The 55670-nt window shown below is 70.6% G+C and carries 58 protein-coding genes (2 of these 58 cut by a window edge); 35 read left to right on the top strand and 23 right to left on the bottom strand.

The genetic code is table 11. From position 1 onward, the window contains the following. The 3 genes in view from FBY40_RS06125 to FBY40_RS06135 are tightly spaced (at most 7 nt apart) and all read left to right on the top strand, a layout consistent with a single transcriptional unit that may run on beyond the window. Positions 1 to 64, top strand: partial view of a 3-oxoacyl-ACP synthase III gene (locus FBY40_RS06125; protein ID WP_235014622.1) — the final stretch only. 959 nt of this gene lie to the left of the window's left edge; the window shows 64 of its 1023 coding nt (coding positions 960–1023); the start codon falls outside the window, past its left edge; its stop codon occupies positions 62 to 64. A 7-nt stretch (positions 65 to 71) separates the two neighbouring features. Further along, complete coding sequence (locus tag FBY40_RS06130) at positions 72 to 2699, top strand: alpha/beta fold hydrolase (RefSeq protein ID WP_141937231.1); 2628 nt, start codon at positions 72 to 74, stop codon at positions 2697 to 2699. Then, a complete protein-coding gene (locus FBY40_RS06135) occupies positions 2696 to 3748 on the top strand; it encodes an NAD-dependent epimerase/dehydratase family protein (RefSeq protein ID WP_141937233.1) in 1053 nt (350 codons plus the stop codon). Before FBY40_RS06130 ends, FBY40_RS06135 begins: the two co-directional genes overlap by 4 nt. Before the next feature lie 164 nt (positions 3749 to 3912). Here FBY40_RS06135 and FBY40_RS06140 read toward each other — a convergent pair whose 3' ends face one another. From FBY40_RS06140 to FBY40_RS06190, 11 genes are read right to left on the bottom strand one after another with little or no spacing between them, the layout of a single operon-like run. Beyond that, positions 3913 to 4614, bottom strand: coding sequence for a GAF and ANTAR domain-containing protein (locus tag FBY40_RS06140; protein ID WP_200829934.1), 702 nt, complete (start codon positions 4612 to 4614; stop codon positions 3913 to 3915). Positions 4615 to 4637: 23 nt separating this feature from the next. Next, positions 4638 to 5342, bottom strand: a complete 705-nt coding sequence (locus tag FBY40_RS06145) for a GAF and ANTAR domain-containing protein (RefSeq protein WP_141937237.1) — start codon at positions 5340 to 5342, stop codon at positions 4638 to 4640. Between the two features lie 47 nt (positions 5343 to 5389). Further along, positions 5390 to 6583: a glycosyltransferase gene (locus FBY40_RS06150; RefSeq protein ID WP_141937239.1), complete on the bottom strand. Its 1194-nt coding sequence runs from the start codon at positions 6581 to 6583 to the stop codon at positions 5390 to 5392. Between the two features lie 42 nt (positions 6584 to 6625). Then, positions 6626 to 7729 (bottom strand): glycosyltransferase family 4 protein, encoded by a 1104-nt coding sequence (locus FBY40_RS06155; RefSeq protein WP_141937241.1) that lies wholly within the window; start codon positions 7727 to 7729, stop codon positions 6626 to 6628. Next, on the bottom strand, positions 7726 to 9303 hold the full coding sequence (locus tag FBY40_RS06160; protein WP_141937243.1) for an ABC transporter permease: 1578 nt from the start codon (positions 9301 to 9303) through the stop codon (positions 7726 to 7728). Before FBY40_RS06160 ends, FBY40_RS06155 begins: the two co-directional genes overlap by 4 nt. After that, the gene (locus tag FBY40_RS06165) at positions 9300 to 10040 is read right to left on the bottom strand and encodes an ABC transporter ATP-binding protein (RefSeq protein ID WP_141937244.1); all 741 of its coding nucleotides are present in this window, start codon (positions 10038 to 10040) and stop codon (positions 9300 to 9302) included. Before FBY40_RS06165 ends, FBY40_RS06160 begins: the two co-directional genes overlap by 4 nt. Continuing rightward, positions 10030 to 11052, bottom strand: a complete 1023-nt coding sequence (locus FBY40_RS06170; RefSeq protein ID WP_141937246.1) for an ABC transporter substrate-binding protein — start codon at positions 11050 to 11052, stop codon at positions 10030 to 10032. Before FBY40_RS06170 ends, FBY40_RS06165 begins: the two co-directional genes overlap by 11 nt. Continuing rightward, positions 11049 to 12743, bottom strand: coding sequence for a lysylphosphatidylglycerol synthase domain-containing protein (locus FBY40_RS06175; RefSeq protein ID WP_160141363.1), 1695 nt, complete (start codon positions 12741 to 12743; stop codon positions 11049 to 11051). The genes FBY40_RS06170 and FBY40_RS06175 overlap by 4 nt, the downstream gene beginning before the upstream one ends. A 46-nt stretch (positions 12744 to 12789) precedes the next feature. Continuing rightward, positions 12790 to 13653, bottom strand: a complete 864-nt coding sequence (locus tag FBY40_RS06180) for an LLM class flavin-dependent oxidoreductase (protein WP_141937248.1) — start codon at positions 13651 to 13653, stop codon at positions 12790 to 12792. Positions 13654 to 13677: 24 nt separating this feature from the next. Continuing rightward, the gene (locus tag FBY40_RS06185) at positions 13678 to 14754 is read right to left on the bottom strand and encodes a glycerate kinase (protein ID WP_141937250.1); all 1077 of its coding nucleotides are present in this window, start codon (positions 14752 to 14754) and stop codon (positions 13678 to 13680) included. Next, positions 14751 to 15893, bottom strand: a complete 1143-nt coding sequence (locus FBY40_RS06190) for an ROK family transcriptional regulator (protein ID WP_141937252.1) — start codon at positions 15891 to 15893, stop codon at positions 14751 to 14753. Before FBY40_RS06190 ends, FBY40_RS06185 begins: the two co-directional genes overlap by 4 nt. Positions 15894 to 16024: 131 nt before the next feature. Between FBY40_RS06190 and FBY40_RS06195 the strand changes: the two genes are divergently transcribed. The 15 genes from FBY40_RS06195 (at position 16025) to FBY40_RS06265 (ending at position 30084) form a co-directional block, all read left to right on the top strand. Next, complete coding sequence (locus FBY40_RS06195; RefSeq protein ID WP_200829935.1) at positions 16025 to 17422, top strand: ABC transporter substrate-binding protein; 1398 nt, start codon at positions 16025 to 16027, stop codon at positions 17420 to 17422. Beyond that, positions 17419 to 18432 (top strand): carbohydrate ABC transporter permease, encoded by a 1014-nt coding sequence (locus tag FBY40_RS06200; protein WP_235014625.1) that lies wholly within the window; start codon positions 17419 to 17421, stop codon positions 18430 to 18432. Before FBY40_RS06195 ends, FBY40_RS06200 begins: the two co-directional genes overlap by 4 nt. Further along, entirely contained in the window at positions 18429 to 19304 is an 876-nt protein-coding gene (locus tag FBY40_RS06205; protein WP_141937256.1) for a carbohydrate ABC transporter permease, read from the top strand. Before FBY40_RS06200 ends, FBY40_RS06205 begins: the two co-directional genes overlap by 4 nt. Then, the gene (locus tag FBY40_RS06210; protein WP_235014627.1) at positions 19301 to 20365 is read left to right on the top strand and encodes a zinc-dependent alcohol dehydrogenase; all 1065 of its coding nucleotides are present in this window, start codon (positions 19301 to 19303) and stop codon (positions 20363 to 20365) included. Before FBY40_RS06205 ends, FBY40_RS06210 begins: the two co-directional genes overlap by 4 nt. Then, positions 20362 to 21474, top strand: a complete 1113-nt coding sequence (locus FBY40_RS06215; RefSeq protein ID WP_141937260.1) for a Gfo/Idh/MocA family protein — start codon at positions 20362 to 20364, stop codon at positions 21472 to 21474. Before FBY40_RS06210 ends, FBY40_RS06215 begins: the two co-directional genes overlap by 4 nt. After that, positions 21471 to 22769 carry a glycoside hydrolase family 36 protein gene (locus FBY40_RS06220; RefSeq protein WP_141937262.1) on the top strand — a complete coding sequence of 433 codons (1299 nt, stop codon included), beginning with the start codon at positions 21471 to 21473 and terminating at the stop codon, positions 22767 to 22769. Before FBY40_RS06215 ends, FBY40_RS06220 begins: the two co-directional genes overlap by 4 nt. Further along, positions 22766 to 24460 carry an alpha-amylase family glycosyl hydrolase gene (locus FBY40_RS06225; protein WP_141937264.1) on the top strand — a complete coding sequence of 565 codons (1695 nt, stop codon included), beginning with the start codon at positions 22766 to 22768 and terminating at the stop codon, positions 24458 to 24460. The genes FBY40_RS06220 and FBY40_RS06225 overlap by 4 nt, the downstream gene beginning before the upstream one ends. Before the next feature lie 53 nt (positions 24461 to 24513). After that, positions 24514 to 25314, top strand: a complete 801-nt coding sequence (locus tag FBY40_RS06230) for an HAD-IIB family hydrolase (protein WP_141937266.1) — start codon at positions 24514 to 24516, stop codon at positions 25312 to 25314. A gap of 71 nt (positions 25315 to 25385) precedes the next feature. After that, the gene (locus FBY40_RS06235; protein ID WP_141937268.1) at positions 25386 to 25892 is read left to right on the top strand and encodes a hypothetical protein; all 507 of its coding nucleotides are present in this window, start codon (positions 25386 to 25388) and stop codon (positions 25890 to 25892) included. Continuing rightward, entirely contained in the window at positions 25892 to 27142 is a 1251-nt protein-coding gene (locus tag FBY40_RS06240) for a type III PLP-dependent enzyme (protein ID WP_141937270.1), read from the top strand. The genes FBY40_RS06235 and FBY40_RS06240 overlap by 1 nt, the downstream gene beginning before the upstream one ends. Positions 27143 to 27151: 9 nt before the next feature. Beyond that, the gene (locus FBY40_RS17440; protein ID WP_200829936.1) at positions 27152 to 27313 is read left to right on the top strand and encodes a hypothetical protein; all 162 of its coding nucleotides are present in this window, start codon (positions 27152 to 27154) and stop codon (positions 27311 to 27313) included. A 141-nt stretch (positions 27314 to 27454) separates the two neighbouring features. Then, on the top strand, positions 27455 to 28396 hold the full coding sequence (locus FBY40_RS17445) for a putative glycolipid-binding domain-containing protein (protein WP_200829937.1): 942 nt from the start codon (positions 27455 to 27457) through the stop codon (positions 28394 to 28396). A gap of 128 nt (positions 28397 to 28524) precedes the next feature. Further along, positions 28525 to 28893 (top strand): hypothetical protein, encoded by a 369-nt coding sequence (locus FBY40_RS06255; RefSeq protein WP_141937272.1) that lies wholly within the window; start codon positions 28525 to 28527, stop codon positions 28891 to 28893. A 23-nt stretch (positions 28894 to 28916) separates the two neighbouring features. After that, entirely contained in the window at positions 28917 to 29426 is a 510-nt protein-coding gene (locus tag FBY40_RS06260) for a hypothetical protein (protein ID WP_141937274.1), read from the top strand. A gap of 13 nt (positions 29427 to 29439) precedes the next feature. Then, positions 29440 to 30084, top strand: coding sequence for a GNAT family N-acetyltransferase (locus FBY40_RS06265; protein ID WP_141937276.1), 645 nt, complete (start codon positions 29440 to 29442; stop codon positions 30082 to 30084). Here the strand turns inward: FBY40_RS06265 and FBY40_RS06270 are convergent. After that, positions 30030 to 31313, bottom strand: a complete 1284-nt coding sequence (locus FBY40_RS06270; protein ID WP_141937279.1) for a CoA transferase — start codon at positions 31311 to 31313, stop codon at positions 30030 to 30032. The genes FBY40_RS06265 and FBY40_RS06270 overlap by 55 nt on opposite strands. 105 nt (positions 31314 to 31418) lie before the next feature. On the opposite strand from FBY40_RS06270, the gene FBY40_RS06275 reads away from it, so the two are divergent. Both FBY40_RS06275 and FBY40_RS06280 read left to right on the top strand, forming a co-directional pair. Then, complete coding sequence (locus FBY40_RS06275; protein ID WP_141937281.1) at positions 31419 to 31733, top strand: ArsR/SmtB family transcription factor; 315 nt, start codon at positions 31419 to 31421, stop codon at positions 31731 to 31733. Further along, the gene (locus tag FBY40_RS06280; protein ID WP_160141364.1) at positions 31726 to 32190 is read left to right on the top strand and encodes an SRPBCC family protein; all 465 of its coding nucleotides are present in this window, start codon (positions 31726 to 31728) and stop codon (positions 32188 to 32190) included. The genes FBY40_RS06275 and FBY40_RS06280 overlap by 8 nt, the downstream gene beginning before the upstream one ends. Positions 32191 to 32203: 13 nt before the next feature. Here the strand turns inward: FBY40_RS06280 and FBY40_RS06285 are convergent, their stop codons facing one another. From FBY40_RS06285 to FBY40_RS06300, 4 genes are all read right to left on the bottom strand, one after another. Continuing rightward, positions 32204 to 32908 (bottom strand): hypothetical protein, encoded by a 705-nt coding sequence (locus FBY40_RS06285; protein WP_141937285.1) that lies wholly within the window; start codon positions 32906 to 32908, stop codon positions 32204 to 32206. Positions 32909 to 33019: 111 nt separating this feature from the next. Then, positions 33020 to 33679, bottom strand: coding sequence for a response regulator transcription factor (locus FBY40_RS06290; protein ID WP_141937286.1), 660 nt, complete (start codon positions 33677 to 33679; stop codon positions 33020 to 33022). Continuing rightward, positions 33669 to 35564: a sensor histidine kinase gene (locus tag FBY40_RS06295; protein WP_141937288.1), complete on the bottom strand. Its 1896-nt coding sequence runs from the start codon at positions 35562 to 35564 to the stop codon at positions 33669 to 33671. The genes FBY40_RS06290 and FBY40_RS06295 overlap by 11 nt, the downstream gene beginning before the upstream one ends. Before the next feature lie 14 nt (positions 35565 to 35578). Beyond that, positions 35579 to 35911: a hypothetical protein gene (locus tag FBY40_RS06300; protein WP_160141365.1), complete on the bottom strand. Its 333-nt coding sequence runs from the start codon at positions 35909 to 35911 to the stop codon at positions 35579 to 35581. Positions 35912 to 35961: 50 nt separating this feature from the next. Between FBY40_RS06300 and FBY40_RS06305 the strand changes: the two genes are divergently transcribed. From FBY40_RS06305 to FBY40_RS06330, 6 genes are all read left to right on the top strand, one after another. Then, a complete protein-coding gene (locus FBY40_RS06305) occupies positions 35962 to 36780 on the top strand; it encodes an alpha/beta fold hydrolase (RefSeq protein ID WP_141937292.1) in 819 nt (272 codons plus the stop codon). Continuing rightward, a complete protein-coding gene (locus FBY40_RS06310) occupies positions 36780 to 37295 on the top strand; it encodes a hypothetical protein (protein WP_141937294.1) in 516 nt (171 codons plus the stop codon). The genes FBY40_RS06305 and FBY40_RS06310 overlap by 1 nt, the downstream gene beginning before the upstream one ends. Before the next feature lie 81 nt (positions 37296 to 37376). Beyond that, the gene (locus FBY40_RS06315) at positions 37377 to 38408 is read left to right on the top strand and encodes an acyl-CoA dehydrogenase (RefSeq protein WP_235014629.1); all 1032 of its coding nucleotides are present in this window, start codon (positions 37377 to 37379) and stop codon (positions 38406 to 38408) included. After that, entirely contained in the window at positions 38405 to 39787 is a 1383-nt protein-coding gene (locus FBY40_RS06320; RefSeq protein ID WP_235014631.1) for a bifunctional PIG-L family deacetylase/class I SAM-dependent methyltransferase, read from the top strand. The genes FBY40_RS06315 and FBY40_RS06320 overlap by 4 nt, the downstream gene beginning before the upstream one ends. Continuing rightward, entirely contained in the window at positions 39784 to 40473 is a 690-nt protein-coding gene (locus FBY40_RS06325; RefSeq protein WP_141937298.1) for a glycosyltransferase, read from the top strand. Before FBY40_RS06320 ends, FBY40_RS06325 begins: the two co-directional genes overlap by 4 nt. Before the next feature lie 30 nt (positions 40474 to 40503). Continuing rightward, entirely contained in the window at positions 40504 to 41385 is an 882-nt protein-coding gene (locus FBY40_RS06330) for an LLM class flavin-dependent oxidoreductase (protein ID WP_141937300.1), read from the top strand. A 2-nt stretch (positions 41386 to 41387) separates the two neighbouring features. Here FBY40_RS06330 and FBY40_RS06335 read toward each other — a convergent pair whose 3' ends face one another. Beyond that, positions 41388 to 42260 (bottom strand): CHAD domain-containing protein, encoded by an 873-nt coding sequence (locus tag FBY40_RS06335; RefSeq protein ID WP_160141366.1) that lies wholly within the window; start codon positions 42258 to 42260, stop codon positions 41388 to 41390. 65 nt (positions 42261 to 42325) lie between these two features. Between FBY40_RS06335 and FBY40_RS06340 the strand changes: the two genes are divergently transcribed. Then, complete coding sequence (locus FBY40_RS06340) at positions 42326 to 42949, top strand: hypothetical protein (RefSeq protein ID WP_141937304.1); 624 nt, start codon at positions 42326 to 42328, stop codon at positions 42947 to 42949. Here FBY40_RS06340 and FBY40_RS06345 read toward each other — a convergent pair. After that, entirely contained in the window at positions 42946 to 44109 is a 1164-nt protein-coding gene (locus tag FBY40_RS06345) for a GTPase family protein (protein WP_141937305.1), read from the bottom strand. The two genes, FBY40_RS06340 and FBY40_RS06345, sit on opposite strands and share 4 nt — an antisense overlap. Before the next feature lie 27 nt (positions 44110 to 44136). After that, the gene (locus tag FBY40_RS06350) at positions 44137 to 44661 is read right to left on the bottom strand and encodes an AAA family ATPase (RefSeq protein WP_141937307.1); all 525 of its coding nucleotides are present in this window, start codon (positions 44659 to 44661) and stop codon (positions 44137 to 44139) included. A gap of 38 nt (positions 44662 to 44699) precedes the next feature. Between FBY40_RS06350 and FBY40_RS06355 the strand changes: the two genes are divergently transcribed. Beyond that, positions 44700 to 45080: a VOC family protein gene (locus FBY40_RS06355; RefSeq protein WP_141937310.1), complete on the top strand. Its 381-nt coding sequence runs from the start codon at positions 44700 to 44702 to the stop codon at positions 45078 to 45080. Here FBY40_RS06355 and FBY40_RS06360 read toward each other — a convergent pair. After that, positions 45050 to 46045 carry a helix-turn-helix transcriptional regulator gene (locus tag FBY40_RS06360; RefSeq protein ID WP_141937312.1) on the bottom strand — a complete coding sequence of 332 codons (996 nt, stop codon included), beginning with the start codon at positions 46043 to 46045 and terminating at the stop codon, positions 45050 to 45052. The genes FBY40_RS06355 and FBY40_RS06360 overlap by 31 nt on opposite strands. 101 nt (positions 46046 to 46146) lie before the next feature. On the opposite strand from FBY40_RS06360, the gene FBY40_RS06365 reads away from it, so the two are divergent. Beyond that, positions 46147 to 46602 carry a VOC family protein gene (locus tag FBY40_RS06365; protein WP_141937314.1) on the top strand — a complete coding sequence of 152 codons (456 nt, stop codon included), beginning with the start codon at positions 46147 to 46149 and terminating at the stop codon, positions 46600 to 46602. A 72-nt stretch (positions 46603 to 46674) separates the two neighbouring features. Here FBY40_RS06365 and FBY40_RS06370 read toward each other — a convergent pair whose 3' ends face one another. After that, positions 46675 to 48045 (bottom strand): HNH endonuclease signature motif containing protein, encoded by a 1371-nt coding sequence (locus FBY40_RS06370; RefSeq protein ID WP_141937316.1) that lies wholly within the window; start codon positions 48043 to 48045, stop codon positions 46675 to 46677. Positions 48046 to 48183: 138 nt separating this feature from the next. Between FBY40_RS06370 and FBY40_RS06375 the strand changes: the two genes are divergently transcribed. Further along, positions 48184 to 49254, top strand: coding sequence for a spore photoproduct lyase family protein (locus FBY40_RS06375; protein ID WP_141937318.1), 1071 nt, complete (start codon positions 48184 to 48186; stop codon positions 49252 to 49254). A gap of 5 nt (positions 49255 to 49259) precedes the next feature. Here the strand turns inward: FBY40_RS06375 and FBY40_RS06380 are convergent, their stop codons facing one another. Both FBY40_RS06380 and FBY40_RS06385 read right to left on the bottom strand, forming a co-directional pair. After that, positions 49260 to 49457, bottom strand: a complete 198-nt coding sequence (locus FBY40_RS06380) for a DUF6186 family protein (protein ID WP_141937320.1) — start codon at positions 49455 to 49457, stop codon at positions 49260 to 49262. Beyond that, positions 49457 to 50065, bottom strand: coding sequence for a hypothetical protein (locus tag FBY40_RS06385; protein WP_141937328.1), 609 nt, complete (start codon positions 50063 to 50065; stop codon positions 49457 to 49459). The genes FBY40_RS06380 and FBY40_RS06385 overlap by 1 nt, the downstream gene beginning before the upstream one ends. A 173-nt stretch (positions 50066 to 50238) precedes the next feature. On the opposite strand from FBY40_RS06385, the gene FBY40_RS06390 reads away from it, so the two are divergent. The 5 genes from FBY40_RS06390 to FBY40_RS06410 form a co-directional block, all read left to right on the top strand. Beyond that, on the top strand, positions 50239 to 51090 hold the full coding sequence (locus FBY40_RS06390; protein ID WP_141940053.1) for an ABC transporter ATP-binding protein: 852 nt from the start codon (positions 50239 to 50241) through the stop codon (positions 51088 to 51090). A gap of 78 nt (positions 51091 to 51168) precedes the next feature. Further along, on the top strand, positions 51169 to 52206 hold the full coding sequence (locus tag FBY40_RS06395) for an iron-siderophore ABC transporter substrate-binding protein (RefSeq protein WP_141937330.1): 1038 nt from the start codon (positions 51169 to 51171) through the stop codon (positions 52204 to 52206). Beyond that, positions 52203 to 54218, top strand: a complete 2016-nt coding sequence (locus FBY40_RS06400) for an iron ABC transporter permease (protein ID WP_141937332.1) — start codon at positions 52203 to 52205, stop codon at positions 54216 to 54218. The genes FBY40_RS06395 and FBY40_RS06400 overlap by 4 nt, the downstream gene beginning before the upstream one ends. Positions 54219 to 54263: 45 nt before the next feature. Further along, positions 54264 to 55235, top strand: coding sequence for a LysR family transcriptional regulator (locus tag FBY40_RS06405; RefSeq protein ID WP_141937334.1), 972 nt, complete (start codon positions 54264 to 54266; stop codon positions 55233 to 55235). An 86-nt stretch (positions 55236 to 55321) separates the two neighbouring features. Continuing rightward, positions 55322 to 55670, top strand: the start of a protein-coding gene (locus FBY40_RS06410; protein ID WP_200829938.1) for an ABC transporter ATP-binding protein. The gene runs 422 nt beyond the window's last position; 349 of the gene's 771 nt are visible here — the first part of the coding sequence; the start codon lies at positions 55322 to 55324; its stop codon lies beyond the right edge, outside the window.

Raw genomic sequence — 55670 nt, forward strand, 5'->3', positions numbered from 1 at the left:
CCGGGTGCTGCTCATGGGCGTCGGCTCGGGGCTGAACACCGCGATGATGGAACTGGCCTGGTGACGGACCGGTGACCTCGCCGGCCGCGCTGCCCCCCGAAGGCCTCCCCGGACTCGACCCCCGGTTCTCACGCCTCATCGCCGTTCCCGGCCGAGGGGTGGACGAGGGGATGACGCGCACCTGGCACGTCCTCGACACCGGCCCCGAATTCGATACGCTCGGCGTGACACCGCGAGGGACAATCCTCGCCGTGCACGGCAACCCGACGTGGTCGTACCTCTGGCGAAGCCTCGTCGCCCGCTCGTTCGCCGCCGCGGAGGCGGGCGAGCCCGCGTGGCGGGTGATCGCCGTCGACCAGCTCGACATGGGCTTCTCCGAGCGCACCGACGTGCCGCGTCCGCTCGCGCAGCGCGTGCGCGATCTCACAGCCCTCACCGACACCCTCGAGCTCACCGGCCCGGTCGTCACCCTCGGGCACGACTGGGGCGGGGTCGTCTCGCTCGGGTGGGCGATCGACCACCCGGAGCTGCTTGCCGGGGTCTCGCTCCTCAACACCGCCGTGGACCACCCCGAGGGGGTGCCGATTCCCGCGCCGCTGCGCCTCGCGGGAGCGCGAGGCATGCTCGCCGCGTCGACGGTGCAGACGACGGCGTTCCTCGACACCACCCTCGCCCTGGCCTCGCCCGCGTTGACTCCCGAGGTGAAGGCGGCGTTCCGTGTGCCGTACGGCAGCGCCGAGCGTCGACGCGCGATCGGCGGTTTCGTCGCCGACATCCCCGTCGACGCCCGCCATGAGAGCTTCGCCGAGCTGCAGCGGATCGCCGACGGCGTCAGCCGCCTGACGGTGCCCGCCCTGATGCTCTGGGGCCCCCGCGATCCGATCTTCAGCGACCGGTACCTCGACGACCTCGTCGAGCGGATGCCGCAGGCCCACGTCCACCGCTTCGAAGGCGCCGGGCACCTGATCGCCGAGGATCGCGACTACGCCACCGCGGTGCTCTCCTGGCTCGCCGAGCCCCATCGGTCGACCGACGCGACCGCCGAACCGCCGGCCGCCGCCTGGACCCCGCTCTGGGAGCGCCTCGACGCGCGCCGCGCCGACGGCGCGACAGCCGTCATCGAGATGGGTGCGACCGGCGCCACCCGCCGGGTGAGTTGGCGGGTGCTGGATGACCGCGTCCGCACCATCGCTGCGGGACTCGCCGCCCTCGGCGTGCGCCGGGGCGACCGCGTCTCCCTCCTCGTGCCCCCCGGCCCCACTCTGACGGCGATCATCTACGCCTGCCTCCGCATCGGCGCTGTCGTCGTCGTCGCCGACGCGGGGCTGGGGCTCAAGGGCCTCACCCGCGCGGTGCGCGGCGCCTGGCCCGACGTCGTCATCGGCGAAGTGCCGGGCCTCACCGCCGCCCGGGTGCTCGGCTGGCCCGGCATCCGCATCTCGGTGCCGACCCTGCCGCCTGTGACCGCCCGCGCCCTCGGCATCCGGCACAGCCTCGCCGACGTCACGCGCATCGGAGCCGCCGCCGACCTCCCGCCGACCCCCGGCCCCGACGATCCCGCCGCGATCCTCTTCACCTCCGGCTCGACCGGTCCCGCGAAGGGCGTCGCCTACACCCATCGGCAGCTCTCGGCTCTGCGTGACGTGCTGTCGGCGCATTTCGATGTGAGGCCCGACACCGGTCTCGTCACCGGCTTCGCGCCCTTCGCCCTCCTCGGCCCTGCTCTCGGCACGCTCTCGGTGACGCCCGAGATGGACGTCTCGGCGCCGCGCACCCTCACCGCGACCGCGGTCGCGGCGGCTGTCCGCGCATCGCAGGCGCGCATCGTGTTCCTCTCACCCGCGGCGATCCTCAATGTCGTGGCCACCGCCGACGCCCTCACCTCCGAAGACCGCACCGCCCTCGCCGGCGTCGAGACGTTCCTCTCCACGGGCGCGCCGATCGGCGAGGGTCTCCTCACCGCCGCCGCGCGCGTCATGCCCAACGCGACCGCGCACACCCCCTACGGCATGACCGAGTGCCTGCTCGTCACCGACATCACCCTCGACGGCATCCGTGCGGCGACCCAGGCCCCCGATGCCGGGGTCTGCGTCGGAACCCCGATCGGTGCGAACCGCGTCCGCATCAGCGCCCTCGACACAGACGGCCGCGCCACCGGAAGCCCGACCGAGACCGCCGGCGTGCTCGGCGAGATCCTCGTCTCGGCCCCGCACCTGAAGGACCACTACGACCGCCTCTGGCTCACCGACCGCGAGGCTGCCCGCGCGACGCCCGACGACGGCGCCCGCTGGCACCGCACCGGCGACGTCGGACACCTCGACGCCGACGGCCGCCTGTGGGTCGAGGGGCGCGTGCCGCACGTGCTCGTCACCGCCGACGGCCCGCTCGCCCCGGTCGGACCCGAGCAGCAGGTCGAGCGGGTCGACGGCGTCCGCCGTGCCGCGGTGGTCGGGGTCGGTCCGCGCGGGCTCCGACAGGCCGTCGCGGTGGTCGAAACGACACCTGCCGCGAAACGCCCCGGCCTCGCCGCCCCCGAGCTCGCCGCTCGCATCCGGGTCGCGACGGGCACGCCGCTCGTCGCGGTGCTCGCCGTGCCGGCGCTTCCCACCGACATCCGGCACAACTCCAAGATTGATCGCACCCGCCTGTCGCTCTGGGCCGAGCGCGTGCTCTCCGGCGAGAGGCCGACGGCGCCGTGAGGGTTCTCGTCACCGGTGCGTCCGGGTTCCTCGGCGGCGCTGTCGCGGCCGACCTCGTCGGCGCGGGTCACGAGGTGCGCACCCTTCAGCGCCGCCCCTCCGGTGTCGCGGGAGCCGACGACATCTTGGGCTCGGTGACGGACCCGGATGCCGCGGCGCACGCGCTCGACGGCGTGGAGGGCGTCATCCACCTCGCCGCGAAGGTGTCGCTCGCGGGTGACCCGCGGGACTTCGAGGCGGTGAATGTCGGCGGCACCCGCACGATCCTGGATGCCGCCGAGCGCGCCGGGGTCTCGCGATTCGTCTTCATCTCTTCGCCGTCGGTCGCCCACGCCGGAACGGCGCTCGCCGGGGTCGGGGCAGAGCCCGCCTCACCCGAGCATGCGCGCGGCGACTACGCCCGCACCAAGGCCAAGGCCGAGCTGCTCGCCCTCTCGCGCGACAGCGCGGAAATGGCCGTCGTGGCGATCCGCCCGCACCTGGTGTGGGGGCCGGGCGACCCGCAGCTCGTGGAGCGCATCGTCGCGCGGGCGCGCGCCGGCCGGCTGCCGCTGCTGAACGGCGGCACCGCCCTCATCGACTCCACCTACATCGACAACGCCGCGACGGGTATCACCGCAGCGCTCGCCCGGGACGACGACGCGCACGGACGGGCGTTCGTGCTGACCAACGGCGAGCCGCGTGCGGTGGGGGAGCTCCTCGCCGGCATCTGCCTGGCCGCCGGAGTCAGGCCGCCTCGGTGGAGCGTGCCCGCGGGTCTCGCCCGCGCGGCCGGTTCGGTCGTCGAACGGATCTGGGCGGTGCGTCCCGGTGAGGATGAGCCCCCGATGACCCGGTTCCTCGCCGAGCAGCTTTCGACGGCGCACTGGTTCGATCAGCGCGGAACGCGTGAGGCTCTGGGGTGGGCGCCGGCGGTGTCGATCGATGAGGGGCTCGCGCGCTTGGCGGCCCATGAACGTGCAAACGCCGCCGGCCGCTCCTCGCCGAGCGACCGACGGCGTCGCCGTGGGAACGGTGGGCCGCCCCAGGCGGCGCTCCCACGGGTCTGAACACCACCCCCCAGGGGGTGCTCAGGTATGGTGCGCGCGGGAGAGCGGCGGTGTGTCCAGCCTCATCCCGTTACCCCCGGTCGCAGTGTCTGAGCAGAATGCCGGGGTCCAGGGCAACGTGATCAGCGTATCGCGCTGCGGCCTCCGCGGCTAGAGGCCCCCGATCACCGCGACGGGCTGTCGATCCGAAGCTCGCGGCGCACAAGCCGAGCTGCGACGTCGCTCAGCGGGAGGCCGTGGTTGCGGGCGTACGTCCGGATGAGGTGGAAGGCGTCGTCGATCGGCACTCCGCTGGTGAAGGACACGACCCCTTTGGCCTGCTCGATGATCACGCGACTGCTCAGCGCGGTCTGCAACTGCTGACTGAGGACTTCACTGCGTCGCGCGGTGCGTTCGTGGAGGATGCCGATGGTGGCCACGTCGGCGAAGGCCTGCGCCGCTGTCATGTCGTACGCCGACGGCGGACCGGGAACTGCGCTCAGGAGGTTCAGCGTGCCGATCGTCGTTTCGCGCAGACGCATGGGCACCGATTCGATGGCGACGAAACCCTGGTCGAGGGCGCTCTTCTGAAATGCACGCCACGCGGAGGGGACGTCGTGGATGTCGGGAACCGAAATCGCCGTTCCGGCGCGGAAGCACTCGATGCAGGGGCCTGCCTGGGCCGCGAGCTGGATGGCTTCGACCAGCTTGCTCGCCTCGCTCGTCGAGGCCACGAGCTCGAGGTCGCCGCCTTCGTTCGCGAGAAGGATGCCGGCGGCGGTGACGTGCAGAACATCCCGGCAGGAATCCACGAGCGTCTGCAGCAGGTCGACGACGTCGTAGTCGTCGACGAGCGTGTCGGCCAGTGTCGCGAAAGTCTCCAGCATGAGGGTTTCTCTGGTCTTCGCCGTCACCGTCGTGCCTCGATTCTGCCGCCCTCGCGGACGAAACGCAGCCGCCCCTGGATGATGTCGCGAGAGACCTCCATCGTGGTCGCCCCCGCGGCGAATGCGTGGCCGCCGATGATCAGCGCCGCATCCTCGGCGTCGATGTCCAATTGGGCCAGGACGACGCCGGTCGCCTGATGAACGACGCGACGGGAATAGGGGCTGTCGACATCAGCGTCGGCATCGAGCGACGAAATGGCCTGGCTGAGCACGTGGCGTCCGATGACCCCCGCCATCGCCGACGCCTGTTCGTACTGACGATCATCGAGCCGCATCGGATCTCGGGAGTAGAGGTCGACCGCGCCCAGTCGCATCCCACCGACGTGCAACGGGAATGCGAAGATCGACGCCACCTCCTGACCGTGGACGGCCGCGCCGAAGGCCGGCCACCGAAGAGCGCCTCGGCCCTGGAGGTCGACTTCGGCGACCGGCGCAGCGGTGCGCGCCGCGTCCCAGCAGGGTCCCTCGCCGACATCGAACTGGATCTCGTCGAGTCGCGCCGCCATGGTGTCCGTGGCCGACACCGTCTCGGTGCCGAGCACCTCGCCGAGGGTCGACACGGCGGCTCCCGAGACCGGCAGTACCTCGAGGAAGCAGCTGCTGTAGCGCTCGGTGACACCCCGGGAGCGTTTCAGCTCTCCCAGCGTGCCCGCGAATGCGCTGTCCATGGTTCGGGCCATGCTACTCCCCGGTGCCTTTCGAGACGACGGCCCCGTCACGCCGCCAGCGGCACCCGCACCGCGAGGGCCTCGATCGCGAGGCGGTACTCCTCGATCATCCGCTCGCGCGACAGGCGCGGTCGCGCGGCGATCGCCAGGCGCCGGAAGGCCGGGCGCGCGGCGAGCACCTGATCCCAGGCCCCGGCGATTCCGACCGGGTCGTGCGCCGTCACGACCCCGAACCCTTCGACGACGCGGGCGGCGTCGCCGACCGCGGTCGTGACGGGGGTGGCACCCGACGCGGCGCCCTCGATGAGGCACAGCGGCGACGCCTCGCCGAACGCGCTCGTGAGCGCGACGATGTCGGCGATGCGGTGGAGGGCCGGCATGTCGTCGCGGATCCCGAGCACATGAACCCGAGCGGATGCCGCAACACCGGCCTCTGCGAACGCGGCGCGCAGCGCGGGGTTCGCCGCCGACATCCCGGCCCCGCACATCAGATAGTGCGTGCCGGGCCGACGCCGGGAGTGCGCGGCGACCGCGCGCAGGAACAGGCCGGGGTTCTTCATCGCGTCGAAGCGCGCAGCGAAGAGCACCACGGGCGCGTCGGCGGGGATCCCCAGCGACCTCCGTATCGCCGCGCGCTCGCGCGCCGTCCCGGGCCCGAACCGCTCCGTGTCGATGCCGTTCGCCACCACCTGTGACGCAACGCCTTCCCCGACGACCTCGCGGTAGGCATCGCGTGTCGACTCGGCGCAGGAGATCGCGGTCGACACGAGTCCCGTGCGTGCCGCCTCGCCGAGCCAGTCGCGCGCGGCTCCCGCGTGCGCCGGGTCGGAGCGATGGAGGCAGACGGCGACCGGTACGTCGGGCATCATCCCGCGCTCGCGCAGCGCGAGCAGAAGCCCCAGCGGCTGTTCCTTGAGCGACACCACGATGTCGGCCCGGGCGATCATCGCCGCCGCGCGGCGGAGGTGCCGCGGGCCGAAGGTCTCGGGAGCGAGCGGCGCGTCGCCGGCGGTGCGGCCGAGGCTTCGCACCTCCACGCCCGCCTCGACGAGGCGACGGCAGCGCGGGTCATCCCACATCACCTGCACGGTCGACTCGCGCCGCGCACGCGCCGCGACCGAGAGCACGCGATGGCTCTGCCCTCCGGCGTGAAGCCCTGCGACGACGTCGGTATGGAGCACCCGCGCGCCTCCGGCGAAGAACCCTTCGTACAACGACAGAACCCGGAGGGGTGCGGTCATGGCGGCGCCTCTCATCGATCCGAGCCGTCAGACAACGGTTGGTCAATGCTGGGGTTTCGGGACCTCGAAGTCGATGAACGCAGAACGTGGGGTGGGTGAACGACCGGTGACGGCTTCCAGCACCCGCTGCGCGACACGGGCGGTGTCGAGCCACGACGGCAGGGCCGCGCCCGCGGCACGCGCCGCGCGCGTCATCCGCTCCCGGCGTTCGTGATCGGTCAGCAGATCGCGAAGCGCCGCGGCGAACGCGGCGGGGTCGCCGGGCGGCACCAGCACACCCGCCTCGCGGGGGACCGTCTCGGGCACGGCCCCGGTGTCGCACGACACGATCGGCAGTCCCCACGCGAGGGCCTCGTCGAAGACCAGGCCGTACCCCTCGTACCGTGTCGCGAGGGCGAAGACCGAGGCCTGCGCCCACAGCCCGTCGAGCTCGTCGTCCCCGATCCCGCCGGCGAGTCGCACGCGGCCGGCGAGCCCGAGGTCGTCGCGCAGCCGCGGCAGAGAGGCGGAGAACCCCTGATCCCACGGCGTCCCGACGATCTCGGCGTGCCAGTCGAGGTCGGTGATGCGCGCGAGCGCGCGCATCAGCAGGTCGTGGCCCTTCCGCGGATGCTGGATCCCCACCGACAGGATCAGCGGCGGCGCGCTCTGCCGGCTGACCCCCCGCGCGGGATCGGTCCCCGGCCGGGCGACCGTGATCGACGCCGGGTCGGCGCCGTACTCGGCGACGAGGATGCGGGCGGTGTGGGGGCTCGGCACGAGCACCGCGGCCGCGAGCTGCAGGTTGTCGCGCTCGGTGGTGAAGAGGTATTCGCGCCGCTCGGGCGACAGGCCCTCCTCGTGGGCGAGCGGGTGGTGGACCACTCCGACGATCGGCGCGCGCAGGCGCGCGAGGGCCGCGGTCGGCATCGCGCCGAACACGAAGCCGTCGAGGATGAGCGGATGCGACGGGTCGAGCTCTTGCAGGGCCGCCAGTGTGGCATCCACCTCCTCTTCCGAAGGGTCGGGGAAGGAGTCGCCGAGCGGCACGTACGTCGTGTCGACGCCGACCTCGCGCAGCCCTTCGAGCAGGCGCTTCTCGTAGAGATACCCGCCGGTGACGGTGTCGAGGTCGCCGGGGATGGCGAAGGCCGCGTGCCCGGTCATGCCTGCTGCTCCGGGGCGTACACGCGCAGCACCCGCGATTCGACCACACCGACGAGGGCGTACCCGAGCGCGGAGAGCGCGGTGACGGCGACGACCGCGACGGACAGCAGATCGTAGCCCGACTGCGAGGCGGCGAGCGCCATCGCGGCGCCGACGCCCGTGCCGATCGCGAGCCACTCGACGACGGTGACGGCGAGCACCGCGGCGGGCACGCTCATGCGGGCGGCGGCGAAGAAGGCGGGGAGCATGGCGGGGATCCGCACCCGCACGAGCTGCACCCGCGCGGGCGCGCCGTAGCTGCGCAGCACGTCGAGCGCCTGGCCGGGCGCCTGGCGGAGGCCCTCGAGGCACGCGACGAGGGTGGGGAAGAACACCATGAGCGCCACGAGCGAGATCGCGCCGAGGGGACCGCGACCCAGCAACAGGATGACGAGGGGGGCCGTGGTGACGATGGGGACGGCGCGCAGCGCGATGGCGATCGGCATCGACACGGTCGCCGCCCGCGGAGCGAGCGTCAGGGCGATGGCCCCGAGGGCCCCGACCGCGAGTCCCGCGAGGTACCCGGCGATCGCGAGCACGGCGGTTTCGCCGAGGGCGGCGAAGAGAACGCCGCGTACCTCCCCGCCGTCATCGACCCCCGCGAAGACCCGGATGACATCGACCGGCGTCCGGGCGAAGAACGGACTGATTCCGGTGACGAGGATCCCGCCCCACCAGAGGGCGACGAGGACGACGACAAACGCCACGGTCGTGATCGCGGCGCTGCGCACCCGTTCCCTCCGCGGCAGTCGCGGCCTGACGGGCGCGAGGATGAGCGGCGGCCGCTCGGAGACCAATCGCCTGCCGATCGCGCCGATCACGACGTACGCCACCACCGAGACGACGGTTGCGACGGTGGCCAGCGCCCAGGTGAGTTGGATGTCGAGGTCGCGCGACGCGCGGATCGTCAGCACCCCGAGCCCGCTCTGCGCGCCGGTGAACTCGCCCACCATCGCGCCGAGGAACGCGGCCGGGGCGGCGATCTGCAACCCCGCGATGAGGTACGGAAGACTCGCGCGCGCCCGGACGCACACCAGGGCCGCTCCCGCGCCCCGCCCGTAGGACCGGACGAGGTCGAACCAGGTCGCGGGCGCCGCACGCAGACCCACGAGGAGCGGGATCATCGTGGTGTAGTACACCGCGAGGGCCGCGAGGACGACCTGCGGGCCGTCGCCCGGGCCCAGGATGACGCGGAGCACCGGGCCGGTCGCGACGAGCGGCAGGCAGAACACTACCAGGGCGACGGCGGTGACCACCCGCTCCGTCGCGGGGAGCAGCACGGCCAGGGCGGCCAGGGCGATGGCGGCGAGATTTCCGAGGACGAACCCGGCGAGGGCGGCCTGCCCGGTGACGAGGAGCGCTCGCCACAGCAGCCCCGCCTGGGTGCCGAGGGCGACAGCGATCTCGCTCGGCGCCGCGAGGACGAAGGTCGAGGTGAGCAGGCGTGCGGCGACCTCCCACACGACGAGCAGCAGAACGACGGCGAGGGCCGTGTCGACCCAGACCCTGCGGCCCGTCGAAGATCGGACGGTCATGCCGCCCGCGACCGCGAGAGCGCCTCGGTCACCGCGGCGACCACCCGCTCGAACGCCGCGGGGTCGCCGCGCGGGACGGCGATGTCGTCCACCACCCGTGCCGGGCGGGGGCTCAGTACGACGATGCGGTCGGCGATGCGTGCGGCCTCCGAGATGGAGTGGGTGACCAGCAGCGTGGTGGTGCCTCTCTCGCGCCAGAGCGGCGGCAGCTCGGCGATGAGGTCCTGCCGGGTGAGTTCGTCCACCGCGCCGAAGGGTTCGTCCAGGAGCAGGAGGCGGGGCTCGGTGATGAGAGCGCGCGCGATCGCGGCGCGCTGTCGCATCCCGCCCGACAGGGCGGCGGGCCGAGCGTCGCCGAAGCCGTCGAGGCCCACGCGCGCGATCATGCGGTCGATCGCTGCCGCGTCGACGTCACGGTGGGTGAGGGTGAGCGCGAGAGCGGCGTTCTGGCGAACGCTCCGCCAGGGGAGGAGCGAGGGGTCCTGGAACGCGACGGCGAGCTCGCCGCGCTCGGCGACGGCATGGGGGGAGTCGCCGTCGATCGTGATCGATCCGGAGGTGGGGTCTTCGAGTCCGGCGATCATGCGCAGGAGCGTCGACTTGCCGCATCCCGACGGCCCTACCAGGGCGGTCGTCGAACCGCCGGCGAACTCCAGATCGAGGGAGGCGACCGCCTCGAGCCCGTCGGGGTAGACCTTGCCTGCCCCATCGACGAGGACCCGGGGCTCAGCTGCCATGGACTTCTTCCAGCACCGACCGATCCCAGAGGTCGGCGGGGACGTCCTGCCCCAGGAGGGCGAGCGTCTCGCGGTTCTGCGCCACGGAATCGTCGGTCCACCATCCGAACCCGTTCTCGTCGGTGACCTCCGAGAACATCAGCGGCACCTGCCGCTCGGCCTGCAGCTCCTGCGTCTCGAGGTCGAGGCCCGCGTCGGGGAACATCTCCAGCGTGAGGGCGGCGGCGGCATTCGTGTCGGCGCGATACTCGTCCCATCCGCGCACCTCGCCGCGCATGAGCGCGACGAGGTCGGCCCGCCGGTTGGCGAGGCTCTCCTCGGTGGCGATGTAGGTCTGCGAGTGGAGGGCGTAGCCGTAGTCGGCCATCAGCATCGTGACGCTCTCGACCCCCTGCACGGTCATCGCCACCGGCAGGTCGGTCTCCCAGCAGAGCAGGCAGTCCACTTCGTCGGCGAGGAGGGGTTGGGCCGAGTACTGCGTGGGCACGACCTCGATGCCGTCGACATCGACGTCGTTCAAGGTGCACAGGGTCTCGAGCACGGGGGTGTTGGCCAGGGCCATGCCGATGCGCTTGCCGACGAGGTCGGCGGGTTCGTTCACGGGATTCCCGGGCAGGGAGGCGATGACGAACGGGTTCTTCTGCATCGCGACGCCGATGATCTTGAACGGCGCCCCCTCGGCGACGGCGGCGGCGGTGTAGTCGGCGGCCGAGATGCCGATGAGCGCCGACCCCGACACGACCGGGGGCTCGACGGGGGCGTTGGGGCCCCCCTGCAGCAGGGTGACGTCGAGACCCTGGTACCAGCCGCGGTCCTGCGCGATATAGCTGCCCCCGAACTGCACCGAATGCAGCCACGACAGCTGGAGGGATGCCGCGCGCGCGGCGTCTCCGCTGCCGAACAGTCCTCCGGGGCGCGTGCTCAGGCCGATGCCGGCCGCCGCGATGCCGGCGACACCGACGATGCCGGCGCCGAGCAGGGTGCGACGGGTGAGGGTCTTGCGGTCTGTCATGTGGTGGTCTCCAGGGTGCGACGGCGGGTCCAGACGAGGGCGAGGCCGGGGAGCGAGGCGACGAGGGCCATCAACCCGAAGGCGGCGCTGGTGGCGAAGGCTTGGGCGGTGGTGAGGCCGGCGATCGGCAGCAGCGCGACCGCGGCGCCCTCGCGCACGCCCCAGCCGCCGACGGAGATCGGCAGCACCATTGCGAAAAGCACGAGCGGGATCACCGCGAAGACCGCTCCGAGGGGAAGCGGGGCACCGACGGCGGCGGCGCAGCACGCGAACGCCGCGAGGATGCACACCGTCGCGCCGGTGCTGAGGAGCACCTGAGCGGGGAGCACGCCCGGAGCGGCCAGGCTCCGGCGGGTCCCCTCCACGAGGCGGTCGAGCCGCCCGCCGGGGGCGGGCGGGGCGAACCGCAGGCACAGGACGAGGACGAGCCCGGCGACCGTGAGGGCGAGGAGCGCCGTCGAGATGCCGGTGGCGAGCACCGGGGGCCACGTGATGCCGCCGGCGGCGAAGAGGGTGATGAGGAAGCCGGCGGCGAAGACCGCGAGGAGAGCGACCTGGCCGACGCCCCGCTCGACGACCACGGCCCCCACCGATCGACCGAGCGTGGCCTGGTGGCGGGTGCGGGCGGCGCGGGCGGCGTCTCCGACCACTCCACCGGGCAGGGTGGTGTTGACCAGCTGGGCGAGGAAGTACTCGCGGATCGCGTGCCCACCCGAGAGGTCGATGCCGAGCGGTGCGGCGGTCACCCGCCACCGGAGCGCGGAGAGCACGGTGTGGGTGGCGAGGAGGACGCAGGCGGCGAGCAGCCACCAGGGGTTCGCGCTGAACAGGATGTCGAGCACGTCGACCCCGCCGGCGACCTGCCACACGACCGCGAGGATCAGGGCGGTGATGAGAGCCTGCCCGAGGCGGATGAGTGCCGGCCGGCCCGAGTCATCCGCATTCCGGCGCAGCTCCAGGATGTCGACGCCGAACGACCAGGTCAAGAGTCCCGCGGTGACGATCACGATGGCGATCGCGACCGGAGCCGACAGGAACGGGAACTGCAGCGCGATGAGGGCGATGAGCTGGAGGACGCAGATGACCTTGCGGCTGTACCGGGGACGGATGGGGCCGTTCAGCCACGGATAGGCGAGGGCGGCCGCGCCGAAGAGATAGCGGGGCAGGCCGAGAAGGATCGCGAGGGGCCCGGCGGGCCCGAGTCCGGCGAGCAGGGCGAGGACCAGGGCGAAGGCCGAGTCGACCTCCATGTCGAAGCTCGCCCCGAACCGCGACGACAATCCCTGCCGGCGCGCGAGATATCCGTCGACGCCGTCGAGGCTGAGCGCGACGATGCTGACGGCGATGACGGCGACGGGGTGCCCGCCGCCGGCGAAGAGGACGGCGAGGAGGAAGGCCACGACGGTGAGTCGGATGAGGGTGACCACGTTCGCGCCGCCGAGGCGCGCGAACGGGTGATGACGGGCGAGGGCGACGGCCGCGCCGACGAGCGCGAGGATCAGGGCGGAGGCGGCGGCGAGGGTGGCGGCGATCGGAAGGCCGAGGGCCAGCCCGCCGGCCATCGCAACGCCGACGCAGATGAAGGTGAGGGGAGTGAACCGAGTGACAGCGGGCCGGTTTTCGGCCGTGTCTGGCTGCCCGGCCGTGGTGTGCGGTGCTCCCGTGGCCGCGCTCTCCCGGGCGACGGTCATGAGTGGGACGCTATCAGCGGCGCGAGGGTGCAGGGCCCGATTGGCGTCAGGTTCCGCGGGATTCGCGGACGATCTCGCGGACGGCCGGTGCGATCTCCCGTCCGAAAAGTGCGAGGAGGTTCGGGTCGTCCGTCGCGAGAATGAAGGTCGACACGCCGTCGTCGAGCGCCAGGGAGCTCAGGCGCTCGGCCCATTCGCGCTCGTCGGCGGCCAGGCGCCCGACGTTCAGCAGACGACGGATGTCGGTCGGGGAACGCCCGACAGCCGCGGCGGCCTCGTCGATGGCCGCGTTGCCACGGGCGAGATCGCCCGGTTGCAGGTGCCCGAGCGAGGGGAGCCAGCCGTCGCCCTTCCGCCCGGTGAGAGACAGCATGCGCGGCCTGTAGGCGCCGAGGATGATCGGGATGTCGTGTGTCGGCCGCGGTCCGCGCTTGGCCCCGCGCACCCGGTAGTACGCACCGTCGGTGAAGATCCCACCCTTCTCGTCGGTGTTCCAGAGTCCTCGGATGACGTCGATCGCCTCTTCGAGTGCGGTGACGGACTGGCCGGGGGTGAGGCGCCGGCCCCCCATCGCATCGATCGCGTCCCAGAATCCGCCGGCGCCGAGGCCGAGGTCGAGGCGACCGCCCGAGAGTCGATCCAGGCTCGCCGCCGCGCGCGCCACGACGGCCGGCGGGCGGAGCGGCACGTTGAGTACGTTCGGCGCGATGCGGACCCTGTCGGTGTGGGCGGCGACCCACGTCATCAAGGTCCAGGTGTCGAGAAAGGCGGGCTGATACGGATGATCCTGAAACGTGACGAGGTCGAGACCGGCCGCTTCCGCCTCACGGGCGAGCGCGACGACGGTGGCGGGTTCGGCGGCGGTGGGGGTCAGGAAGGCGCCGAATTCGATCGCGTGTCCGTAGTCCATCGACCTGTCCTTTCGCCGCCGGTGTCATCCCCCGGCGAGGGTCGCGCCGGCCTGCTGAAGACAACGTCGGGGGTCGCCGAGCGCTTCCCTCGTCGAACCGGCGAGTTTCGTCAGCGACAGGTGGCGCACGAACGAATCTGTCGAGGCGCCGTCGGCGATGCGCCCGGCGACGAGTGCGACCGGGATGCCCCGCGCGGCCGCGAGATCATGCACGTGGGCGACGGTCTTCCCTGCTGCGGATGACCGGTCGAAGGAGCCCTCGCCCGTGATGACAAGGGATGCCGCGGCGAGTCGGGCCGGTAGGTCGATGAGTTGCGCCACCGCCTCCGCACCCGGCACGAGGCGTGCGCCCCACGCGAGCACGCCGAAGCCGGTGCCGCCCGCGGCTCCCGCGCCCGGGGTCTCGGGGTCGGCATCGAGCAGGTCCGCGAAGCGCGCGAGGGCGGCGTCGAGGAGCGGGATGTCGGTCATCCCCGCGCCCTTCTGCGGCCCGAAGACCGCCGCGGCCCCGCGCTCGCCGAGGAGGGGGCTGGTCACATCGGTGAGGACCGTCACGCCGCCCGGCGGCAGGGGAGCGAGGTGGCGCAGGTCGGCGTCGGCGACGCTCGAGAGCCCGCGTGCCCCCGGGGCGATCGGCCTGCCCGCGGCATCGGTGAATCGCGCCCCGAGGGCGGTGAGCATCCCAGCGCCGCCGTCCGTGGATGCGCTGCTGCCGATGCCCAGGATCAGCCGTGACACCCCGTGCGCGAGCGCGGCGGCGATCGCCTCGCCGAAGCCGCGGGTGTCGGCGTCCCACGGTCTCAGCTGCGGCGGCGAGCCGAGGAGTTCGATCCCCGAGGTGGACGCGAGCTCGACCACGCCCGTTCCGTTCGGGGCGTCGTCGGTTGCGGGGAGCAGCAGCCAGGAGGACATCCGTCGCGCCCCGGGGACCGCAGCGGCGAATGCGTCGAGGGTTCCCTCTCCGCCGTCGGCCATCGGGCAGAGAACGACGTCGCGCTCGGGTTCGACGCTCCACCATCCTTCGGCGATCGCCTGGGCCGCGTCGGCCGCCCGGATCGACCCTTTGAAGGAGTCGATCGCGATGACGATCGGACCGCTCATCGGGCGAGAGCGGCGTTGACGGCCGCCGCCGAGAACTCCCGGTCGACGACGAGCGCGGCCAGGCCCACGGTCGCCGCCTGCCGTCCGAGCGTGGACAGGCTCACGGTGAGGTGCCGCGTCGCCCTGGGGAGCGAGAGCGGGTACAGCGTCTCGCGTACCCCGCTCAGAAGCGGTGGCGAGGCGAGCATTCCGCCGAGCACGACCTCTCCCGGGTTCAGCAGGGTCACGACCGTCGCGACGACCGTGCCGATGACCCGCCCTGCCTCCTGGGTGAGACGCGCGGCATCCGTATCGCCGGCTGCGAGGTACGCGCCGACGTCGGAACCCGATGCGGCGGGCTTGCCGAGATCGCTCAGCGCGCGGGCGACGGCCCTCCCCGACGCGACTGCCGCGAGGCATCCGCGCGCGCCGCATTGGCACACCATGTCGTCGTGCCCGGCGATCTTCACATGACCGATGTCGCCCGCACCGCCGTCGGTGCCGCGGTAGACCTGGCCGCCGATGACGATACCCGTGCCGATACCCGAAGAGACCTTGACGAAGCAGAGGGAGCGGGATGCCGGGTGCGCGCGTCGTTGCTCGCCGAGAGCGGCGGCATCGGCATCGTTCGCGACGAGCACGGGGAGGCCGAGGGCATCACCCAGGTGCTCCGGGACAGGGTACGCGTCCCACCCCGGCATGATCGGGGGCTGGCTGGGACGACCGGTGTCGGGATCGACGGGACCGGGAACGCTGATGCCGATCGCGGCCACGCGGTCGACCGCCCCGCCCGCGATCAGCGCTCGAGCACGTCCGGTGATCACATTGAGCGTGTGATCGGGGCCGTCGGCGACGGCGACGTCGATCTCCTGCTGGTCGAGAACCGTGCCGCCGAGATCGGTGAGGGAGACCGTGGTATGCGTCGTGTCCACCGTTGCGGTGACGATACCGGCGTGGGACGTGTTGAACTCCAGTCGCCGCGAGGGGCGGCCGCCGGTCACGCGCTCTGTGCCCCGTTCGACGATGAGGCCGTGGTGGAGCAGAGCGTCCACCCGCGTCGCGACGGTCATACGCGAGAGCCCGGTCAGCTCCAGGACATCGCCGCGCGTGAGCGCGCCATGCTCGCGGATCAGCTCCAGCACGTCTCCGGGTCCGGACATGGGTCCTCCTCTCCGCTCACTCTACTTATGCTTGACAGCTAGACAAAACAAATCTAACGTCTAGTCATATCTGGGCCCCACCCGTTTGGGCGCAGTCCCTGCATCTGATGTCAAGCGCGAGGAGGCGCACGGTGAAGATCCGTACCGCAGCGGTGACCCTGACCATGATCGGCGCAACGGCTCTCGTCCTGTCGAGTTGTTCTGCCGGCGGAAGTGACAGCGATGGAGGTGACAGCGGGGACGGCATCACTTTCTGGGTTCAGGAAGATCTTCCCGATCGCGTCGCGGCGACCGAAGAGATCGTCGCGGCCTTCACCGAGGAGTCCGGCATCCCCGTCGAGGTCGTCTCGGTGGCCGAAGACCAGTTCGCCCAGCTCATCACGTCCTCCGCGGCAGCGGGCGATCTCCCCGACGTCATCGGCGGCATCTCGCTGCCCCAGGTGCGGACGCTCTCGGCCAACGAGCTCGTCGACGCCGACGCCGTCGGCGCGGTGATCGACAGCCTCGACGCATCGACGTTCTCCGACAAGGCGCTCGAGCTGACGGCGGACGGCGACGCGCAGCTGGCGGTGCCGAGCGAGTCGTGGCTGCAGATGCTGTTCTACCGCACCGACCTCTTCGAAGCCGCCGGGCTCGACGCACCGGACACGTATGAGAAGGTGCTCGAGGCGGCCGAGGCCCTCAACTCGCCCGAACTCGCCGGTTTCGTGGGGGCGACCGCTCCCGGCGACGCGTTCACCGAGCAGACCTTCGAGCAGGTGGCCCTGGGCAACGACTGCCAGCTGGTGAATGCGGACGGCGAGATCGAGCTCGACTCGGCGGCGTGCGTGGAGGCGTTCGGCTTCTACGGCGACCTGATCTCGAACTACTCCGTGCCCGGCGCGCAGGACGTCGACACCACGCGAGCCACTTACTTCGCTGGTGAGGCGGCCATGTTCATCTGGTCCAGCTTCGTCCTCGATGAGATGGCGGGATTGCGCGAAGACGCCAAGCCGAACTGCCCGGAGTGCGCAGACAACCCCGCGTTCCTCGCCGAGAACACCGGCGTCGTGACCTCGATCGCCGGGCCCGATGGCACCGAGCCCGCGCAGTTCGGTGAGATCACCTCGTGGACGATCACCGAAGGGGCGAACGTCGAAGACTCGCAAGCATTTGTCGAATACATGATGAGCACCGGCTACGAGGACTGGATCGCCATCGCTCCCGAGGGGAAGGTGCCCGTGCGCTTCGGGACGGCGGATGAGCCGGCGCTCTACTCCGATGCGTGGGCGACGTTCCCCGCCGGCGTCGACACGAAGGCACCGCTGTCGGACTTCTACGCGCCCGAGGTGCTCGAACAGGTGGCCGCCGGGCCCGAGAACATCGCCCGCTGGGCGATCCCGCAGGGGCAGGGCGACCTCCTCGGGGCCCTGCAGGGTGAGCAGCCCGTAGCGACCGCGGTGAGCGAGGTCACGCAGGGCACCGACGCCGAGCAGGCCGCCGCAATCGCCGCGGAGGCGGCGCGCTCCGTGCAGGAGTCGCTCCAGTGACGCAGCTGGCCGGGGGGACGGGCGTAGCGAGCCCGCCCCCCGCGCCGCCTGCTCCAGGACGCAAAGAGCGGATCGGGCGTTCGCGCAAGGCCCGGGAGGAGAACCGGGCCGGGCTCCTCCTCATCAGCCCGACCCTCGTCATCATCGCGGTGGCGGTGGTGCTGCCGATCCTCTGGGCGGTGGCGCTGGCGTTCCAGGATGTGCGGCTCATCAACATCCGCGGTACCGGCTTCATCGGCGAGTACACTCTCGACAACTTCGTCGAAGTGCTCACGTCACCCGGCTTCTTCCAGTCGCTGTGGACAACGGTCGTCTACTCGGTCTGCGGCACGGCACTGGCGATCGGCATCGGCCTCGTCGCCGCGCTCGCGCTGCAGAAGCCCTTCCGGGGGCGCGGACTCATCCGGGCATCCCTCCTCCTTCCGTACGTGGCTCCGGTGGTGGCCGCCACCTTCGTCTGGGCGACGCTGCTGAATCCGCAGTTCGGCTTCGTCAACTGGGTCGGCCGGAACCTCCTCGGATGGGAGGATCCGGTGGCGTTCCTGTCGCAGCGGTCGCTGCCGGTGTCGCTGTTCGGGCTGGAGATCGACCTGCCGATCGCACTCATGACCGTCATCTGCTTCGAGGCGTGGCGATCATTTCCCTTCGCCTTCCTCTTCCTCACCGCACGGCTGGGTGCGGTCCCCGGCGCCCTCGACGAGGCCGCCCGCATCGACGGGGCCACCCCGACACAGCGTTTCCGCCACATCCTCTGGCCGCAGCTTCTCCCCACCATCGCCGTATTGAGCGTGCTGCGCTTCATCTGGACGTTCAACAACTTCGACGACATCTACCTGCTCACGGGCGGCGGCGCGGGCACCCAGGTGGTCTCGGTCCGCGTCTTCGACTACATGACCGCTCGCGGCGACATCGGCGCGGCGGCGGCGCAGGCTCTCGTGCTCGCGCTCATCCTCGCCGTGCTCGTCGGCGTCTACCTCAAGCTCTTCGGGCGACAGGAGGAACAGGCATGAGCAGCCTCACCCGCGACCGGATCGAGAACCGGCTGATCGCGATCCTTCGGCCCATCGTGATCTCCGTGCTGCTGATCGTGGCCGTCTTCCCCTTCTACTACATGGTCCTGCTCAGTTTCCGCTCGCTCGACTCTCTCCTGCAGAACCCCGGGGCGCTGTGGATCTCGATCGAGGAGCTCGATCTCTCGACGTACCTCGACGTCCTGCTTCCGGTCTCGGACGGCGGCCAGGGCTTCATCGTCTTCATGCGGAACTCGCTGCTCGTCGCCCTGTCGACCGTGGCGCTCACGCTCCTCGTCGCGATCCCGGGTGCCTATGCCGTCAGTCGGCTGAAGTTCTTCGGTCGCCGTCAGGTGTCGGGGCTGTTCCTCGCGGTGTACTTCTTCCCCGCGATCCTCCTCGCCGTCCCGCTCTTCGTGTTCTTCACCCAGCTCGGTCTGCGCGGGTCCCTGATCGCCCTCGTGATCGTCTACGTCTCGCAGGTGGCGGCGGTGTCGATCTACACCCTGAAGAACTACTTCGCGACCGTCCCGGTGTCGCTCGAGGAGGCGGCCGCGATCGACGGGTGCACGAGACTGCAGACGATGCGGAAGATCAGCCTGCCGCTGGCAATGCCGGCGCTGGTGTCGAACGGCCTGTTCATCTTCATGATCGCGTGGAACGAGTTCCTCTTCGCGCTGCTGTTCCTCGTCGAGCGACGAGACTCCTGGACGGTCTCGCTCGGTCTGTCCCAGCTCTCGGGGAGCATCGAGGTGCCGACGACCGTTCTCATGGCGGGGTCGGTCATCCTGACCCTGCCCATCATCATCTTGTTCTTCGCCTCTGAGCGACTCCTCGTCGGTGGGCTGACCGCCGGCGCAGAGAAGGGATGACCCCGATGCCTCACATCGTGCAGTTCACCGCGCCCGGATCCGTCGAGGTCGTCGAGATCGTTCCTGCTCCGCTCGTCCCCGGCTCCGTCCGCGTCGCCACCTGGTACTCGGGGATCTCCGCGGGTACGGAGCTCACTGCGTACCGCGGCACGAACCCCTACCTCACGAGCACCTGGGACTCGCAGCGGCGCCTCTTCGTCCCGGGCGAACCGAGCTTCGGGTACCCCGTGCAGGGGTGGGGCTACTCCGAGGTCGGCGAGGTCGTCGAGGTCGCCGATGACGTGACCGCGCTGGCAGTCGGAGACGTCGTGCACGGGATCTGGGGGCACCGCTCCGATGCTGTCCTGCCGGCGGCTGCACTGGAAGGACGGTTGCTTCCCACCGACGCCGACCCCCTGCTCGGGACATTCGCGAGGGTTGCGTCGATCGCGCTCAACGGCGTGCTCGCGGCCGACGTGCGGCTGGGAGAGCGGGTCGCGATCTTCGGTCAGGGGGTGATCGGGCTCTTGGCGACGCGCCTCGCCACGCTCGCGGGCGGGCGTGTGTATGCCGTCGACACGGTGCCGGACCGCCTCGAGGTCGCCCGCAGATTCGGCGCCGCAGAGGTGGTGGACGCCCTCATCGACGGGGGCGCGGGGGCCCGTATCCGCGAGCTCACGGGCGAGGGCGTCGACAGCGCCATCGAGCTGTCGGGCAGCGACCGGGCGCTCCACGAGGCGATCCGGAGTGTCGTGGTCGAGGGGATCGTGGCGGCATCCGGCTTCTATCAGGGAGGGGCGGTGAACCTCCACCTGGGCGAGGAGTTCCATCACAACCGGGTCCGCATCCTCGCGAGTCAGATCTCCGGTGTTCCGGTCGGGCTCGGTGGCCGGTGGGACCAGTCACGTCTCGTCCGCACCGTGATGGCGCTCATGCTCGAGGGGCGGCTCGACGCCGCCGCCCTCGTGACCGATGTCGTCGATGTCAGCGACGTCGCCGACATCTTCCGGCGTCTGGATGCCGGTGACTCGGCCATCCTGCAGGCTGTGCTGGCCTTCGAACGCGCGCCGAGGTCGCTGTGACGGCGAAAGCGCTCGGAGACATCCCGGATCATCGACCGCTGATTCCCCGTGACCCGCCGGCTGTCGGGCTCATCGGGGCCGGCGCAATCGCGCGGAGCGCCCACCTCCCCGCGTATCGCGCATGGGGAGTGCCAGTGGTCGCGGTCGCCTCGCGCGACGCCGCCGACGCACGAGCCCTCGCCGCGGACTTCGCGATCACCCGGGTGCACTCCACGGTCGAGGAGCTCCTCGCCGACCCGGCGGTGGCGGTCGTCGACCTCGCGACCGGCCCGCGGGGACGGATCGACCTCATCGAGGCGGCGGTCAGCGCGGGCAAGCATGTCCTTGCGCAGAAGCCACTGACCATCGACGAGGCCGATATGCCGCGACTCGCGGAGATCGTCGCCGGCGCCCGCGCGCGGGGATTGCGCCTCGCGGTCAACCAGAACGCGCGGTGGGCCCCCGCATGGCGGCTCGCCACGCTGCTCGTCCGCGGTGGGGCGATCGGTGAGGTCGTCGGGATCACCCACCTGCACGACAAGCCGCTCCCGCCTCTGGCAAGTACGCCGTTCGACGCCGTTCCGCACATGCTCCTGGCCGACTACCTCGTTCACTGGATCGACATCAGCCGCTGCTGGCTCGAGGGCGCGCGCGTGGACGCGGTGTGGGCGAGCGAGTCGAGGGTCCCGCAGCAACCGGCGTCCGCTTGCAATCCGTGGAACGCCGACGTCCGGTTCCGGACCGATCGCGGTGCGACCGCGGTCGTGCGGATCGTCGGCGATTCCCGCGCGACGGGCGGCGGCTGTCCGTTCTGGATCCACGGAACCGAGGGAACCCTCCGGGGGAGCGTCCTTCGCGGCAGCGATCAGCTCGAACTCGACCGCGACGGCGACGTGACGACCTTCGCAGTAGAGGGTCAGTGGTTCCCGGACGGCTTCGCCGGCGCGATGGGGGAGCTCCTCTCGGCCGTCGTGTCCGATCGTGAGCCTGAGAACTCTCTCGCGCACGTGCTCGCCACCGCGCGTCTCGGGTTCGCCGCTGTCGCCTCAGCCGAGGAGGACGGAGCGCCGGTGCATCCGCACGACCTTCTCCTCACGCGCGCGACCTCCGAAAGCGTGGTCACTCCATGACCGAGACCCATGACATTCCGGTGACCGACCGCGCGCGCGTCTATACGGAGGGGTGGCAGAGCTGGAGCCCCACGACCTGGTATCGACGCGGGGAGCCGCCGCACCGCCCCGACGAGGGGTGGCAGCATCTCATGAGGTTCCGACCCGGGCATCCTGCGCCCGAGGGTCTCCTGCAGGGCGAAGGCCTCGTCGTGGTCGACCCGGGCGGCGGCGGTGCCGCCGAAGTCTTCGCCGCGCTCGACGCTTCGGAGCGTGTGCCGACCATCCATGCGAGCTGGCGTGGCGACCGCGTCATCGTCACCGCGGAGGACGGCGTCGAGCGGTGGACGGCAGCGCCGTCGGATGACCCCGGTGACGCCGCACTCGCGGCATTCGGATCGCGGTTCGGTGCCGCTGCCGGAGCGCGGACCGGCTCACCGACGCCGCGCGTCTGGTGCACCTGGTACCAGTACTTCGAGGACGTGACGGCGGCGCATGTCGTCGAGAATCTGCGCGCCATCGACGCAGGCGCCCTCGGCGAGGGTGTCGATGTGGATGTCGTGCAGATCGACGATGGCTGGAGCCTTGGCACGGGTGAATGGACGGCACCCAACCCGCGCTTCGGTGACCTGAGCGAAGCCGTCGCCGCCATCCGCGACACCGGGCGTCGTGCCGGCGTCTGGCTGGCGCCGTTCAGCGTCGGTTCGCGGTCCGACCTCGCCGTGCGCCACCCCGATTGGCTCACCGGGCCGGCCGGGTACAACTGGGGCGACGAGCTCATCGGTCTCGACCTCACCCACCCCGGAGTCCGCGATTACCTCTCCGAGGTCTTCACCCGGCTACGCACCCTCGGCGTCGACTATCTCAAGCTCGACTTCCTGTACTCCGGGGCCGTCCCAGGCGCCCGTCATGAGGACTTCACCCCCGTCGCCGCCTATCGGTCGGGGCTCCAGCTCATCCGCGACGTCATGGGGGAGGACGCGTACCTCCTCGGTTGCGGTGCTCCGATCCTGCCGAGCGTCGGGCTCGTCGATGCGATGCGCGTCTCACCCGATACCTTCCACGAGGGCGGCGAGGACGGCTCGCAGGGGATGCGGGGACGGATGTCACTGGAAGCGCGCTCCTGGCAGGACCGACGCCTCTACACCACCGATCCGGATTGCCTCGTCGCCAGGCCCGGCTTCGCCCTGCGGGACGAGTGGGCGGAGGTCGTCCTGAACGCACCCGGGGTCCGGGGGTTCAGCGACCGGATCGCGGACCTCGACGCGCACGGGCGGGAGCTCGTGCGCCGATTGCTCACGGAGGGGCCGGTATGACCGACATCGATCTCGACAGCCTGCGCGCGCGCATCCGTGCGCTCGTCACCGAGCTGTATCCCGACCATGTCGACCAGGTCGTCGATGATCTCCTCGCTCTGGCCGAACGGTGGGCGCCGCTGCTCGGACGCGTCGGTACCGGCCGACCCGACGAAGGGACGGCGTATCTCATCACCTACGGCGACGCGTTCCGCCGGAAGGGGGAAACGCCTCTCCACACGCTCGCCGATGTGGTGCGCCGTCACGTCCGCGACGCGGTCACCGACATCCATCTCCTCCCCATCTACCCGTGGACCTCCGACGACGGCTTCGGAGTCGTGGACCACCGCCAGGTGAACCCCGACCTCGGCACCTGGGACGACATCGCGGAGCTGCGCGCCGACCACGCCCTCGCGCTCGACTTCGTTGCCAACCACGTCTCGACTTCGAGCCCCTGGTTCCAGGGTTGGCTCGCAGACGACCCGCGCTACGCCGGGTACTTCCTCGAGCCCGGTCCCGACTTCGACACCTCCCGGGTCGTGCGACCGCGTACATCGCCGCTCACGCACGAGTACCCGCGCCCGGATGGCCGGGTCGCCCGAGCGTGGACGACCTTCGGACCCGATCAGGTCGACATCGACCCGTCCACGCCGGCCGCGATGCTCGATCTCACGGATGTGCTGCTGGGCTACCTCGCCCGCGGCGCGACGACGGTGCGGCTCGACGCCATCGGCTTCCTGTGGAAGGAGTCGGGCACCACCTGCATCCATCTGCCGCAGACGCACGCCGTGATCCGGCTGTGGCGGGTGCTCGTGGATGCGCTGGCGCCCGGGACACTGCTGCTGACCGAGACCAACGTGCCGCATGCCGACAACATCACCTACTTCGGCGACGGCTCGAACGAGGCGCAGATGGTGTACCAGTTCGCCCTCCCGCCGCTCGTCCTGCATGCCTTCGTCACCGGCGATGCCGGTGCGCTCTCGCGATGGGCCTCGGGAATCGTTCCGGTGAGCGAGACGGCGACGTGGTTCAACTTCCTCGCCAGTCACGATGGCATCGGACTTCGGCCCACTGAGGGACTCCTGACCGACGAGGATCGCACGATGCTCGTCGAGCGCACCCTCGCGCGCGGCGGTCGGGTGTCGATGGCGCGACGCCCGGATGGCTCGGAGAGTGTGTACGAGCTAAACACGAACTTCCTCGATGCGCTCGTGGATCCCGGCTCATCCGATCCGGATGCGGAGGCCGTCGCGCGCGGACTGGCCGCGCACGCGATCCTGCTCTCGGTCGTCGGGGTGCCGGCGATCTACTACCACTCCCTGCTCGGGTCGGGCCAGGACCGCGTCGGGATGGAGGAGAGCGACATCCCGCGCCGCATCAATCGCGAGGTCCTCGATGCCGACGCGCTCGACCGCGAGCTGGGGTCCTCCGAACGGCGTCGGGGAATGCTGGAGGGTTTGCGTTCCCTGCTGGCGGCCAGGCGGCAGCATCCGGCCTTCTCGCCCTTCGCCGATCAGCGAGTGGAGACGATCGATCCGCGCGTGTTCGTGGTCCGACGGGCCCCCGGGACGGCCGAGGAGGTCATGGCCGTCGTGAACGTCAGCGGAGATGCCGTGGATCTTCCGGATCTCTGCGGGCGCGACGTGCTCACCGGTCTCGAACTCGACAGCGTCCGGCTCCCGCCCTTCGGGTTCGTCTGGTTGCGTCCCTGAGACGCCTCGTGCGATCGGGCCTCCGGGCCTGCACGCCACCTACCCTTGAGACTGTGAACACAGGCCGTCGAACGCTGGTGGCGACCGACATCGACGGCACACTCGTCCCCGACGGCACGCTCGAACTTCCCGACTACACCGCCGACGTCCTGCGCCGCCTCGACGCCGCGGGCGTCGCCGTCGTCTTCGTCACGGGCCGACCCCTCCGCTGGATGACCGGCTTCTGGCCGCACGTCGGAAACCACGGCATGGCGATCGTCTCGAACGGCGCCATCACGTACGACGCCCACGCGCGCGAGATCATCTCACTCACCGGCATCGAAGCCGAGGATGGTCTCGCCCTCTCGGCGATCATCTCCGCCGAGCTCCCCGGCGCACGGTTCGCGATCGAGTGCGCCGACGGCATCCGTCTCGACCCGCGATTCGCTGCACGCACCGCCGTCGCAGGGGCGCCGCGCGGACCGCTCCGCGAGATCTGGACCGACCCCGCGGTGAAGCTTCTCGTGAGGGATCCGGATGTCGATGCCGACCTGCTGCACGGCAGGATCGCCGCGATCGTCGGCGACGCCGCGACCGTGACCTGGACCATGCCGGGTCTTGTCGAGATCAGCGCGGCCGGCGTCACGAAGGCCAGCGCCCTGCACACCCTCTGCGGGCGCCTCGACGTCGACCCCGCCGAGGTCATCGCCTTCGGCGACATGCCGAACGACATCCCGATGCTGTCGTGGGCCGGCACGAGTTACGCGATGGCGGGCGCTCATCCGTCCGTCCGTGAGATCGCCGATCGCACCGCGCCCGCCTCCGCCGAGGAGGGCGTCGCCCAGGTGCTCGAACACCTCCTCGCCGAGGTCTGACGCCCGACCGATCGGCGCTCGCGCGTATCACCACCACGCCGATGCCCTCTCTCACGGGGAGGAGGACACCGATGTCCGTTCTAGCAGCCCCCGCCGTCACGCCGCCGACCATCACCACGACTCCGCGTCGCGGCATCCGATTCTGGATCCGTCGCTACCTGCTCGCGGAGATCGTCGGCACCGCCACCCTCCTTCTTCTCGGACTGCTGATCCTCGAGTGGATCACCCACCCCGTCGCCGTCGCGGTCGCGGCGATCATCGGCGAGAGCCTGGGGTTCTACGCCGTCCTCGCGACGATCGTCGTCCTCGAGCAGCGCCGGCTCGGGCGCCGCGGCTTCCGCGCGCTCACCCTCACCGTCGTCCTCCTGGCCGCCGAGTTCGGCGCCGCCGAGCTGGTCGACTCGCTCGTCGTGCGCCCGGCGACGATCTCGCTGTGCGTCTGGCTGATCCCCGATCCGTTCTGGGGACTGCTCGCCGGCAAGATCCTCGCCGACGGGGTCTTCTACGCCATGGCCGCGACGAGCTTCGTGCTCACCACCAAGACCCGGCTCCGCCCCGCGTACCCGAAGAAGGACTGATGAACGAGACCGCCGCGACCCTCATCGACCGTCGCCGGCGCGAGTGCGCGGCGGTGATGCAGACGGATGACGCCCGCGCCGCCATCGCGCTCCACGGCACTCCGGTGCTGCTCCTGGATCCCTCGATCGTGGTACGCCAGTACACACGGCTGCGAACGGCGCTTCCCTTCGTGCGGTTCCACTACGCGGTGAAGGTCTGCGCCCACCCCGCGGTGATCGCCGCCCTTGCCGAGGAGGGATGCGGCTTCGACGTCGCCTCGGGGGAGGAGATCGCGCTGCTCGAACGCCAGGGTGTCGCGCCGCATCGCGTCATCCACACCCACCCCGTCAAGAAGCCCGCCGAGATCGGTGCGGCGCTCGCCGCCGGCATCCGCACCTTCGTCGTCGACAACGAGATCGAGCTCGAGAAGTTCCGCCGAGGCGGTGCGCCCGATGCGCGCCTGCTCGTGCGACTGGCCTACCGCAGCCCACACGCCGGGAGCGACCTGTCGAGCAAGTTCGGCGTCAGCGCCGAGCGCGCCGAAGCACTCGTGGCTCGCGCCGACGCATGGGGCCTCACCGTGGCAGGTTTCAGCTTCCACGTCGGCAGCCAGCTCGACGACCCCGCCCGCTTCGCTGCCGCGATCCGCGACACGGCTGCGCTGATGTCGCGCCTCGAGCGCGCGAGTGGTCGCCGCTTCACCCTGCTCGACATCGGCGGCGGGTTTCCGATCGCCTACGACCGGCCGGTCGCGGCGCTCGAGGAGATCGCGCGGGTCATTCGTCCGGTGCTGGACCCGCTCGCCGCGCGTTACGAGATCCTCGCCGAACCCGGCCGGGTGCTCGTCGCCGAGTCGGCGCTGCTGGTCACGAGCGTCGACGGTGTCGCCGAACGCCCCGACGGGCGCTGGTACTACCTCGACGACGGCCTGTACGGCTCGTATTCGAACGTGCTCACCGAAGGCGTGCATCCGCTCGTGTTCGCCGAGCGCGATCTGATCGCGCCCGCCCCGCCACGCCGCCGCGCCACGCTCGCCGGGCCCACGTGCGACTCGGCCGATGTCATCGCGCGCGACTGCGACCTCCCCGACCTGCGGGTCGGCGACCTCGTGGTGAGCCCCGTCATGGGCGCCTACACGTCGGTGACCGCGACGCGCTTCAACGGGCGTCCGTTCACCCCGGTCGCGGTGCTCACCCGGGTGCTTCTCCACCACAGTCGGCGAAGCGGGATGAGTCGAAGGTCCCTATCCGAGGCCGCACCTCAGGCGTAGCCTCCGGGTATGTGGACAGTAGTCGTCATCCTCCTGGTGGTGTGGGCGATTCTCACGGTGGTCGGATTCGTCTTCGAAGGTTTGCTGTGGCTCGGTGTGATCGGGATCATCCTGTTCGTCGGCACCGTGCTCTTCGGCATCATCCGCGGACAGCTGAGCCGCCGAACCTGAGCGCGCGACACCGCGGCGGCAGCGCGAGCGAAAAGCGTTGAGCCGCCCTCCACTGCGCCAGGCACTCGCACAGGCGAGCGTGAAAAGATAGGAGTTCGCTCCGCCTTGAAGAAGGCGCACCACAGTCAAGGAGGGGCGCCCATGCCGACATGGTGGGAACACCTGATCCACGTCGCGACCGGCCGGTCACGTCGTCACGTCGATCTTCCCGATCTTCGTCACCTGCCCTCGCGGCGGGTCGCGCTCGAGCGCACGCACTACGTCGTGAACGATCCCGAGCGGCATCATCGCCGTCAGCGGTTATACGTCCTCCGTCACGAGGCCGACCGCCGCTCGCGCCGTCCCGCGCGGGTCGCGGTCTTCTCGAACGGGCGCGACGTGGGGTATCTGCCGTCACGTGTGGCGGCGACGGTCGCCCCGCATCTCGATACGCTCGGGGGCGCCGCGGTCGTCAACGGCGCGGGGCCGGCGACCGACAGCATCCGACTTCGGGTGGATCTGCCCACCGATGCCGCCCTTGCCGACTTCACCGAAACCCGCGCTCAGGACAGGGAGACGTCGATGACGCACATCACCTGGCAGGGACTCGAGGCCGCGAGCACCGAGACCTGCACCGTCCAGTTCGACGACTCCGGCATGACCGCCGTCGGCGTCGTCGACATCGACGGCGACCGCCTCGAGTACCGGGTGGTGGCCGACGCCTCGGGGCAGTTCCGCACCGCTGACCTCGCGGTCGGTGGGCGCACCCTGAGCCTGTCGTTCTCCGACGGTCGGTGGCTCGTGAACGGTGAGCACCGCGGCGACCTCGCCGGGGCGACCGAGATCGATATCCAGGCGACGCCCCTGACCAACACACTGCCCATCCGTCGGCTGGGTCTCGCGGTCGGTGAGAGCGCTGACATCGACACCGCGTGGATCGCGGTGCCCGCCCTCACCGTCGTGCGCGACCCGCAGCGCTACACCCGCCTCGACGAGCGGCAGTGGCTCTACGAGTCGCGCGACTCGGATTTCCGCGCCATCCTCACGGTCGACGACGAAGGTCTGGTGCTCGACTACCCCGGCCTCTTCCGCTCGATCCGCTGAGCCGGCCGGGACGGCGCGCGGGACCTTGGTCCCGAATCGTCCGCCCGAACTGCGGCATCTTCTGTTCTACGGACCGACTACGGGGGCATGGGGGTGCCGCGTCGACGATCCAGGCACGAGGAGGAGGAATGGCCGGACCCAGTCAGGCTGCGACGGCGTCGATGACGCCACACCCACGTCGCGCGGGCTGGTGGTCGCTCCTCCTCCTCGTGCCGTCCTTCGCGCTCGCGTTCATCGTCGGCGAGGGCCTTGCCTCCGTACTCGCCGGCGGTGATGCGTCGTCGGCGACTCCTCCCTGGTGGGCGATGGCGATCGTACTGGTGGCCGCCGGGGCCGTCTTCGCCGCCCCCCTCGGGCTCACGGCGTTCGTCGCCGCCCGCGAGACGCGGGCCGGCATCGAGGGGGCCTGGCTGCCGTTCATCATCGGCGCGGCCGCCGTGGGAGGTTTCCTGGCGATCAACATCGTCAGCGGCATCCTGATGCTCGTTCTCGGCTGAACCGCCAGGGGAGGACGTCTGTCATGTTCTGGGGAACGGTCACCGCGCGAGTGAGCGCCGTGGTGGGAACGGTCCTCACCGGGTTCCCCCTGCTGGCGCCGCTCGTCCTCGGGCTCGTCTTCGCGGTGCGATCGGGCCGCTTCCTCTTCGATTTCCTCATTCCGGGAGAACTGTTCTTCGTCGTCGTGGCCGGAGCGCTTCTCCTCGTGCTTGCGACGGTGATCCTCCGACGGCTGATGGTGGCCGCCGGCATCTTCACCGCCGCGACGATCGCCACCTTCTTCGCGACCGACCTCGTCTCGCAGGCCACGGGTCTCAGCGACGGACGCACCGCGCCGGAGGGGTGGCCGCTCTTCTGGGTAATGTCGGTCTACGCGCTGTACGTCCTGTCGGTCGTCGGGCTGTTCGTCCTCGGAATCCTCGTGTGCCGCGTCGCCTTCTCACGGGCCGAGCGCGCCGTCCCTTCCGCCGCGCCGCCTGCTGAGCGAGGGTTGGAGCCCTCCGGCGAAGGGGATGGCCGCCCGGCCACGTGACAGCATGGGCGCCATGAACACGACCGGTCACGTGATCAAGCCGCTGACGCCCGAGACGTTCCCGGCGTGGCTCGCCCTCGCCGAGAAGCACAACGGGGTGTGGGGCGGCTGCTACTGCTCCTATTTCCATGGCGACACGGGCGACACCGTCAAGGCCGACTACGACGGACCGACGTTCAAGAGACGGCTGGTCGACGAGGGCGTCGCCCGCGCCGCGCTCGTCTTCGACGGCGACGCGGCGATCGCGTGGTGTCAGTTCGGAAGCCCCTACGATCTGCCGAACATCTATCACCGCAAGCAGTTCGACGCCGGCGAGACGCGCCCCGCGCCCTGGCGCATCACATGCTTCTTCGTCGACCGCGACCATCGACGCTCGGGGGTCGCCCGCGAAGCACTCGATGGCGCGCTCGCCCTCATCGCCGAGGCGGGCGGGGGCGAGGTGGTGTCCTTCCCGAACGAGCTCGTGCCCGGCAAGCGAACCTCCTCGTCCTTCCTGCACAACGGCACGCGCGCGATGTTCGAGAAGGCGGGCTTCACCTTCGAGCGGCACATCGGCAAGAGCAAGACCGTGATGCGCATCACCGTTCCCCCGAGCTCGGGCGATCAGCCCAGCCACTCCGGCGCATCCGCCCCCCACTCGCCACCGACGACGGGGTAATGCTCGGGCGCGCCCGGGAACGCCAGCGGCGGCGGCGCGGTGACGAGCGCGGCCGCCTCGGTCGCGGGGTCGGTCGATGTCAGCACCGCGTGAGCGGTGCGAGCGAGAGACATGCGGACATCGATCGACCCGCCCTCCCTCCGCTGAGCGCCGAGCGCCCGCACGATGCCCGCGGCGAGAAAGTGCCCGGTCGCGTGATCGAGGGCCTGTACGGGGAGCGCGCCCGGGGTCTCGCCATCGGAGCTCTCCACCATCGCGATGCCGCTCACCGCCTGCACGATGCTGTCGAATCCGCGTCGCGCAGCCCAGGGTCCGTCGGCTCCCCACGCCGAGACCGAGGCGGTCACGAGTCCCGGATGCCGCGCGGCGAGGTCTTCGGGTTCGAGGCCGAACCGCGCCAATGCCCCCGGCCGGTAGCCGGTGACCACGACGTGTGCGCGGGACAGCAGGCGCTCGAAGGTCGCGTGATCGTGGGCTTCGCGAAGGTCGAGCAGAGTCGAGCGCTTCCCCTGCCCGGTGTCGAGATGGATCCACCCCGTCTCGGGCAGGGCGGGGGAGTCGACGCGCAGCACCTCCGCACCGGCGAGTGCGAGGTCGCGCGTGGCGATGGGTCCTGCGATCACCCGCGTCAGGTCGAGCACGCGGAGATCCTCGGACCGTGGTGCCGCATCGCCCATCCGCCGCCGCTCCACGATCGGCGACGCCGCGACGATGCGTCCCTGCTCGTGCTCTCGCCACTCCTCGGCGGCCCGCACGCGTCCGACGACCGCACCGATCTCGGCGGCGTGGTCCTCGAGGTCGGCGGCCGTGCGTGCCGCGATGGCCGCCGCCGCGGCATCCGTCCCCGCGTCCACTGCGAGACCGAGCAGCCGGCGGAGCGCCCGCTCGTGGTGCGGGTAGTTCGCATGCGTGCGGACCCATCCGTCGCGAGCGCGCCAGAAGCCCGACAGCGGGGCCCACACCAACGGTGCTGCGCCGTGGATGCGCAGCACCTTCTCGCTGCCGAAGGACGCCGCCACCCGTGCCCGGTCTACGCGCACCGGTGACGAGTCGCCCCTGAGGAGGGTGATCGCCAGCGACGCCAGTGCGACGCTGTCGGTCGCCAGGGTGCCGACCGGCAGGTGCGCGCCCCACGGGAACGAGCCGGTCGGTTCCGCGACGAGTCCTCTCGCCTCCGCGCTGAAGCCGAGCGCGTCGGCCACCTGCGCGCCCACTGCTCCGAGTGTCATGCCGGTAGTGAAGCATCACATCACCCCACCGGGTAAGGACCGCTTCCCATCGACTGGCCTGGCTTTCACTTGACGCTGATATCAGCAATCCGTGATACTCGCGATGTGGATCCCTTTTCCGTTCTCAGTGACCCCCTCCGCCGGCGGGTCGTGGAAGACCTCGCGCGTGGTCCCCGGACCGCAGGAGAACTGACCGCCCGGGCGCGCGAGGTCTTCGCGGTGTCGCAGCCTGCGGTCTCGAATCAGCTGCGGGTGCTGCGCGACGCCGGGTTCGTTCGCGTCACTCCTCAGGGTTCGCGCCGCATCTACGAACTCGACCGCGCACCCCTGGCGGAGATCGATCGTTGGATGGCGCGCCAGCGCCGATTCTGGAACGACCAGCTCGATGCCCTCGACGACTCTTTGGACTCCCATGACTGACTTTCCGGAGCTCCGGCTCGATCGCCTCATCCACGCGCCTCTCGGCCGGGTCTGGGCGGCGTGGACGACCCCCGCCGGCCTTCGCGCGTGGTGGTGGAATCACTGGCCGGAGACGCAGATCGCCGCAGATGTCGTCGTCGGCGGCCGGTACCGCTTCGCCGCACCCCATGTCGGGATCGTCGTATCGGGGGAGTACCTCACGGTCGACGAGCCGCATCGTCTGTCGTTCACCTGGCGATGGGAGGACGCGGACGGGGTGCAGGAGGGTGAGATCGTCGATGTCACCTTCATGGCCGTCGCTCAGGGGACGAGGGTGACGATCGTTCACCGTGGTCCCTGGCGGAAGGCGTCCGCCGCAGGGGATTACCGCCAGGGGTGGACGTTCGTCCTCGATGCCCTCGGTGCGCACACCGCGGACGACGAACGGCCCGGCAACCAGTCGGTCGCCGGGCCGTGAGGCGCGGAGGTGATCAGCGGGCGGAGACCAGCCGGACGCCGGCGACGACCAGCGGCGCGTAGCAGATGAGTCCGAGGATCGCGCCGACGGGCCCGAGGCCGAAGGCCGGAACGATCCAGGGGAGGAAGCCGAGCGGGGCGATCCACCACGAGACGACCTTGGCCCGGGCGAGGGCGAGTGAGAGCAGCGCGATCCCGACGAGGCCCCCGATCATGCCGGAGAACTGCCAGATCGCGACCGACCACTCCTTGGCGACGGTGTCCATCAGCACGGCATCCTCGATCGCCAGCACGTTGCCGGCGCTGACGAGGAACCAGTCCGACAGCAGCAGGCCCGACATCTGGACGGCACCGAACGCCGTCATCACCGCGGCGATCGGCAGGAAGATCCGGCCCCGGCGGCTACGGAGCAGTCCGAGGGTGGCCAGGGCGCCGAAGACGAGCGCGACCCAGCCGTAGTGCAGGGCGTTCGCCGAGACGAGGCTGAGCGCCGGGTCGGCGGCGAGCGATTCGATGTACCCGGCGGCGCCGGGCGAGGTCTGCTGCGGCGAGGTCAGCATGCCGACGGTGAACAGCAGCGGCGCGGCGATGAGGCCGGCGCCGCCGATCCGCTGCAGGCGGTTCGGGCGGACGGGGCCGAGGTCGATCCGCTTCTGGTTCTTCGCCGGCGCGGCGGGGGCTGCGGGAGCGGGAGCGGGCGTGGAGGTGAAGAGGTCCATGGTGATCTGTGCCTTTCGGGCGGTTCTGGTTGGTGGTCCCAGATTCCCGACCCGGCGACCCGGGCCCCCAGGGAGCGGTGTCCCGCGGTTGTCCCGTTCGGCGCCCGGGAGTCAGGGGCGCCCGAGTCCCGCGTCGCGGGCGCGCACGATCGCCTCGGCGCGGTCGGCCACCTGCAGCTTGGCGAAGATGTTCGAGACGTTGTTGCGGACCGTCTTCGGTGAGAGGAACAGCGTCTGCGCGATCTGCGGGTTCGAGCGCCCGGCGGCGAGCAGATCGAGGATCTCGCGCTCGCGCGCCGTCAGCTGGGGGAACACCTCCGCGGCGGGCGAGGACGCGGGCCCCGTGGCGAAGAAGTCGGCGACGCGCCGTGCGATCGCGGCTCCGAACACCAGCTCGCCGCCGGCGACGGCGGTGATGGCCGCCCGGATCTGGTGCTGGCTCGCGCCCTTGACGAGATAGCCGCGCGCGCCCGCGCGCATCGCGGCGAAGACGGTCTCATCGTCTTCCGACATCGTCAGGATGACGACGGCGAGGTGCGGATGCCGCGCCACGATCTCCTTCGTGGCGGCCAGGCCGTCGAGCCGCGGCATCTGCACGTCCATCACGACGACATCGGCCTCGACGGCGTCGGTCGCCTCGATCGCCTCGGCGCCGTCGGCGGCGGTCGCGGAGATCTCGATGCCGTCCATCGATTCCAGGAGCATCGACAGGCCCTCGCGGTACACGGGGTGGTCGTCGACGAGGATGACGCGGATCGGTTCAGTGGACATCGGCGGCGACCTCCTGGGGCAGGGGAAGACGAGCCCGGATGACGGTTCCCTCGGCCTCACGGGATGAGACCTCCAGCGTGCCGCCGAGCTCGGCGGCACGCTCGCGCTGCGAGTGCAATCCGACCCCGTTCGCCCCCGCCCCCACCCCCGCAAGACCTCGCCCGTTGTCGCGGACCTCGAGGCGCAGCATCCGATCCTCCGCCGCGAGTTCCACCTCGACCCGGCTCGCCCCCGAGTGTCTGTGCGCATTCACGAGCGCCTCGGAGGCGATGCGGAAGGCGGCGACCTCCACCGCGGGCGGCAGGTCGGGCGGCGCCGATCCGCTGACGCGCACGGCCATGCCGCCGCCGCTGAGACGTGCGGCCTGCTGCTCGAGCGCGCCGAGGAGGCCGAGATCGTCGAGGGCGGGTGGGCGGAGGTCGTGGACGATGCGCCGGATCTCGCCGATCACCTCCGACTGGTCGTCGATCGCGGCGTCGACGAGCGCGAGCGATCGCGCGGGGTCGCGCTCGGCGAGATTCCGCGCCGTCTCCAGGCGCAGCTTCACGCCGGCGAGAAGCGGACCGAGTCCGTCGTGGAGCTCGCGGCGCAGGCGTGAGCGTTCCTCCTCGCGGGCGAGCACGAGCTTCTCACGCCCGGCCTGCAGCTCTCGGCCCAGCTCGGCGCTGCGGACGGATGCCGCGGCCAGGCGCACCAGGTCGCCGAGGAGACGCTGGTCCCGGGTGGAGACCACGGGGCGGCGTCCCGCCTCGATGAGGATCCGCCCGATGATCTCGCCGCGGTGGTCGATGGGTACTTCCGCGGCATCGGCGAGAGGCGTGCCGTACGTCGCGACCATCGCCTCACCCCCGGGGCGGTCGAGCTCGACCCGCACCGATCGCGAGCCGAACGCCTCCGCGATCGCGGCGGCGAGTTCGTTCAGCTGCGAGGGGGCGTCGGGGGCGCGGTCGAGCCGCTCGCCGAACGAGGAGACGACGCCGTACGGGTCGCCGCGGCGCCCGCTCACGAGACGGCTGGCGACGGCGTAGAGTCTGCCGCGAAGCGGCGCATACGCGACGGTGACCGCGACCACGGCGAGGAGCATGGCGACCCGGTCGTCGATCGCGCTGCCGACGGCGAGCACGATCAGCACGTCGACGAGCACGATCCCACCGATGAGCAGTCCGTAGACGAGCGTCCACGACAGCAGCCGGTCGATGGCGTACAGGCGATAGCGGGTGACGGCGACGACCACCGAGGCGCTGACGAGCCCGATCGTGAATCCGAGCAGCAGGTCGACCAGGCCCGTGGGCACGCGGGGGAAGACGAAGACGAGGGCCACCAGGAAGATCAGGGCCGACCAGACCAACCAGCGCAGCTGCGCCTTCTCCACCGGGGTCGCGCCGAAGCGGCGGCTCACGCAGACCAGGAGCGCGAGGAGCAGACCGAGCCCCAGACACGGGACCGCCGCGGCGAGCAGTGCCAGCCACGCCTCCAGCGGAAGGGGCAGCGTCGGGAGCACCGGCTCGAAGGCGGCGAGCAGCGCGGTGCGGTCGTCGTTTTCGAGGCTGAGCGCGTCGGCGGGGGCGAACAGGAACGCGAAGGGCAGCACGAGTCCGAGCGCGATGGCGATGATCGAGATCACACGCCAGACCCCGCCGCGCAGGCGCCCGTCGGGAAAGAGGAGCAGCAGCAGGATGATGGGGAAGATCAGCACGGCGCCGAACCGGCTGAAGAACCAGAACGCCGGCGGCGCCCACCAGGCGCTCTGGTCGAAGTACCAGGCGTAGTTCACCGCCGCGGCGGCGAGCCCGTCGACGATCCAGAAGACGCCGAAGAGGGTCAGGACCACGGCGATCGGATGCCACGGCAACCGCCACAGCAGCAGGGCGCCGGGAATGAGCATCGCCACTCCCGGGATCACGCCCGACCAACCCCGACGACAGCGGTGGCTCCGGGTGGGTCGTCAGCACGGCGACATCCAGTGCCAGGGCGCCGACGCCCGAGACGACCGAGACGGCCACCGCGACGAGGGTGCTCGCCGCGGCGAATGAGCATCGCCACTCCCGGGATCACGCCCGACCACCCCGACGACAGCGGTGGCTCCGGGTGGGTCGTCAGCACGGCGACATCCAGTGCCAGGGCGCCGACGCCCGAGACGACCGAGACGGCCACCGCGACGAGGGTGGCGGCGCGGCTGGCGGCGACGCGGGTCATCCGCTCATCGTTCCAGGTGAGATGTCCCGCTGTCACGGGACACATTTCCCTGTCTTCCGCCGATCAGCGGTGGGTACGGTGTCCCCATGCCGACTCTCCGCCACAACGGTGCCCGCCTCTTCTGGGAGGCCGCCGGACCCGACGCCGCGCCCGCGCTCCTCTTCCTCCACGCCGGCATCGCGACGTCGGCGATGTGGGATCCGCTGTGGGCCGACCTGCAGCGCGATTTCCGCGTCATCCGGTACGACCTCCGCTGGTTCGGCAACAGCCCTTCCGATGAGGTGGAGTACTCCAACCGTGACGACGCGGTCGCCGTCCTCGACGCCGCCGGCGTGGAGCAGGCGATCTTCATCGGGGCGTCGTACGGGGGTGCCGTCGCCATCGACACCGCTCTCGAGTTCCCCGACCGCGTCGCGGGTCTCGTGACGATCGGGTCGGGTCCGGGTGGGTTCCCCGAGGTGGAACCGACCCGACGCGAGCAGGAGCTGCAGCGTTCGATCGAACAGGCCGAGGAGGCGCGCGATTGGGATCGCCTCGTCGAGCTCGAAGCCCTCTCCTGGGGTGTCGGCCCGACGCGCGAAACGGCCGACGTCGACCCGCGCTTCCTCCAGCGGCTGCGCGAGCTGGGCGATGCGAACAAGCCGCTGCTCGACGGCGATCCCCGGCCCGTGCCGATGGAGCCGCGCGCGTACGGGCGCCTCAACGAGATCACGGTGCCCGCCCTCTTCATCGTGGGCGAGCACGACACGTCCGCCGCGCGGGCGCAGGCAGAGCATCTCGCCGAAGCCGTCACCGGCGCATCACTCCACGTCTTCCCCGGAACGGCGCACATGCCGAGCGTCGAGTATCCGCAGCCGTTCATTGGCCTGCTGCGCGAGTGGCTCGCCGAGCAGGTCGCCGGCTGATGGCGTCTGATCCTCGCCGCCGGCTCACGCTCGCCATCTCCATCATCGGGACCGTGGTGGTGACGCTGTACGCCGCATGGGCCTACATCCACATCATAGTGCTGAACCCGCTCGCCGCCGTCCCGGGCCTGCCGCTGGAAGAGATCTGGCGTCAGACCGAACTGTCCCAGGGTTCGATCGACAGGTTCGTGGTTCCGGCGATCCTCGCCGTCGGTCCCGTCCTCGCGCTCATCCTGCTCGTGCTCGGTCAGATCCTCCTCAGGAACGAGCCGGAGTGGGTCGTCGTGGGCTATCTCGGAATTCTGGTGCTCGGCGCCCCCGCCGAGTTCGTCGCGAGTTTCTCACCGGGAATGAACCTGGCGGACACCTTCGCCATCAGCGGCGCGGACTACTCGCCATGGGCGGCACCCCTGATGGCCACCAGCGCGCTGGCGCTCGTCGCCTTCCTCGCCTCGATCGCGGCGATCGGATTCCGCGCCGCACGGAGCAGCGCCTCGCCCGCGGCAGCCGGCTGATAGCAGGGCGGCGTCCACGCGACAACCCCGAGGCCGCGAGAACGGTCGCCCCGTCACACTGGTCTCGGAGGATCGCACCAGATGACGTCATCACAGCCGCCGCGCCTGTCGCTGTTCGTCGAGCCGGCGGAGTGGGTCGAGGAGGCGCTCGCCGCTGCGGCGGTGATCGACGGGTTCGGTGTCGACGTGCCCGTGACCCTCGCGTGGGCGGTCGAGGTCGGACGGACGTTGCCCCGCGACGCTTCGCTCACCGACCGCTGGCAGCTCCTCGCCGGCGCCGCGTTCCTCGATGTCGGCGCCGCGCGCGTCCTCGAACCGCACCTCGACGCACTCGCCATCTTCGACGAGGCGGGCGTCGAGCCGGACGCCGCCGCGACCTGGGGCGTCTTCGCCGCTGAAGGTGCCGGCACGCGGCTGACGGCCGAACGGGATGCCACGGGCTGGACGCTCCGCGGAACCAAACCGTGGTGCTCGCTCGCCGGCTCGCTCTCGCACGCCCTCGTGACCGCCTGGGTCGACGACGAGCGTCGGCGGCTCTTCGCCGTGCCTCTTCGTCACGACACCGTGACTGCGCACGCAGGTCCGTGGCATGCCCGCGGCCTGTCGCAGGTCGTCAGTGCCCCGGTCGATTTCTCGGGTACCCCGGCCGAACCGGTCGGCGACGACGGCTGGTACCTGCGCCGCCCGGGCTTCGCGCACGGCGGCGTGGGGGTCGCGGCAGCGTGGTGGGGTGGGGCGATGGGGCTGCTGCCGGCGCTCCGTGCCGCGGCGAGCACCGAGCGCGCCGACCAGATCGCCCATCAGCATCTGGGCGACGCCGATGCGGCGCTGTGGGCGGCACGCGCGGTGCTCGCCGAGACCGCCGACGTCTTCTCGGCCGGTCCGCGCGGCGATGCGGGGCTGCTGGCGAACCGGGCCCGCACCGTCACTGCCCGCGCGGCCACGACCGCGCTCGAGACCGCCGATCTCGCGCTCGGCCCGCTGCCGCTCGTCGCCGACGAGGCGCATGCGCGGCGTGTGGCCGATCTGCACCTCTACCTCCGCCAGCACCACGGCGCCCGCGACGTGGCGCGGATCGGGCGCGACCTCGCGGCATCGGAGCAGCCGTGGTGACCTTCAGCCACCTCGATGCCGGCACCGATGAGGAGCGGTGGCAGGCCGCGTTCGACGCGCGTCGGCTGCCGAATGCCGACCTCGACGTCGACGCCCTCGTCGTCGTCGCGGCGCACCCCGATGACGAGACGCTCGGGGTCGCCGGGCTCATGCACATCGTCGCCGCGGGCGGCGGTCGCGTGATCGTCGTCGTCGCGACCGACGGCGAGAACTCCCACCCCGTCTCACCCACCCACACGCCGGACGACCTGCGTTCGGTGCGCCGCGGTGAGGTGCGCGAAGCGCTGGACAAGGTCTGCCCCGCAGCATCCGTGGCCTTCCTCGGTCACACCGACGGCGGCCTCGATGCTGTGCAGACGCGTCTCACCGGCGAGATCGAGGCGCTCGTGCGGACGGTCGGCTCACCGCGCTCCCGCACGCTCGTCGTCTCACCGTGGACCGGCGACGCCCATCGCGACCACCGGATCGCCGGCGAAGCCGCGCACGCCGTCGCCCGCCACCTGGGCGTCCGGTACCGGGCGTACCCGATCTGGCTCTGGCACTGGGGAACCGCGGATGACCCGCCCTGGGGCCACATCGAACTGGTGCCCCTGGGGGCTGAAGCCCACCGAGCGAAAGCCGAGGCGCTCGGCGCCCATCGCAGCCAGACGGCGGCGCTGTCCGCCGCGCCCGGCGACGAGGCGATCGTGAGCGGACGGATGCTGCGACACTTCACCCGCGGCTTCGAGACCCTCATCCGCATCGATGACGATCCCGCACCCGATGAGTCGTGGCACGGGTCGACGCCGCAGGAGCACTTCGCCGATCTCTATGCCCGCCGCCGCGACCCGTGGGGATTCGAGACCCGCTGGTATGAGGAGCGCAAGCGCGCCGTGCTTCTCGCGTCGCTGCCCCGGCCGCGGTACGCACGGGCGGTCGAGCTCGGGAGTGCGACCGGGGTCTTGACCGCGCAGCTCGGCGACCGGTGCGACGAGCTCGTCGGCGTCGACTTCGCCGAGGCGGCGCTCGAGACCGCGCGCGATCGGCTGGGTGAGCGCGAGAACGTCGAGCTCATGCGAGCGACGCTCCCGGCGGAGTGGCCCGAGGGAACGTTCGACCTGATCGTGATGTCGGAGGTCGGCTACTTCTGGGACGCCCCCGACCTCGAACGTGCCATCGCACAGGCGATCGCCTCGCTCCGCCCCGACGGGCACCTCGTCGCGTGCCATTGGCGGCATCCGGTCGACACCAACCCCGTGAGCGGCGACGGAGTGCACATCGCGCTTCGCACCCAGCAGGATCTCGCGGTGGTGGTGCGGCATGAGGAGGACGACTTCCTGCTCGAGGTTTTCGCGCGTCCGCCGGCGCCGTCGGTCGCCCGCGAGACGGGCATGCTGTGACCGCCGTCGCGGTGGTCGTTCCCGTCCACGACGAGGAGGAGCTGCTGGCGGGCTGCCTGGCGTCGCTCGCCGTCGCGGTCGCCGCCGCCGAGGTGGTGGGGGTGCGTGTGGAGGTCGTCCTGGTGCTGGATGACTGCACTGACCGGTCGTCCGCCATCGCCGCCGAGTACGAGGTGACGACCGTCGCGGTCAGGGCCGCACGGGTGGGTGCCGCGCGCCGAGCGGGAGTGGCCGAGGCGCTCCGCCGGCTCGAACCGGTCGACCTCGCCGACGTATGGATCGCGAACACCGACGCCGATTCGGCGGTGCCCGTGAACTGGCTCACCCACCAGCTCGCGCTGATGCGCGCCGGTTCCGACGTCGTGCTCGGCACCGTGCGGCCCGACTTCGCCGACCTCGCACCCGCGCACGTCGCGTACTGGCGAGCGACCCACCATCGCGGCCGACCGGCCGGGAACACCCACGGCGCCAACCTCGGGGTGCGGGGGAGTGTGTACCGCGCCGCGGGCGGGTTCACCGAGGTGCCCGAGCACGAAGACGTCCGACTCGTCGAGGCGGCGCGTGCGCTCGGCGCGATCGTCACGGCGAGCGATGTCGCCGAGGTGACCACGTCGGGCCGCGTCGAGGGGCGCACGCCCGGCGGCTACGCCGCCTTCGTCCGCGCCACTGCGGCGCAGTTCGCCTGACCCTGCACTCTGCCTCCTACACTCAGGCTCATGCGCCACGGCATCGTCATCCTCCCGCAGGAGCCCTGGGCCGAGGCCCGCCGCAAGTGGGAGGCCGCCGAACACCTCGGTTTCGACCACGCCTGGACCTACGACCACCTCTCGTGGCGTTCGCTCGCCGACCAGCCCTGGCATGCGACCATCCCGACGCTGACGGCCGCGGCTCTTGCGACCACGACGATCAGGCTCGGCACCTTCGTGGCGTCGCCGAACTTCCGGCATCCGGTGCCCTTCGCCAAAGAGGTGGCGACCGTCGACGAGATCTCGGGCGGACGGATGCTGCTGGGCGTCGGATCGGGCGGCACCGGGTTCGACGCCTTCGTCCTCGGCCAGCCCGAGTACACGCCCCGTCAGCGCCACGAACGCTACGTCGAGTTCGTCGCCGCGCTCGATGAGCTGCTCCGCTTCGAAACGCCCGGGTCGGGTGGGAGGATGAGCTTCGACGGCGACTGGTACACCGCCCACGACGCACGGATGGTGGGGGAGCCCGCGCAGCATCCGCGCGTGCCCCTCATCCTCGCCGCGAACGGACCGAAGGGGTTGGCGTTGGTGGCCGAGCGCGGTGACGCGTGGGTGACGACGGGGCCCGAGGGCAAGTCCGAGGAGGAGTGGTGGCGGGCGATCGCCGCCCTGGGCGCACGTCTCGACGACGCCCTCGCCACTCAGGGACGCGACCCGCAGACGCTCGATCGGTACCTGTCGCTCGACTCCGAGAGCACGTACTTCCTCGAGAGCGTGCAGAAATTCGAAGACGCCGCCGGCCGCGCCGCCTCCCTCGGGTTCACCGATGTGATCACGCACTGGCCGCGGCCCGACGGCGTCTACGCCGGCAGTGAGGACGTGCTCGTCGAGGCCGCGTCACGCTTCTCCTGAGGTCAGTGCGTCCAGGCCGTCACCGACTTCTCCGTCGCCGCCTCCCACGCCCCGTCGAAGCGTTCGAGAGCGAGCTCCCCCCGCCGCTCTTCGCGGGCATCGAGGCGGCCGTAGAGGAATGCGGTCGTCGGCGACGTCTCGGCGGCCGCCAACTCGCGCAGTCGCGCGCGCATGACCACGCTGTCTTGATACTCACCGAGCTGCTCCTGCACGTCCTCCATCCGCGACGCGAAGAGAGCCGCGGGTTCTCCGAAGGAATCCGCCGACGCTTCCCCGGCGTATCGGGCGCGCTTCGCCGCCTTCCTCGCGTCGTGGAGCGCACGGTCGCGTTCCTGCGGTGTGTCCGCCGCGCGGGCGTGCGCGACGGCGGACCGCACGCGGGCGAAGGCCTTGTCGGCCCGTCGGGGCAGCACGCGTCGAGCGCGTTTACCGGCCTGGGCGCTCAGCGGAGGATCGTCGACGAAGCGATCCAGATCGAGGACGAGCCGGTGGTAGCGGTCGGAGTCCAGCGCGCCGCACAGCCGCGCGTGCGCCGCCCGATGGGCGTCATCCATCTTCGCTTCGATGCCGGCACCGGCGTCCGCCGGCGCGTCCTCGTCACGGATCGCCGTGGCGATCTCCGCCTGCATCACCTCGGCGTCACGCGCGACACCGAGCTCGCCGGCGAGCCATTTCAGTTCGGTGCGAAGGGGCGCGACCTCATCGGCTCGGAACATCGGTGCGAAGGTCTGCAGCAGGCTTCGCAGGCGGCGCGTCGCGACGCGCATCTGATGCACCCCGCCGGGTTCGTCGAGCCGGGCACGAGGGTCGTTGTGGAGGATGGCCGCGGTGTGCGCGCGTGCACTGAGGGTGAGCACCTCTCCGGCTGACGGCATGCGCATCTCCCTCGATCGACACCGCACCGCCCCGCGTCTTCCTGAGCGCATGCCAGGGTGGGGCCGTGAAACTCTATTCTGACTTCGCGCCGCAGCGAACGCGCCAGATCATCGCCGATACGCTCGCGCTCGCCGCGATCATCCTCTGGATCTGGTTCGGCATCGCCGTCTACTCCGCCGTCGCGGCCCTCGCCTCGTTCGGCGTCGACATGCAGCGGGCAGGGAGCGGGTTCCAGGAGTCGATGACCGACATCGGCGATCAGCTCGCCGGGATCCCGCTCATCGGCGGAACCGTCCGTGCGCCGTTCGACGGTGCGAGTTCGGCGGGGACGGCGCTCGAGCAGGCGGGCGAGAGTCAGCAGGTGCTCGTGCAGCAGCTGGCGCTGACGCTGGGCTTGGGGATCGCCCTGATTCCGACGATGATCGTGCTGGCCATCTGGCTGCTGCCTCGCATCCGCTTCATCCGGCGTGCGCGGCGGGCGAGGGTCGTGCTTCGCAGCGGCGCGGGCGTGGACCTGCTCGCTCTGCGCGCGTTGGCGAACCAGAAGCTCACGAGTCTGGCGGCGGTGCACGCCGACGCCTCGGGAGCGTGGCGTCGCGGCGACCCCGCCGTCCTCGCGCAGCTCGCGGCGCTGGAGCTGAAGTCGTCGGGGATCCGGATGCGACCCGCCGACGCCGCCGTTCGCTAGAGCTTCTTCTTCCCGACCCGCTGCTCGGCCATTTTGCGCACGACATCGAGCGCTCCGGGAACGTATTCGCCCCAGGCGTCCCCGACCTTGGCGAGGTCGAGCTTGCCGGTGTGGACCTGTTCGCACAGGCGCATCCATCCCTCGCCCATCGCGACCGTGAGCGCGGCAGCGACGCTCGCGTTCACGGCATTGCCGGCGCCGGGGATGAGTTTCAGGAAGCTTCGCGCGAGCGCTTGACCGGAGATCTGCACGCCGAGCTGAGCGAGCGCGCCGGCGGACATCATCGTCTTCAGCTCGAGGTCGTAAATGGCGGCGATGCGCCCCATCATCCCGAGCTGGATCGGCGCCAGGGCAAGCGCGTCACCGACGGGAATCGGCGTCGCCGCGACGCCGGCGGCGAGCCCTGCGGCGCCGGTGATGATGGGTCGGGCCATCTCGCGCTTCCACGGGAGGTTGAGTCGCTGGGCGATGCGAAACGCATCCTTCGCGTCTGCGGGCGACAGCGCGAGGGTCTCCGCGACGAGATCACCGAGCCCGTGGCCCGTGCCCTTTCCGTCTTTCTCGCGCGTGGAGGTGGGCATGACCCGGGCGAAGGGGATCGTGATCGGCCGTCCGCTCTCGTCGACCGGGTTCTCGAGCCATTCGATGAACTCGCGGGTGCCCTTCGTCGGTCGCCGGCTTCCCTTGAGCGCGTTGCGTTCCCAGTCGACCTTCGTCAGTACCAGGATGACCGGCAGCCCCCGGGCATCCAGCTCCTGGATCATGTCGATGTCCGCACGCGTGAGCCTGTCGTCATCAGCCTTCACGCAGTACCAGACCACGGCGATCTGCTCGTTGCGCGGGTGCTGCTCGATGGTCTTCAGGTGGTCGCGGAGCTGTTCACGCGGCGGGACCGCGGAGCCGATCTCGAAGCCCTCGATGTCCCAGATGCCGAGGGAGTCGTCATGGTAGTACCGCACGCCCTTCGTGACGGGGAGCCCCTTGCCGACCGCGGCCCAGTCGCGCTGGAAGACCGCGTTGACCAGCGACGACTTGCCGACGCCGGTGTTGCCGATGACGGCGAGGTTGAACCGGCCATACCGCGACTTCGCCTCGGAGGTCGCCTCGAGGAACGGCCGCTGGTCGATCTGCGGCTTCTTCGTGGGAGGGTCGGCGGCCATGATCGAAACCCTACGCGCGAACGGTCATCAGCGAGTGTGCGGCTCGGCTGATTCCAAGCGATGAAGGACGGATGCCGCGACCGCAGCGACCGGCGCTGACGCATCGATCCGCTCGTGCGGCCCCTGCCACGCCTCGAATGCCTCGGCCCGAGAGCGGATGTCGCGCCACGACGGTTCCCCGACGTGCACGAGCCCACGCGTGCGGCCGTCGAGTCGACGCTGGTGCTCGGCGGTGTCGGCGAGGTCGAGCACGAAGAAGCGCAGGGGGGTTCCCGCCGCCGCGCCGGCGCGGCGCCAGGTGTCGCGGGCCGGTTCGCTGTCGTTGACGGCGTCGACGACGACGGCGCGACCGAGCCTCAGGTTCTGTTCCGCAGCGGCCCGCACCGCTTCGTAGGCAGCGACTCCCGTCATCCACCCCGGTTCTAAGCCTGCGCCGAGAAGAGCGTCTTCGACCGGATCGATGGAGAGGTGAACCGCGCCGAGCGTGCGGGCGACCTGGTCGGCGACGGCCGACTTGCCGGTGCCGGGGAGTCCGGAGATGACGACGAGCACCCTTCATTCTCGTCATGGGCCGGACTACGGTCGGTCGCATGATCACCGGCATCCACACCATCGTCTACAGCGATGACCCGCCTGCGACGCGTGCGTTCTTCCGCGACGTGATCGGGTGGGACTTCATCGAGACCTCGCCCGGCTGGCTCATCTTCGCCTCGGGGCCGAGCGAGGGAGGTGTTCATCCGCGTACCTGGCCGGGGCAGGAGAAGCCGTATGACCAGCGTCATGAGATCTCACTGATCTGCGATGACCTCGACGACACGCTGGCGCAGCTGCGCGAGCGTGGGGCATCGTTCGACCCGTCGACGATCTGGGAGCGCGAGTACGGCCGCGGGCTCGACATCCCGGTGCCGGGGATCGGGGCACTGATGCTCTATCAGCCGAGCTATGCGCCGGCGTGGGAGCCCGGCGTCTGACGGTTCGAACGCGTCGCCGTCGCCGCGTTCCGGGCGGCGAGCGTTCCGAAGGCCCGGGTGAGCTCCGCCGGGAAGAGCACCTCGATGTCAGTGTCGAATCGACTGAGAGCTGCGGCGAGGGCGATCCACGACCAGGAGCCGACTTCGATGCTGCACCGGTCAGGGCCGAGGTCTTCCACGATGCCGTCGCCCGCGAAAGCGAGAACATCTCGGGCGGGTCGGTGGAGGATGACTTTCCCGACACACGGCCATTGGTCGCCCTGCTCGGAACCCTTGAACCGGCCGGTCACGAAGGCCGCGACGTCGGGCGCGGGAAGGTCACGCGGGGTGAAGCGAGGACCCGTGGGGGTGCGGAGTGCGATGCGGTCGGCGCGGAAGGTGCGCCAGTCCCCATGCTCGAGGTCCCATCCCACGAGGTACCAGCGGCTCTCGGCCGACACGACATGGTGCGGTTCGACCCGGCGGAGGTGATCGCCGTAGTCGAATCGGATCACGTGCCGGGCGCGGACAGCGGACGACAGCGCGATGAGGACCTCCGGCGACACCGCGACCAGTGTCGCGTCTCCGGGTCGTCGGGGGATCGCGGTGAAGTCGAGCGCGTTCAGCCGATGGCGCAGCCGAGAGGGCATCACCTGCCGGAGGGTGGTGAGGGCCCGAAGCGCCGCTTCGTTGATCCCGGCGCCGGTGCCCGTCGTCGCCTGGAGGGCGATCGCGAGCGCGACGACCTGATCGTCGTCGAACAGGAGGGGTGGGAGTTCGCTGCCGGCATCCAGGCGGTAGCCCCCGATCGGCCCCATCGTCGCTTGGATGTTGTAGCCCATCTCCCGAAGGCGATCGACGTCGCGGCGGACGGTGCGGGGCGCGATCGCGAGTCGCTCGGCGAGGACGGAGCCGGGCCATTCGCGACCGGTCTGCAGCAACGACAGGAGGCGAAGCAGCCGAGCGGTCGTCGTCGTCGATGGCATGAGTCGAGATTAGTTTGCATCTAGGCCGATAACTGACCTACTTGGTTGCAAGGCTGGATGTCGCCGGCGCGAGGCCAGGCAACCGTCCCTGAGGAGCAGTCATGTCCATTCAGAACACTACCCACCTGAACTTCTGCGGCGACGCGCGCGAGGCGCTGGAGTTCTACCAGTCCGTCTTCGGCGGTCACCTCGCCATCAACAGCTATGCCGATTTCGGGATGCCGGCTGCTCTGCCCGGCGCGGACAAGGTCGTCTTCGGTCTCGTCGCCGCCGAGAACGGCTTCCGGCTCATGGCCTACGACATCCCAGGTCGCACCGGGGGTTCGATCGCCGGCGGAGGCTCCACCCGCCGCGAGGACAACACCACCCTCACCGATCAGGCGATGTTCGTGTCCATCGGCTCCGACAGCTTCGATGACCTGCAGGGGTTCTGGGAGAAGCTGTCCGCCGGAGCCGCGATCGTCGAACCGCTGGCCGCATCGGCATGGAGCGCCGGATTCGGCATGCTCACCGACCGCTTCGGCGTCACCTGGAGCCTGAACGTCACCACGGCCTGAGTGGTCCCCCGTACCCCCGGGGTCGGGCCGCTGGGATGAGTCGTCGCTCCACCCGCCGAGCGCTCGCGCCCATCAGAAGGGTGCCGGTTCGTGGGGGTTGTCGGCGGGTTGGTCGGTGATCCGAAACTCTCCGGTGAAGGTGGTCCATTTCACCCAGAGGTCGTCGGGGACGTCCTCTTCCGGGGAGAAGTGCACCCCGTGGCCGGGTGGGTTGTCGACGTACACCCGCCCGGTCGGGGAGGTCCATTCGATGACTCCGCCGGGGAGTTGTCGGACTTTCCAGGCGGTGAACTGTTTCATGCTGTGGTGCCGTTGGCAGAGGCAGCAGAGGTTGCAGATCTCGGTCTTCCCGCGCAGGGCGGCGTCGTGGTTGTGGTCGACCTCGCATTTTCGGGCGGGCATCCGGCATCCCGGCCACCGGCAGTGCTTGTCCCGGCCCTTCAAGAACCGGTCCATCGCTGCAGTCGGCCGGTACTGGTCTACCGCCATCGTCAACCCGGTGATGGGGTGGGTGAGGAGCCGCTCCCACGTCCCGTCACTGTTTCCCGCGAGCAGCCGGGCGGTGTCGGCGTCGATGGGTCCGACCCCGGCGAGATCACACGGGACATCGCTCTGCCCCATGAGGGCCATGACGGGGATGACGACCTGCACCTTCGCTCTGATCGCGCCGAGCCCGCCGGGCTGGTCGCCGGTGGGCTCGATCGCGGGCACGGCGGTGAGGAGCATGTCGGCGAACAGATCGGCACGGACCTCATCCAGAGACCGGGTGTCACCGGATCCCGGTTCCCGGGCGGCGATGACCTGGTTCGCCTGCTCCGTGACGCGCTGGAAGATCCCCTCGATCAGCACCGTGGAGTGCACCGCCCGCAGCTCCGACATCCCGTCCCCGATCGGGTAGCGGACGATCTTCCGCTCACGAAACGCGCCCGCGTGCCGTTCGGTCAGTGTCCGCGGGTTCATCCGTTCGGCGATGATCTCCAGATCCGCCCGGGCACGACCCGGGGTCTCATCCAGACAGATCTCCGCCGCAAGCTGATCGAACTCACCCTTGAGCTCGAGGGGCAACCGCCGCCCGATGTCTTCGACCACCGCGACGTGCGCGCGAGTGATCAGCCCCTTCTCCAGGCAGTGCACCGTCGCGGGGTAGTCGTTCACCAACGCGAAAGCACTATCGATCTGGCGTTGCACCGACCGGTCCGACAGTCGCACCGCCGCCGCGATCTCCGCCGCCACACCCCGCAACGCCATATCCCGGTCCCGCACCACCGCCGTCGACCCCTCGGCAAGCCGTGCGGCGAACGCGCCCGCTTTCGCGAGCACACGGGTCTGCGCCGCCTCGGCCGCAGCGAGGACCTGCTGCGCTTCCTCGGCCTCCGCGAGGATCCCGGTCAGCTCGGACCGGTCCTCTTCACTGAGGAGAATGAGCCGCGGGTTCGAACGCATGTATGAAGCATCCCACCACCCTCCGACATTCAAACCCGAAACTCTCAACCAGGTATTGAACCCAAATCTGATCCATCCGAAACGACCCCGCGCTACCCACCACGCCCCGGTGTCCGACCCCCCGAGTAGACAGGAACGATGCCGAAGACCGCCGCGCCCCTTCTGCAGATCAGCCGCATCTACGCTGAGGACGCTGCACTCGAACTGCCGCGTGGCCAGGACATCGTCTCGCGTTGGCCTGACGCCGAGATCGTCCCGATCGCGTCGCACTGGCAGATCCCCGAGGTGTACGGCGATGAGGCCAACGTCGCCCGCTGGGTACGCATCAAGACCGAGGCGCTCGTCCTCGGCGTGAAGAAGAGCGTCGTCACCCGCCCGAACGGCCGGTCGGCCGACTTCATCGCACCGTCCACGGCGAACGGATGCGCGATGGCCTGCGCTTACTGCTACGTGCCTCGCCGCAAGGGCTACAGCAACCCCGTCACCGTCTTCGCCAACATCGACCAGATCGCCCGTCACCTCGCGCGTCACATCGCCAAGCAGGGCGAAAAGGCCACGCCCAATCAGTGCGACCCCGACGCCTGGGTGTACGACATCGGCGAGAACAGCGACTGCTCGGTCGACGCGATGCTCAGCGCAAACGTCCGCGACCTCTGCGAGCTGTTCCGGATGACACCGACGGCGAAGGCGTCCTTCGCCACGAAGTTCGTCAACCGCGACCTGCTCGAGTGGGATCCCGCCGGGCGGGTCCGCGTGCGCTTCTCACTGATGCCGCACGCGGTCGCGAAGGTCACCGATATCCGCACGTCCCCGATGAGCGAGCGCATCGCCGCGATCAACGACTTCGTCGACGCCGGTTTCGAGGTGCATGTGAACTTCTCGCCCGTCATCCTCACGCCCGGCTGGGTGGAGGAGTGGGCTGCTCTCTTCGACGAACTCGATGACACCCTGCACCCCCGCGCGAAGGCCCAGCTCGCCTGCGAGGTGATCCTCCTCACCCACAACGAGCAGCTTCACGAGGTGAATCTCGGATGGCACCCGATGGCCGAAGAGTTGCTCTGGACCCCTCAGAACCAGGAGACCAAGCTCTCGCAGAACGGCGCCGTGAATGTGCGGTACCGCTACGGCCTGAAGAGCGCGGCGGTGGCCCAGCTCGAGACGCTCATCGCCGAGAAGCTCCCGTACTGCCGCGTGCGCTACGCGTTCTGAGCCCGTCACGACCCGATCAGAAAGTGCCACCCGAGCCACCACCAGAAGGTGATGAGGGTGATGCGGGCGGGCATCGATGCGAGCGTGTCGTCGAGGACGGATGTCGCCGGCGCGAACCCATCCGGACGCACCCGGGGGAGTGCGGTCATCGCCACCGCTCCGCACGCGACAAGCAGGTACCCCGCGATCGTCACCTGGCGCATCAGTCCGTCTCCGATCGGCGCAGCAGCAACGCACCGCCGGCAAGCAACCAGACGGCCGTGAAGGCCACCCGTCCGACATCGGATTCGACGACGGGAGTGACGAGCGCCGAGATGGTCGGATGCTCGGTCGCCGCCGCCGGGCCGGATGCGGCCAGGAAGAACGCGGTGACCTCCCACAGGCAGAGAAGAACGAGAAGGCCCGCCCAGCCGATCTCCGTTCTGCGCAGCGGCGCATCCCGGAGAGGCCGCCGCACCACCTCGGTCGCGATCGCGTACACCGCGATGGCGGCGAGCAGTGCCAGCGCCACCATGTGCACGAGCATGGCCAGCGGCAGCGCGAGCACGACGCCGCAGGCGACGAGGCTGCACAAAAGGATGACGCGTACCCTCGACCGCTCCCGTGTCGCCGTCGAGTCACTGCTCTCCGCGCTCCCGAAGCCGGTGCCTTCGGCCGCGACCAGCCCGATCGCGGCGGCCGCGAAGATGCCGGCGTCGAGGTAGGCGGCGCGCAAGAGCTGGAAAACCGACGCGAGCACGAGGGCTGCGCACCACAGCCTCGCCGAAGGTGAAACGGCGCGGCTGGCGGCGGAGGAAGCCCTGCTGGTCATGACGGCTCCTCTTCGCTCGAGCGCTGCCGGTCGGCGATCCCACCGTGTCGGATTAGCCGTGGAAGGGAAGGGGCGTTGGTCCTGCGGCCTTGTCTCACCATCGAGAGAAATCCGTTTGAACCGTCCGCGACCCTAGGTTAGGCTCACCTAACGTGAGGACCGAAACGGAGAAGATGAGCCCGGTGAGCGAGCTGCGCGGCGACGCGCTGGCCCTCGGCTACGGTCGCACCCGCGTGGTGCACGACGTGTCGCTCCACCTCCGCCCCGGCGTCGTCACCGCGCTCATCGGTCCGAACGGCAGCGGAAAGTCCACCGCCCTCCGCGCGCTCGCACGCCTCCACCGCGTCGACGGCGGCGCCGTCCATCTCGACGGCCCCGACGGCTCGCGCGACGCGGCATCGCTCTCGGCCAAGGAGTTCGCCAAGGCCGTCGCCATGCTCTCGCAGTCGCGCCCCCACCCCTCGGGACTCGAGGTGCGCGACATCGTCGCCCACGGGCGTCATCCGCACCGCAGCCGTTTCGCCGGACTCAGCGACGCCGACCGCGCCGCCATCGACCACGCGCTTCGCCTCACCGGACTCCTGGCAATGGAGCACCGCCCTGTCGACGAGCTCTCCGGCGGTGAGCTGCAGCGCGTGTGGCTGGCCACCGCGCTCGCGCAGGGCACCGGCATCCTTCTCCTCGATGAGCCCACCAACCACCTCGACCTGCGCTACCAGGTCGAGACCCTCGACCTCATCTGCGACCTCGCCGATCACGGCACCGCCGTCGGCGTCGTCCTCCACGACCTCGACCATGCCGCGCTCATCGCCGACGAAGTCGTGCTCATGAGCCGCGGACGCGTGCACGCGACGGGCTCACCCGCCGAGGTGCTGACGGCTGCGAACCTCACCGAGGTCTACGAGTTCGCCATCGATACAGAACTGGATGCCGCAACGGGGCGCGTCCGGGTGATGCCGCGTGGACGCCACCACGCACGGGCCAAGGCCCGCAGTCGCGCCCATCTGCACGCCGTTTCCGCCTGACGCCGGTCGCGGCGAAAGCGTCGCGCCCCGGCATCCGTTCTTCTCTCTCACCGCACCCCCTCATCGATGGAGTTCGTCATGACCAAGAAGCCCCTTGTGCTGCTCGCCGGAGCGGCCGCCCTCGCCCTCGCTCTCACCGGCTGCGGCACCACGCAGACCACACCGGCGGCCGAGGGCAGCGCCGCACCCGCGACCTCGATGAGCGAGGGCTGCGCCGATGACACCACGGCGACCTCCACCGGCCCTGTCGAGCTGACCGATGCCTTCGGTCGCACCGTCGCCCTCGATCAGCCGGCCGAGCGGGTCGCGGTGCTGGAGTGGCAGCAGATCGAAGACGTGCTGAGCCTCTGCCTCACCCCGGTCGCCGTGGCCGACGCCGACGGGTACCGCACCTGGAACTCCGCCGAAGAGCTGCCCGAGACCGTCGAGAGCGTCGGCACCCGCCAGGAGCCGAACCTCGACGCGCTCTTCGCCACCGAGCCCGATCTCGTCATCGTCGAGGCCTACACCCGGGATGACACGATCATCGCGCAGCTCGAGGAGTACGGCGTCCCGGTGCTCGCCACCGTCGGCGCGAACGCCGAGGACCCGATCGCGCAGATGATCGACACCTTCGGCCTCATCGCCGAGGCGACCGGCCGCGAGGAGCGCGCCGAGGTCGTCACCGGGGAGTTCGAGCAGCACCTCGCCGACGCCAAGGCCGAGGTCGAGGGTGCCACGCCCGAGGTCTCGGACTTCGTCTACTTCGACGGCTACGTCGACGGCGGCAACGTGTCGATCCGCCCCTTCGGGCAGGGCTCGCTGGTCGGCGAGCTGGGCGAGGAGCTCGGCCTCACCAACGCCTGGACCGGCGAGGTCGACCCCGCCTACGGCCTCGGCCAGACCGACATCGAGGGCATGACGACGGTCGGCGACGCGAACTTCTTCTACACCGGCACCGAAGACCCCGACTACGAGAGCTTCATCGACGCCGCCGAGTCGAACCCGGCGTGGGCGTCGATCCCGGCCGTCGCCGAGGGACGCGTCACCGCGTTCCCCGCCGGCATCTGGACCTTCGGCGGACCCCGCTCGGCCGAGCAGATCATCGACGCGTACGTCGCCGCCATCACCCAGTGAGCACGCGCATCGCCGAGCGCTCCTCGACAGGGGTAGCGCTCGGCGTGCTCGCCGCGCTTTTCGCGGTGCTCGTTCTCTCGGCGGGCTGGCACCTCACGCAGGGGACCAGCGGCGCGGTCTTCGCCGACGCCGATGTGCTGTGGGGATCGCGCATCCCGCGCCTCGCGGCCGGGGTCGCCGTCGGCGTCGCCCTGGGTGTCGCCGGGCTGCTCATGCAGTCGCTCTCGCGCAACGCCCTCGCCTCACCGGACACCCTCGGGGTCACCGCCGGGTCGTACCTCGCCGTCACCGCCGTCGCGGCGTTCGGCATCGTCGTGCCGATCTGGGCGTCGGGGGTCGTCGCGTTCCTCGGCGGGCTGGCTGCCGCCGTGATCGTCCTGGGCCTCGCCGGGGGAGCGGGCACCTCGACCACGCGTCTCGTGCTCGCCGGCTCGGCGCTCGCGCTGGCCTTCCAGGCCGGCACATCGGCGCTGCTCGTCCTGTTCTCCGAGGAGACGAAGGGTCTGCTCGCGTGGGGGAGCGGCAGCCTCTCGCAGCTCGGGTTGGAGGCGTTCCTGCGCGCCGCGCCCGTGGTCGTCGTCGCGGTGATCCTCGCCCTCGTGCTGTCGCGCCGCCTCGACGTGCTCGCCCTCGGCGACGACACCGCCTCGTCGCTCGGGGTGCCGATCCGTTCGACGCGGGTCGCCGGCATCCTCCTCTCGGTCCTCCTCACCGCGACCGCCGTCACCCTCGCCGGCCCGATCGGATTCGTCGGCCTCTGCGCCCCCGTGCTTGCGCGCCTGCTCGTGCGGGTCGTGCCCGCGCTCGGGCGGCATCTGCTGCTGATCCCGCTCTCGGGACTGATCGGCGCGATCGTCGTCATCCTCGCCGATGCGCTGCTGCGCGCACTCATCGGCGCCGAGGGCGCGATCGCCGTACCGACGGGCGTGGCGACGACGGTGTTCGGGGCGATCGTGCTCGTGCTGATGGCGCGGCGCCTCCGAGACTCGGGTCCGACGCGCCGGCCCCCGACCATGCGCATCGGCGTGCGCACCCAGCGACGCTTCGTCGTGGTCGTCGCCGTGTCGGCGCTCGTGCTGGGCGCGACGGTTCTCGCCGGGTTGCTGCTCGGCAGCACGCGCCTTCTCACCGGCGACATCGTGCTGTGGCTCACCGACTCCGCCCCGCCGCTCGTGGCGTTCGCGTTGGATGAGCGCGCTCCGCGCGTTGTCGCCGCCGTCGTCGCGGGCGCCGCGCTCGGACTGTCGGGCAGCATCACGCAGGCGGTCAGCCGCAATCCGCTCGCCGAGCCGGGCCTTCTCGGCATCACCGGGGGCGCGGGCCTGGGCGCCGTGCTGGTCGTCACGAGTGCGACGGCGAGCAATCTCGGGATGCTGGTGGCCGCCGTCATCGGGGGACTGCTGGCGTTCGCGCTGGTCTACGCCCTGGCGTGGCGCGGAGGGCTGAGCGCCGACCGGTTCATCCTCATCGGCATCGGCGTCTCGTACGGCGCGGTGGCACTGACGACCTTCGTGCTGCTGCGCGCGAACCCGTGGGACACCCCGCGCATCTACACCTGGCTGTCGGGCACCACCTATGGGCGCATCTGGGAGCAGGTGATCCCGCTCGCGATCGTACTCGCCATCGCGCTGCCCTTCGCGGTCGTGAGGCGTCGCGACCTCGACATCCTCGCGATGGACGAGGACACCCCGAAGCTCGTCGGCATCCGCCTCGAGCGCACGCGTCTGGCGCTGCTCGTGACGGCGGCGGTCCTCGCGGCGCTCGGGGTGGTCGCGGTGGGCGTGATCGGGTTCGTGGGGCTTGTCGCCCCGCATGCCGCGCGGGCGCTCGTCGGCGCGAAGCACGGCCGATCGATTCCGGTCGCCGTGCTGCTCGGCGCCGTCCTGGTCGCCGTCGCCGACACCCTGGGTCGCACCGTCATCGCGCCGGCGCAGCTACCCGCAGGGCTCGTCGTCGCGCTGATCGGGGCGCCCTACTTCGTCTGGCTGCTCTGGCGCTCGCGGGACGCGTGATCGCCAGATGACGCCATTGCGGCCACTGTGCCCGAGGATGGGCCCATGGCAGATGAGGAGAGGGCGGTAGACCGGCCGCCAACGTCCGTCGACCTGACTCTGCAGAACCTGAACCTGAACCTGCTGGTGAGTCTTGACGCGCTTCTGCGCGAACGGAACGTCACGGCGGCCGCGCGCGCTCTCGGTGTCAGCCAACCCACGGCCAGCGCGGCGCTGGCGAGACTGCGGACGCACTTCGATGACCGGCTCCTCGTGCGGCAAGGGCGCGAGATGGTGCTCACCCCGCTCGCCTCTGGTCTTGTCGAGGCGGCGCAGCACGCGATCGTAGCGGTGACCCAGGTCTTCGGTCACAAGCCCGGAACGGTGCGCGATGAAGACATCACGCGAAACTTCCGTTTCGCGAGCTCCGACTACGGCACAGCCATCGCCCTCCCGCCGCTCGCGGCACGAATCCATGCGGATGCCCCCAGTGCCACTCTCACTATCGAGACGTCTAAGCCCCTCGATCTCTCAACGCTGGACGAACGGTTGCGGACCATTGACGGCGTGATCGTGCCCCGCGGCATCGTCGACGGCCTACCGCACATCGAGCTCTTCTCCGACGAATGGGTCGGCGTCGTGTCGGCTCACCGCGCCGATGCGCCCGAGGCACTGACGATGCACGATCTCGCCGCGCGGCCCTGGGTCACGACTTTCAGTGAACGCAGCATGTATGTCCCCGTCATGCGACAGCTCAGTCTCCTCGGCGTCACGCCCCGTCCGGTCGTCACGGTGCAGAACTTCGCCGAGGCGGCGCCGTTCATCGATGCAGGGCCCTTCTTGGCCGTGATGCAACGCCGCCTCGCCGAGCGGATGGCCGAAGCCTGGCGCCTCCGCATCCTCGATCTCCCCTTCGAACCGGTCCCCATCGTTCAGGCGCTCTGGTGGCATCCGATCCACGAGAGGGATCCCGAGCATCGGTGGCTGCGCACCACGCTCGCGGACCTCGTGAGCCGCGGCATCTATAGCCAGGAGTAATACTTCGGATAGATATTCGGTTCTATCTATGTTCCGTACGGCGTACCTAGCATGAACACAACGCAAAGACGCGGTAAGGGGACGACGTGCTTGAGCAACAACCCGCGGTCATCAGTTTCTCGGATGTCACGCAACGGTTCGGCGATAACGTCGCCCTGTCCTCCATCACGGTGGACTTCCTCCAAGGCGAGTTCGCTACGATCGTCGGCCCCAGCGGGTGCGGGAAGTCGACTCTCCTGCGCCTCATCGCCGGACTGATCATCGCGTCCGACGGGCAGGTCCGTGTCGACGGGCGGGAGGTCATCGAGCCACGGTCCGACGTCGGATTCATGTTCCAGCGGCCCACCCTTCTGCCGTGGCTGAGCGCCGTCGAGAACGTCCTTCTCCCCGTCACGCTCCATCGGCGCCCGACAGCGTCCGACCGTCGCGAGGCCG

Origin of the sequence: Microbacterium sp. SLBN-154 (genome assembly GCF_006715565.1) — a bacterium.
Taxonomy (GTDB): domain Bacteria; phylum Actinomycetota; class Actinomycetes; order Actinomycetales; family Microbacteriaceae; genus Microbacterium.

Bases quoted from the DNA above. Each gene is read 5' to 3' on its own strand.
- FBY40_RS06335 (WP_160141366.1), bottom strand. From the start codon at position 42,260: ATGCCGTCAGCCGGAGAGGTGCTCACCCTCAGTGCACGCGCGCACACC.
- FBY40_RS06220 (WP_141937262.1), top strand. From the start codon at position 21,471: ATGACCGAGACCCATGACATTCCGGTGACCGACCGCGCGCGCGTCTAT.
- FBY40_RS06385 (WP_141937328.1), bottom strand. From the start codon at position 50,065: ATGACCAGCAGGGCTTCCTCCGCCGCCAGCCGCGCCGTTTCACCTTCG.
- FBY40_RS06160 (WP_141937243.1), bottom strand. From the start codon at position 9,303: ATGACCGTCCGATCTTCGACGGGCCGCAGGGTCTGGGTCGACACGGCC.
- FBY40_RS06210 (WP_235014627.1), top strand. From the start codon at position 19,301: ATGACCCCGATGCCTCACATCGTGCAGTTCACCGCGCCCGGATCCGTC.
- FBY40_RS06295 (WP_141937288.1), bottom strand. From the start codon at position 35,564: ATGCTCATTCCCGGCGCCCTGCTGCTGTGGCGGTTGCCGTGGCATCCG.
- FBY40_RS06305 (WP_141937292.1), top strand. From the start codon at position 35,962: ATGCCGACTCTCCGCCACAACGGTGCCCGCCTCTTCTGGGAGGCCGCC.
- FBY40_RS06330 (WP_141937300.1), top strand. From the start codon at position 40,504: ATGCGCCACGGCATCGTCATCCTCCCGCAGGAGCCCTGGGCCGAGGCC.
- FBY40_RS06375 (WP_141937318.1), top strand. From the start codon at position 48,184: ATGCCGAAGACCGCCGCGCCCCTTCTGCAGATCAGCCGCATCTACGCT.
- FBY40_RS06165 (WP_141937244.1), bottom strand. From the start codon at position 10,040: ATGGCAGCTGAGCCCCGGGTCCTCGTCGATGGGGCAGGCAAGGTCTAC.
- FBY40_RS06280 (WP_160141364.1), top strand. From the start codon at position 31,726: ATGACTGACTTTCCGGAGCTCCGGCTCGATCGCCTCATCCACGCGCCT.
- FBY40_RS06355 (WP_141937310.1), top strand. From the start codon at position 44,700: ATGATCACCGGCATCCACACCATCGTCTACAGCGATGACCCGCCTGCG.
- FBY40_RS06310 (WP_141937294.1), top strand. From the start codon at position 36,780: ATGGCGTCTGATCCTCGCCGCCGGCTCACGCTCGCCATCTCCATCATC.
- FBY40_RS06370 (WP_141937316.1), bottom strand. From the start codon at position 48,045: ATGCGTTCGAACCCGCGGCTCATTCTCCTCAGTGAAGAGGACCGGTCC.
- FBY40_RS06180 (WP_141937248.1), bottom strand. From the start codon at position 13,653: ATGGACTACGGACACGCGATCGAATTCGGCGCCTTCCTGACCCCCACC.
- FBY40_RS06390 (WP_141940053.1), top strand. From the start codon at position 50,239: ATGAGCCCGGTGAGCGAGCTGCGCGGCGACGCGCTGGCCCTCGGCTAC.
- FBY40_RS06360 (WP_141937312.1), bottom strand. From the start codon at position 46,045: ATGCCATCGACGACGACGACCGCTCGGCTGCTTCGCCTCCTGTCGTTG.
- FBY40_RS06170 (WP_141937246.1), bottom strand. From the start codon at position 11,052: ATGACAGACCGCAAGACCCTCACCCGTCGCACCCTGCTCGGCGCCGGC.
- FBY40_RS06155 (WP_141937241.1), bottom strand. From the start codon at position 7,729: ATGACCGGGCACGCGGCCTTCGCCATCCCCGGCGACCTCGACACCGTC.
- FBY40_RS06225 (WP_141937264.1), top strand. From the start codon at position 22,766: ATGACCGACATCGATCTCGACAGCCTGCGCGCGCGCATCCGTGCGCTC.
- FBY40_RS06255 (WP_141937272.1), top strand. From the start codon at position 28,525: ATGGCCGGACCCAGTCAGGCTGCGACGGCGTCGATGACGCCACACCCA.
- FBY40_RS06270 (WP_141937279.1), bottom strand. From the start codon at position 31,313: ATGACACTCGGAGCAGTGGGCGCGCAGGTGGCCGACGCGCTCGGCTTC.
- FBY40_RS06145 (WP_141937237.1), bottom strand. From the start codon at position 5,342: ATGGACAGCGCATTCGCGGGCACGCTGGGAGAGCTGAAACGCTCCCGG.
- FBY40_RS06365 (WP_141937314.1), top strand. From the start codon at position 46,147: ATGTCCATTCAGAACACTACCCACCTGAACTTCTGCGGCGACGCGCGC.
- FBY40_RS06240 (WP_141937270.1), top strand. From the start codon at position 25,892: ATGAACGAGACCGCCGCGACCCTCATCGACCGTCGCCGGCGCGAGTGC.
- FBY40_RS17440 (WP_200829936.1), top strand. From the start codon at position 27,152: ATGTGGACAGTAGTCGTCATCCTCCTGGTGGTGTGGGCGATTCTCACG.
- FBY40_RS06235 (WP_141937268.1), top strand. From the start codon at position 25,386: ATGTCCGTTCTAGCAGCCCCCGCCGTCACGCCGCCGACCATCACCACG.
- FBY40_RS06185 (WP_141937250.1), bottom strand. From the start codon at position 14,754: ATGAGCGGTCCGATCGTCATCGCGATCGACTCCTTCAAAGGGTCGATC.
- FBY40_RS06315 (WP_235014629.1), top strand. From the start codon at position 37,377: ATGACGTCATCACAGCCGCCGCGCCTGTCGCTGTTCGTCGAGCCGGCG.
- FBY40_RS06290 (WP_141937286.1), bottom strand. From the start codon at position 33,679: ATGTCCACTGAACCGATCCGCGTCATCCTCGTCGACGACCACCCCGTG.
- FBY40_RS06380 (WP_141937320.1), bottom strand. From the start codon at position 49,457: ATGCGCCAGGTGACGATCGCGGGGTACCTGCTTGTCGCGTGCGGAGCG.
- FBY40_RS06190 (WP_141937252.1), bottom strand. From the start codon at position 15,893: ATGTCCGGACCCGGAGACGTGCTGGAGCTGATCCGCGAGCATGGCGCG.
- FBY40_RS06150 (WP_141937239.1), bottom strand. From the start codon at position 6,583: ATGACCGCACCCCTCCGGGTTCTGTCGTTGTACGAAGGGTTCTTCGCC.
- FBY40_RS06265 (WP_141937276.1), top strand. From the start codon at position 29,440: ATGAACACGACCGGTCACGTGATCAAGCCGCTGACGCCCGAGACGTTC.
- FBY40_RS06285 (WP_141937285.1), bottom strand. From the start codon at position 32,908: ATGGACCTCTTCACCTCCACGCCCGCTCCCGCTCCCGCAGCCCCCGCC.
- FBY40_RS06175 (WP_160141363.1), bottom strand. From the start codon at position 12,743: ATGACCGTCGCCCGGGAGAGCGCGGCCACGGGAGCACCGCACACCACG.
- FBY40_RS06140 (WP_200829934.1), bottom strand. From the start codon at position 4,614: ATGCTGGAGACTTTCGCGACACTGGCCGACACGCTCGTCGACGACTAC.
- FBY40_RS17445 (WP_200829937.1), top strand. From the start codon at position 27,455: ATGCCGACATGGTGGGAACACCTGATCCACGTCGCGACCGGCCGGTCA.
- FBY40_RS06345 (WP_141937305.1), bottom strand. From the start codon at position 44,109: ATGGCCGCCGACCCTCCCACGAAGAAGCCGCAGATCGACCAGCGGCCG.
- FBY40_RS06405 (WP_141937334.1), top strand. From the start codon at position 54,264: ATGGCAGATGAGGAGAGGGCGGTAGACCGGCCGCCAACGTCCGTCGAC.
- FBY40_RS06260 (WP_141937274.1), top strand. From the start codon at position 28,917: ATGTTCTGGGGAACGGTCACCGCGCGAGTGAGCGCCGTGGTGGGAACG.
- FBY40_RS06205 (WP_141937256.1), top strand. From the start codon at position 18,429: ATGAGCAGCCTCACCCGCGACCGGATCGAGAACCGGCTGATCGCGATC.
- FBY40_RS06395 (WP_141937330.1), top strand. From the start codon at position 51,169: ATGACCAAGAAGCCCCTTGTGCTGCTCGCCGGAGCGGCCGCCCTCGCC.